Source organism: Mesorhizobium sp. M0898 (genome assembly GCF_040319695.1).
Taxonomy (GTDB): domain Bacteria; phylum Pseudomonadota; class Alphaproteobacteria; order Rhizobiales; family Rhizobiaceae; genus Mesorhizobium.
Genome location: NZ_JAMYOE010000043.1, coordinates 1 through 40513, shown reverse-complemented (window position 1 = coordinate 40513; position 40513 = coordinate 1). Strand labels below are relative to the sequence as shown.

Below are 40513 nucleotides of genomic sequence, written 5' to 3'. Positions count from 1 at the left end.
CCTTGTTTTAAACCCCCCCCCCAACCCCGGGGTTCGGGTTTTTGGGCCGCCCGCAACCCAGCCCGGCAAAAAATCGGTGCCCCCCCCCCCCCCCGCCCCCCCCCCGGGGGGCGGGCGCTCGACTTCATCACAGGGTTGATTCGTCCACTTCATGTTGGACGACCCGGACGCGCAGAAAAAAGCGCCTGCGGCGGGTCCTTTGTAACCACCATGATGCGGGACCACAGCGACAGGGCGTGCCGGAGACGGTCAATCCGGCCGGCGATGTCGTCGCCGGCGGCGACGGTCTCATTCAGGATCAGCATCGACCAAAGAGCGAGGCCACAGCCGTTATGCTCGAGATCTGGGGACGGCGGCTTGGCGAACGCCGTCTACTCGGCGTTTCTCGAACTCACTGCATGCAAGACCGTGACGAAGCCCTTCACATTGCGGGTCGGGACATAGCTGGCTTCTTGGCGCGCTACCACCGCTAGAGATGCAGACTTCGCCCGACAGCTCCTGCTGGAGCGCGGCTTGGATCTGATGGCAGAATTCTTGCGGAGACGCGGACAAGTGGGGAGCACTCCAACCCTACACACGCGTCACTGGGCTATCAGTGTTGACCGTATAATCTTCGGAATGGCAATGGCATATTTTACAAAGCACGACGGCAATCAAATTATATACCGCAGCTGGGAAGAGCCGGAACAGTCAAGCGCAAGGATGAGAATTTTGGTCCTCAAGCTTGATCATGTCGGCGACTTTTGGATGTCTCTAGGGCCCCTAAAGGACCTTCGTCAGCGTTTTGCGCATGCCCACATTACGCTGGTGGTGGGAAGCTGGAACATCGCTACTGCAAAACAGTTCGACCTCGCCGACGATCACATTGCTTTTGACTTTTTTCCTCGCAACCCAAAAGTCAAAACGCGCAAAGAAGCCGCCGACATAAGGCCGCTGCTGACCGGCGAGTTTGATCTTGCCATTGATATGCGTGTTCCGGAAGAAACAAGGCCCATCTTGCTTGAAGTCCCCGCCAGGCACCGTGCGGCGATAGTTGATCCGTACAGCATGCATCAGATCGATATTGCGATAGCGCCATTCAATCTGAAACTGCGCAGAACCATTTTCTACAAGCTGGTCCAAAAAATAGGGCTTGCTAACAAAATCCCCCGTAGATGGCTTGATTGGTTCATTGACCGTAAGCAGGTGCGTCTCCAGCATGTGTCAGAAATCCTCCTCTTTCTGGTCGCAAAGGCAGCTGCCTATTTCGAAAGCGGAGCGGGTCACCCACAGAATTCGACTACAGGCAATGCCCCGATTGTCGTGGCTCCGTTCTCCAATTCCAGCCTGCGAGATTGGCCGATTGAAAGTTTTGGCAAAGTTGTCGCTGCTCTTTCGACCCGTGGTGAGGTGGTCCTCGTTGGCCGTGGCGAATGCCTGGAAGCGCTTGAGGAGGTTGCGAAGATAGCTAGGGAACGTGGAGCCGCGAACATTCGGACGGCTGTCGACTTGTCAGAATTGGAATTCAATTGTCTCGTGAATTCGGCCGGGCTCGTCGTTTCGAACAATTCAGGCACCGGCCATGTCGCTGCCCAGCTTGGCCGCCCTACTATCGGCATTTTCACGGCGTCACATCTACCGGAGATTTGGGGGTTTCGAGGTCCCTTGGTCAGCATGCTTATGAGTGTTATTGAATGTCGCGGATGTGGTCTGGACCAAGTGCGGCATTGTCCGGTCAAAGTCCGATGCAAGTTCGACATCACGCCGGATCTCGTGATTGCCGAGGTAAACGCCTTGATGAATCATTGTAAGGGTACGGCACAAGCTTAGTGGCTCGCGGTCACCACAACCGCGATTGCCCGGACCGCAGTGGCGATGTCACATTGGCCGACAGGTGGCATAGAGCGGCGCCTGAGAATGAAAGTGCCGCCGCCCAGCCTTCATAGCCGTTCCTCCTTTGTGGCGTGACGGCCCGAAAGTCGCCATCGCGTCAGATGTTTATCAGGTTCGGGATAGCCGGGGCTGGTCCGGCGACAGTCATGGCAGCGACTTCGCTTCTGGACCCGCTCATCCGGCCGCCAAAAACAAATGCGCTTCCTAAGCCGTAATTGATCCGCCGGAGCTGACCAAAGCCACCTTGCTCTGGGTTGCGGCAATGGCGACTGGGGCGAGAAGCCGAGAAGAACCGATGCGGCGAGAAATCCTGAGACCATCCGCCACGAGACGTCGCCAGGGAACGTAGTATTGCGTTCCGCGTTACACTAACGTATATACGTCCGCAGCACAGGAGCGCGCCATGGCCACCACACCCACCAGGAAGGAAGCACCCGTCTCGATGCGGTTTCGCGACGATGATCTCACCATCATCGACCGCGGCGCGGAGCTGCTCGGCCTGTCGCGCACGGAGTTCATGCGGCGCGCCGCGCTGCACGAGGCGCAGGCGGCCATCCTCAACGAAACCGTCATCCGCGTGTCCCCGGAAGCCTATGACGCCTTCATGCAGGCGATCTCAGCCCCGGCCGCTGCGCCCCCGGCGAAGGCGGCCGAGCGGCTGCGTCGGTCCTCGCCCTGGGACCGCTAGGTGGCGCTTTCAGGCATCGAACTCCTCGACCACGCACACCGCCTCGACAGCTTCGATTGCGGCAAGCCGGCGCTCAATGCTTGGCTGGCCGGCTTCGCGCGAACGAACCAGGCCCGCGGGTTTACCCGCGTCCTGGTCGTTCACGACGAGGGAACAGTCGTCGGGTATTACGGCCTCGCGCCGGGCGTGATCCAGCCAAATAGCGCACCGCGCGCCATCCGCACCGGACGCCCGCCCGATCCGATCCCCTGCCTGCTGATCGGACAACTCGCCGTCGACCACCGCTATGCCGGACAAGGCGTCGGTAGCGGCTTGGTCAAGGACGCGCTGTATCGCTGCGTCGCCGGCGCCGACATCGTCGGCGGCCGCGCGGTGGTGGTGCGGGCGATCGACGCCGAGGCAGAGCGCTACTGGCAGAGCTGGGGCTTCATTCCCGCGCGGGACAATCCGTCGGTGCTCATGCGCTCGATCCAGGACGTGAGCCTCTGGCTGGCCGACAAAGGCCACTAGCTCCGCGCGCGTAGCGCCTCCGGAGCGGCAGGTCTGCGCGCCGGCCTGCCGCCGACCGGGCTCTAGTTGCGGCGTCCCGCCGCTCCCCGAGCCGGCTTCGCCGTCTCGGCGTTCGGGTGACCCCTCACGCAGGGCCAGAGGGAGACGGCGGTCAGAGCGAGGGAGCCCTGGAGAGAAGGGAAAGTCATGATGTCGATGATATTCATAGGGGGTTCACGCGAGATATTTGAGCTGCCGGAACCTGCCATCGCTCGGATCCGCCCAATCGTTGTTGCCGTGCACGGCGTGCTGATTGGCGACGCCTCTGGAGCCGATGCCGAGGCGCAGGGCCTGCTCGCGGGCTACGGCTACAAACATGTCGGGGTCTTCCATGCGGCCAAGGAACCCCGCAATGATCTGGGCGACTGGGCTGTACGCCGCCAAAGACCGGGAGATGGCGCGCGCCGATTTTGGGATGATAGTCTGGGACGGCGCATCACCCGGCACGGCCGTCAACGTGCTTCGGCTCGCCATGGCGAACAAGCCGAGGTCATCTACGATCTGGCCAGGGGCAGCATGGCGACTACGCACCATGTCGTCCCGGCGAGAAAGTCGTCATTGTCCGTGAGGGTGACCGCCGCCTCTACGGTGAGAATATTGATCGCCGGCAACTTATGGCGCCTGCCGACCTCAAATTCGTTGAAGTCGTGCGCCGGCGTGATCTTGACCGCGCCGCTGCCTTTCTCCGGATCAGAATACTCGTCCGCCACCACCGCGATCCTGCGGCCGACGATCGGCAGAGGATGAGGTTCTTGCCGACAAGATGCCGGAAACGCTCGTCGTCGGGATGCACCGCCGACCGCCATATCGCCCAGCATCGTCTCCGGGCGGGTCGTCGCCACGGTGATGAAGGTTTTAGGATTTTCCGGATCCAAAACCTCGCCCTCGACGGGGTAGCGGAAATGCCAGAGGTTGCCGTTGACCTCCTGCTGTTCGACCTCAAGGTCGGACTCGCGATCAAGAGCTTCGGGTCCCAGTTGACAAGCGCTTGTCCTTGTAGATCAGGCCTTTCCTTGTAGAGCGTGACGAACACTTCGAGCACCGCCTTGGATAGGCCCTCGTCCATGGTGAAACGTTCTCGGCTCCAGTCGGCCGAGGCCCCCAGCCGCTTCAACTGGTTGAAGATCGCGCCGCCGGATTCGGCTTTCCACTCCCAGACTTTCTCAATGAACTCGTCGCGCGTCAGGTCACGGCGGTGGATCTGCTTCTCCATAAGCTGGCGCTCGACCACCATCTGCGTGGCGATGCCGGCGTGATCCATGCCGGGCTGCCACAGCACGTTCTTGCCGCGCATGCGCTCGAAGCGCACCAGAATGTCCTGCAGCGTGTTGTTGAGCGCATGGCCATGTGCAGCGAGCCGGTGACGTTCGGTGGCGGGATGACGATGCTCAAGGCTTCCGCGCCCTCCTCGGCGCCTGCGCCGACACGAAACGTCTTTTACAAGCGTATTATGTTTTTTTGCGCATAGACCAACGAGTTGAACGGCGGCCCCATGAATCGCCGATGTGTAGGTCGGGCAAAGGCGCCCACCAGCTCGTACTTGTCAAGACGATGCCACCCTTGATCTTGCACCCGCCTCCGATACCAGCGATGCACTGCGTCGTATGCTCATGCCTGTCAGGATGGGATGGGCGCTGCTAGCACCGTGGCAGTTTGACAACCCGGCCATCGGGGCGGTAGCACCGTCCAAGGCCAAGAGTCGCAGGGCAGACCGCACCCCATCGGGCTGCGCGACCCAGACCAGCTGACGCCCAACTGGCACACTCATCGCGCATCGGCACCGTGGGTGCGACATCTACTTTGTTGCGAGCGCGATATCGGAACTTGGTTGTGACGCAGCTGTGCGTAAGCGCACCGCTGTCAGCGAGTGAGTGAGTGAAAGAACTACGTGGTGGAGGTGAGAAGTCATGCGGCGTCAAGATTCCCCGCCCTTTGCGGCAAACACACTGATCCCTCTTCAGAATCCGGTCTTTCGTTCGATCTGGACAGCCACGCAGATATCCAGCCTTGGCTGGCTGGTGCAGAGCGTGGCTATAAGCTGGCTTATGGCAACGATTTCAGCCTCCGATCTGATGGTTGCGCTCGTGCAGGCTGCATCGACACTGCCCGCCTTCTTCTTGTCGATCCTTGCTGGAGCGATTGCAGACAGCTTCAGCCGCCGCGGCGTGATGCTTGCCGGACATTGCCTGATCGCACTGGCATCCACGGCGCTGGCTCTCTCTGTTGGACTCGGCTTTGTCAGTCCATGGCTGATCTTGGGACTGAGTTTCTTGGCGGGATGCGGCTTTGCCTTGAATGATCCAGCCTGGCACGCCTCGGTCGGCGACATCCTGGAAAAGCGCGACATACCCGCTGCAGTGACGCTGATGTCGGTGGGGTACAACGTGGTTCGGAGCATAGGACCGGCGCTGGGCGGTGTAATTTTGGCTTTGCTGGGCCCCCTTACGGCTTTCGCCTTCGCTGCGCTGACCGACCTGGTCCCGTTGAGCGCTGTGCTGCGCTCCAAGTGGCAAGTTCGCTCTTCGCCTCTTCCGCGCGAGCGGATGACGACGGCCATTCATGATGGCATGCGCTTCACGGCAATCTCCTCGGAGATCAGAGTGGCGATCGTGCGCGCAACCCTGTTCGGGCTGTCAAGCATCTCGATCCTTGCTCTGCTCCCCCTCGTGGTTCGCGACCAACTGGCGGGGGGGCCAATTGTTTACGGCGTCCTGTTAGCCGGCTTCGGCACAGGCGCCTTCATCGCGGGCATTGGCAATAGCTACTTGCGACGCATCACGTCCCAAAATCGATTGATCACGCTCGCATCCGTTGCTTGCGCAACGTGTTGCCTTTTACTGGCTCTCACATCATCGGTGGCTGTAGCAGCGATCGCGCTTGCAATCGCTGGCGCAGGCTGGGTTGTCACCTGGACCGGAACCGACGTGTGTGTGCAGTTGGCAAGCCCAAGGTGGGTCGTTGGTCGCACCCTGTCGATCTATTACGCCCTGACCTACGGCGGCATGGCAGCGGGCAGCTGGATCTGGGGTGCTGTCGCGCAGTACTATTCCCTGACGTGGGCTTTGGAAGGTGCTGCAGCGGCGCTGTTGCTGGTTGCAGCCGTGGGAAAGCTATTGCCGGTACGGCTATGGGAGGAATCGGATCAAGGGGCCTTCGACTTCAGGCCACCAGAACTGGCCCTCGATTTGAAGCCCAGGAGCGGCCCGATCGTGATCAAGGTGGAGTACTCGATACCCGAGGAGAATATCGAGGAATTTCTGAGCTGCATGCGCGAAAGGCGGCGCGTTCAGAGCCGTGCCGGTGCGCGGGACTGGACCCTCCAGCGCGATCTTCAGAACTCGACTCTTTGGACCGAGACATTCCGCACGCCGACATGGACGGACTATCTTCGTCTAAACCATCGGCTAACGGTGACTGACAGGGAGGTAGGCGAGCGCCTTGCCGCTCTGCAGGTCGGTGATTCTCCTCCTCGTCTCTCACTTTCGATCGAGCGGTCGACAAGCCCCGCCCCCGGCAGCCAAGTCCAGCCCGTGCCCTTTGTATCGCGCCCGTAAGGAAACCAGTAACTTTTCTGGGTTCGGACACGGGAATGGCCGAGACCTACTCCATCTTTAGTCGGGACTGCCCGGATTGCCATACGTTGCGGTCGGTTAGGCGAGCATGAGGATTTGTGTGGCACGTACGTCCACCACGGGCCCATGTCCAGCCCCACCGCCTCTGCCATCAGATCGGCTTGGGCACGGGTTCAGGTCGCCTGTCCCCCTGCATCGTGGCGAGCAGCGCGAGCAAGGGGCCGAGGGGTCTCCCCGGTCTGCACGGAGCGAAGCGGGCAGACGGAGGAATCCGCCAGCGGCGACTTGCAGGGAGAGGGCCGCGCGCCTCTTTCCCTCCCTCACAAAACGTGCCGCCAAGCACGTTCACGTCGGCGCAGCCGTGCCGCAGAGCCGGCCGCAACAAAGAAGGCCCGCAAGGCGGAAGCATCGAAATGTCCGCCAGCGGGACCAATTCAGTTCGGTGCTGGAGAAAGCGGTTCAACAGGGCTGTCGGGCGAATTGAGAAACTGACCCCCCCTATTGCCTCACCGAGGAATGTTACCGAACGCGATAGGGCCGACGTGGGCCCTTTCTCCATCCGTCGCGGCGGAGGGAGATAGCGGCCAGCTCTTCATCCAACCGCCATCGAGGATGATCAGCCCAGCCATTTCCATGCGCCAGACCTTCACAAGCCGTTGCACCATTCTCAGGTTAGTTTCCTTGAAGCGCGAGGGGTCGATCTTTGTCAGGCGTTGCAACACACTTGCTGCCGAGAGCGCCGGCTCTTCCTCGAGCCATCCCTTGATCTGCGCCTCGAACGGCTCGTACATGCTGGGTCTCTTCGGATAGGGTTTGGTCCGCCGATACGGCCGCCGATGCGTTGGTCGGGTCTCGCCACTCTTCCAGGCCGTCTTCAGATTCGCGGCGAAGCGCTGGAGATCGATAACGGCCGGCTCCTCAATCTTCGTATTCAGGCCACGACGATCGACCCGCCGCCCAAGCTCCTCCTGCGCGGCGCGGATGCCAGCAAACAGCAGCACGGGATCGGCGGTTTCCATCATCGCCTGGAGCCGCTGCTTGTCGGCCTCGGCCACACCCGGATGTGCAAGGACACGGGCCGCAGGCGGAACTGGCGGATGATAGCGCTTGATCACACGAGCGCCGATCCGCGTCTTCTCCTGAAGCTTGAATGACGGTTGGAACAGATTGCCGTAAAGCCGCACGACAGCATAAAGTTTACCAAGCGCGGCCGTCGCCTCCGCGCCGATAAACCGACCATACCCCACCAGGCGACGCACGATGGCGCCATTCTTCTGCTCCACATGCGCCTGGTCATTCTTTCGATAGGCGCGCGAGCGCGTCACTTCCAGTTCCTCACTGCGGCACCAGGAGACGACGAACTCGTTCATGAAGGCGCTGTCGTTGTCGAAATCTACGCCGAGCAGGGGGAAGGGAAAGAACGAGCGGGCCTGCTTGATCGCCACAATCACATTGCCGCTGTCGCGCGTGCGGACCGGAACGCATTCAGTCCACCCCGTGGCAATATCGGTCAACACCATCGTCTGCACAAAGCTGCCGGACGAAGATGTGCCGGAATGCGCCACGAAATCGACCTCGACGTAACCGGGCGGCGGATCATTCCAGTCCCCGAAGGTGCGCACCGGCACCGATCGGCGAACCGCCGAACTCATTCCTGCTCGCCGGCGCTGGCCGCCGCGAGCCACAACACGTACCTCCGCCAAAAGCCGATCTATCGTCGCCGGGCTCATTGTCAGCAGCTTGCCGCGGAGCGCGGCATCGAGCTCCAGCCGGCCATGCCGTTCAAGCGCTGGCAGCAAGACAGGTATCAACGGCCGCAGCCGTTTGGAACACAGCCGCTCCGATGCCTCCCACAACACCACGAGCGCTTCGCGAACATCGCCGCCATAGCGAAGGCTGTGCCTCTTGTTGCCAGGTATCTTCGACGCGCGTTGACGGAGCACTCGGATCGCATGCTTGCGATGATAACCGGTCACCGCGACGAACTCATCGAGGATGAGGCGCTTATCGCTTCGGCTCCCCGATCGATACCGCTCGACAATTGCTTCCACCAATTCCGACCGTGTCGCCATGCTGATCCGCCTTGCCATCCATCCTCCGAATCGGGATGACAACACCTGACCATCCCATTCGGAACAGCGACACTATTGGTAACATTTTGCTTGAGGCAATGCGGGGGTCAAATCCCCACTTCGCTTGACAAGGGCGGCCGTAGGAGCACCAGCATAGCGCCGTCGCCAGGCGCGATGCGGACCGACAGCCCCGACGAAGGGCGCTGATTGATCGACTGAAATTGGATCGGGTCATTTTATCAGCTGAGATAATCCACGAATTTTTTACGATGCTTCAGCGCGCGCCTGGATTTTCTTCATTTAGCTGCAGCGAAGGTCCCGGTGATGCGGTGGAAGCGCACCCGGGGCATCTTGGACCTATTTGATGCAGCCATCCAGGACTGCTGCATTGCCACAGCAGTGGTCACAACATACTAGGCGGGCTTCTGGAGATGAACGCGACGATCGGTCAGACGCTCTTTCATTGGCTGCGGTCGGCGCCAGACGGTCGCGGAGCTTCAAATCTGATCGGGCTCCCGAGCGAATTGCCGTCCTACGAGCATTCGGGACCGATCCCGGCCTACAGGCACGCCTTACTTCGGGCGGCGGATCAAGTGATCCGTGAGGGGAATGCCACGCCGGCATGGCTCGCCAATGACTTCAATGCCAACTGTCGGCAGTCACATCATAAATTAAGCATAGCTCCGCGACACATATCCAAGGTGGCGCACAATCCTGCGAAGAAAGATATCCACTTATCGCCATAAACAGAGGCATGTGAAACATGTAGATCGACTTAAAATATGGCGACAGCCAAAAGTCGTCAGTGCCTCGATAGATAACATATTGTCCCAATTATCACCAATATAATGAGGACGCCTTTGGCGAAATCGAAGCTTAGGTCTCTGGCCTTTGTCCCTTCTGGGCACGGGTCGCGCCCCTTCGAACCGACTGTTTTGTGATTAAGCATCAGACCTCCAGCCGATATCCTGCCGTTACTGCTTCCACTTTGGTTCTAGAGTGGTTCACGCACGGCATCTTCGGATCCCATTCTGGATTGTCGCATCCCAATCCAGCCGGTAATGGAGAGGATGAGGGCCGCAGCACGACACAAGCGGAACAGGCCTGTTCTGGGTTAGAAGGCCCCAATATTTCCATTGAACTTCGTCCTCATCGCCTCAATAGCGGCAGTGCCGCCGCCTGGAATGTAGATCAACCGGAACTCAGGGCTCGCGCCGGCCAACTTCGATTGGTTTCGAATGGTCAAGCGGCGCCGGTCGTTCCATAAGCCTTCCTCAAGAAACGGGCGGTATCCGCTATTCTCTTTGGTCGGTAAAATCGATTGTGTTTATGGAACGCATGCGCACGATGGATACGTGCGCATCAGGCGCACGTGAGTGCCCACGGATAGGATTTTGCTTCGGGGGTCACCGTCCTTTCGTGACTCTTGCAGTGCATGGATGAGGCGGCAATTCCCGCGGTGCAGCACCTTTCGAGCGCGTGCCACAAAATCGCTGGGTTCGACCTGCGCGGCGCTGGGTGGAGATCCGCCTGATCTAAAGCGTCACCATCCGACGGGCAACATCTCACGACGCGCCGGGCAGCTTGGCCAGCATCCGCACTGGCCGATCTTGCGCTGCGTGCGATCGCCTCCTGATAGCATAGAGCAAGACCTTCTTGAAATCGGCCTGTGCCGGCAATTTTGTCGTAAAGCTCATGGTGGCGACTCCCGCACGCGCGCAGGACAGCCGGCAGATCGCGCATCTTGGCGATCCACCCTGCCATTCGGCCCGTCGTTCTTCTTTATTCCAATGGAGATCGTAATCAGGTCCGGACGGTCACGCAGTGAAGTGTTCTCCCTTCGAGCAGCCACGTCGGCGCCGCTCAGAATCTTCGACGAGCGCGCCAGGACAGCATCGATCTGCGCAAATTCTTGCCAGCAGATCGTCCTCACATCATCATGCCCTTGGCTTCAACCGGGCTGGTGCCCTCCCCTTCCCGGCTTTTTGTCCCGACGCTCGGGTCGCGCCGCCCGGCCCGGTCAAGGCCAAAAAATCGTCGCGGGTGAGCGCCCACTCCGGCTTCTGCCAAATATTCGTCGGCGGGTTCGCAGCACCGCGGGCGCACGGGTGAGCTCGTGGGTAGGAGTGCGGATGGAAGTAGGCGATGCACATCGTCATCAGCACCTCAGATTGTGTGAGGTCCACGGCCCGCTCGTTTCCGCCGACGGCGGCGCGGCGGGCGTCGGTATACGCAGGGCGGGTCCGTCGCCTTGGCCTCAGTTTCGGGGCAATGGCAGGCCCCGGTCAGCGCGGCGCCGAGTTGGGCGGAAAGATCGACGGCGCGCAACGCGGGGCTCCTACGCGACGAGCAGTTTTTCCCCCGGTCTGACCCGGCCTCGACTCCAGATGCCGCAATGACCGTCGCGGCCCGGCGCGGTTGATCGGGTCTCATGCCCAAAGCTGCCTCGGTGCCCAGTAGCGGCACCGCATTGCCCCTCCCAGGCGCTGCGCCAGTAAAGCGTCGGCGAGCCAGCATCCGACGGTGCGTTCGAAGCGATCTCATTCGGCGGCCATGATCGCGCCGGTCACCATGCCGCAGCGGAAAGCTGCCGAGCTCGTCTGGCCAGGTCGCTGACCGCCTCGTCGTCGCGGGCGACGACCGAAATCTTCCCCACCGCAGCGAGGTTTCTCCCGTTAGAAGATCCTGAGCGGGATGGGCAGCCAGTTCACGCCCGGCCAACAGCATCCGGCCCGCGGGGCCGACCTCGTCTCCCGGTCGTGTGAGCAGAAGAACATCGCGAAGTGCGGCTTCATCCTCGACGCCGCGAGCCTGCTCGCCGTACCGCGGCCGCCGAAAGCCCTAGGCGCTGTCACCAGGCGCCAGCCCACCTCTCTAGCTGGCGGACCATCGCATCGAGCGCGCCGATGGCCGCACCTGCAGTGATTGCAATGTCCTCATGCGCCGCAACTGTTCGGGTCGGGGGCAGCCCTGCGCAACCAGGCCGGCACCGCCGTCGTCGGCGGGGCTTCCGTGGCACCGGGAAGAGTGCCGTGGTGGCGCAGGAGGGTTTTGGCTCAGAACCATGGAATACGATGAATGACTGGGGCGCTTTTTGTAGACCGAACGATAAGTCTTGCACGACCAGCCATTTATCCCTCGCGAGATCAATGCCGCGGGCAATTAGCAGGCGAACTCCGTCCGGACTGAGTACCCGTTTCAACGCGGGCAAAGAAGTTGTGTAGCCATGTCACGAAATGCTTGGTCCGCTTCTCTGCCGGCCGATGGTCCATGAAATCCCCTCTGCACGCACGACGCCGGAAACCTCCTTGCCGATATGATGCTCAAGCACCGGCCGCCATGGCACCAGCGTGAACTCGCGCGATTTCTCGATGACAGCGTATTTTCCGCCGGCGAGCTCGACGGAGCGGCGGAGCGTGCCTTCTATTCGATCTCCACTCTGGGCTTCAGAATAGGGCAGACCGAGTTCGTTCGACAACTGGCCGGCCACGCGGTTCAACTCGCGTTGGCGCAGCATCGAAAGCATGTTCGCGCGATAGATGACCCGATCCTGGGCTTCATGCGCGAGACCTTGCGCGATCAGCCACTGCTGTCGACGGGCCTGGACCTGACGTACTTCGCGACCGAAGCCAGAGTCGCGCAAGGGCTCAGGATGAGCTGATACGAGCTCCTGGTCGATCCAGGTGGCGCCGTCGAAGCTGACTTGGCTCTCCAGCAGCATTGATGAGAGCTTGTCGACGACAACAGGCTCGGCCCTCGCTCGCTGACGCTCGTAGCCCGCGACGCGGTCGAGATGGTCCGGCGCGATAGTCCATGTGCCGTCCGGCTCGCGCTCGACACCACCGGTCGCCCGGCGGATCGCCTCCAGTCGCCGCACGTGCGTTTCGGCAAAGCGTTCGGTGGCCGACGGGTCATGCTTGAGATGGATATCGATGCTGTAGCGCCCGTCATGGGCCGTGGCGATCTCGGCAATTGTGCGGTCGACTTGCCTTGGCCCGGTGTCCCTCGGCGTGACCCGCACTATGCAGCCCTCTGGCGTCGGTTGGGTGGCCTCGCCTTTGCCGATATCAACATAGTGGCTTTTGCCGTCCACGCCGTCGACGACGAGGTAATGGCGGTCAGTGATTTCGTCGGCCAGGCCGCGCGCAATGATGCGGCCGACGACAGGCTGCATCTGCTCTGCAGATCGATCATGGACAACATAGTCGGCGGCACTGCGGGCGAGCCCCTTGCCGGTCAGTTCGCGGTGCATGGTCTTGATGATGTCGCCCCGCTCGCCGATGCGGCGCAGCGTCGCTTCAAGCTCGCCATCAAGGCGCCAGCGGCCCGAGCCGACTTCCTCAGCCAGACCCATCCGCTCGAGCTTGCGCAGGCGGCCCTGGTGCAGCGTCTGGCGAAACGTGTCTCGGCTGGCCGGTGAGACATGCCCCTCATGGTCGCGCATGCGGAGCAGCTGCCGATCGATGCTGGTGAAGCGTTCCCGCTCCATTTCCTGGCGCAGGCGTTGCTCGATCTCGCGGTCCGTTCTCGGGCCAAGGTCGAGGCTGACCAGCTCGGCCGCCCGTTCACGGATTCCAGACGAGATGTAGTCCCGCGCGATGACGAGGTTTTCGTCGCGGTCGTCCTTGCCGCGGACGATAATATGGGTATGCGGATGACCAGTGTTGAAATGATCGACGGCCACCCAGTCGAGCCTGGTGCCGAGGTCTTCTTCCATCTGCGCCATGAGGCGCCGCGTGAGCGGCTTCAGGTCATCATACTCGATGCCGTCTTCAGGGGCGACGATGAAGCGGAAGTGATGCCGGTCGCCATCGGCACGATCGATGAAGGCCTTGCCATCGACGCGGTCGCTGTCGGCGCTATAGAGCTCGCCAGGCTCGCCTTCGCGGGTGACGCCGTCGCGCTGGAGGTAGCGAAGGTGTGCACGTGCCCCGTCAACACCCTTGCCGGCCAGCTTGACGATACGGGCCTTGACGACGGCGCGCCGCTGCCGAAACGCCGCGTGGGGGTCGCGCGCTCTGAGAACGGCGGCAGCAGCCCCGCCGCGCCCCGCCCGGCTTCCGATGAAGCGGCCACGGCGACCGCTGCCGCCGCCGGCTCGGTTGATCGCGGCGCGGATCTGGCCGACGAAACGCTTGCCTGCCTTCGAGCCGCGCGATCCGATTTTGCCCAGGCTCGGCTTGAACTCTTCATCCTGCATTGAGCCTCCTAGTAATCTTGAGAAAAATCAAAGCTTTGTCGGCAGAAGCTCTCCTGACGCTGAAGGCAGCCTCCATGAAAAACGATGTGCAGACAAAGACTTCGCCGCCTCCAGGAGGCGATGCCCTTTATCTTGCCTTCCGCGGACCTGCCTCCCTGCCCCGCCCGACCCACGGTACCCCTGCCCTCACCTGCGATCCGGCCGGCCTGACCTTGCTCGCTCCGATCCGAGCGGCACCACAATTTGGCCATTCGGATCGGTCGCGGAAACACCGTTTCGCAGGAAAAACAGCGACTGCCCGGACGGGATTTCCGGCGCTTTTCCGGAACGGGATTTGCCGGTGAACGCGTCCATGTCGGCGGCCGAGATCCCCGCAGCCTTGACCTCTTCCAGATATGAAACCGTCTCGCTGGGCAGCGGTCGCCCACGCTGCAAATGCTGTTCGTAGCGGTCCGGCCCAGCGTTATAGGCGGCAAACAGGCCGGGAAAGCCGAAGCGGTCATACATGGCGCGCAGATAGGCAGTGCCTGCCAGAATGTTGTCGCGAGGGTCGTGCGGATCGGCCCCCAGGCCAAGCTCTGCGCGCATCTGCTCATAGGTGCCGGGCATCACCTGCATGAGGCCAATGGCGCCGGCGTGTGACGCGATCGGCCGTCCGTCCACCATTGTCTGCCCCCGGCTTTCGGCATCCATGACGGCATAAATCCAGGGCTGTGGAATGGTGAAACGCCGGCTTGCCTCAGCTACGTAGTGCTGCCATCTTGCCAGCTGCGGACCACGGGAGATGGCGGCCGGCTGAGCGTCGGTCGCGGCGGAACAGGCGCATGGCGCTATCGCGACCATGCCCAGCATCAGGAGGGTTACTCGGTCCATAGCGGCACGAGCCTCCCGGCAATATTTTCGGCCGGCACCGGCCCGAAATAGCGGCTGTCGAAGGAGTGATTTCTATCGTTGCCGAGCAGGAAAAACTCGTCGGCGGCGAGCTTGCGGCAGGCATTCCACCAAGATAGCGGACGGTGCTGCGTGTCGGTTGCCAGCCGGCGCGCGACGATCTCGCCGCCGATGATGATGGCGTCGCCGAAGGCGCAGACATGCTCGCCAGGCAGCGCGGCAAGGCGCTTGACCAGCGGCACATTGCTGGGCAGATAGAAGCGTTCGGCGGCGAGATCGGCGACCGGTTTTGGCGGGCGGACGAGCACCAGATCGCCACGAGCCGGCGATCCGGACGCGAGGCGATAGAGGCCGACCGGCGCACTGGCCGAGGCGTTCCAGACCAGCCAGGGCGATGGGTTGTCGAAAGCGGCGAAGCCGATCAGGCCGAGGCCTATTGTGGCCACGGCGATCGTCTTGCGCGCCCGAACGCGCCGCAGAGGGCTGCCGATCAGACGGATAGTGGGACGCCGGCTCATGAGCGGCCTCCCTCACCGGCCGAGCCGGAATCGTGCCCGGCATCCTCGGGCCTGGTCTCCTGCGCGCGTCCCTTCGACCAGTCGTCGAGCTCGTCGATGTGATAGCGGACATAGCGGCCGTGCTTGCGAAATTGCGGGCCACCGCCCTTGAGCCGCATCTTCTCCAGCGTACGCTGGGATAGCCCGATATAGAAGGCGGCCTGCGCGGTGTTGAGAAACGGACTGCCCTTCTTCGCGCGGGCCGCGCGTTCGTTTTCGTCGTCCATGATGATCCTCGTTTCGTTACGGACAAGCGAAGGCGAGGATCGGCGAGCGAGATCGTTTTGGGGACGGGCGAAGAGTGGGGGGCGAGTTTTCGCCGCCCCTTCTTGAGAAGAGCCCCGCGCCGGGTGCGGCGCGGGGCTCGAGGCTGGCGGTTCAGTCGACGGGGTTCCAGATGATGGCGTATGTGTCGTCGTCATCCTGGCCGGCGGCGCGGCCGAGATTGGCGTAGAGCTTGCGCGGACCGAACTCCGGGGCGGCAATCGACAGGCTCACATAGTCCTTGCCGGAGGTCTCGCCGGTGCGGATCCAGCCGGCCCCTACTTCGACCCCTTGCGTCAGCACCCGGAAGTCGGGATGGGTGTCGGCGCTCTTTGCCTGATTGGGCACGATGTCGATGTCGGCGCGCACGCTGAGCGTCTTGAGCTGGCCCTTGTAGCCGCCGTTTTCCTGTTTGGTGACGTATCCGATCGCGGTCATTTTTAGTCTCCTTTTGGTGCTCGCCGGGGACCATTCCCCTGCGATGGCGGACCGTGATGGGCGCGTCCGGACCGCCGGAACCGGGACGGCCGCAGCGATAGCGGAGGACCCGAGCGGACAGCTTTTTTGAAGCGAAGCGGCGCGAGGAAGCCGCCGCAGGCGGCGGGGAAAAAAGCTGCTGGCGAGGGTTTCGGGCGGGCCGGATCCGCCCATAGGTCGTCAAGCCAGCCGCAGGGGAATGGTCCTGAGACACCATGGAGACAGGTGGCGCGATCGGCGGCACAACGAGCAGGCGGCATTACAGGGCGCCGGCTGCGCGGGCTCTGTCGGCAACCCGATCGGACAATTGGCCCCATGCGCCTGGGCGCCTCGGCAAGCAACCCGGCGCGGTGCAGGGCTGCCCAAATGGGGGCGAGTTGGCGTCGGGATTTCTCGCGCGCGGCACTGGCTCGACAAGACGACCAATCGGCAGCCGGCGCGGCCCGGAGCGGCGCGCGCGACCTGAGCGGCGGTACTCGAGAGAACCGCCGCTCGGGCCCTGATCGACTATTCGCGCGCGAACAGCGGCTGCACTTGTGCCCACTGATCGGCGGTGCGGAAACCGCCGCGACTGGTGTAGCTTTCGGCGGGGAATTTCATCCAGCGCGGCAGCCAGGTCTCGACCTTCTGGCGGCCATTCTCGCCCGCCAGGAAGTCGCGGATGATCTTCTTTTGCGTCTTGACCTTCTCGGCGACATTGCCATCCGCGACCAGCTTGCCGCCGACGTCGGCCAGCATCGAATTGGCGATTTCCTTGTCGCGCAAGAGGTCGAAGAAGGCATCGTCCGGTTGCCACCATGTGCCCATATCGACGTTCAGATGGTTGCCGAGCGCCTCGATGACGGCGCTGCCGGCTGCAAGCGTCTCGGCCATGACAAGGGTGAGAACGCGCATGACATGGTCGTCGCAGAGCGCCAAGAGGCGCGCGAACACGCCGGCGATAGCAAAGGCGTCGCCATCGCCGCCGGCGACCACGCCATCCTCATCCGGTGATCCGAGCAGGGCCAACACTTCGCGCCGTTTTTTGCCGAATGCAGCTTCGGCCTTGCAGCCGGCAAGGCTGGCAGTCACCGTCTCGTTGGCCGCGCGCTGTGGCTCACGGCGCACCAGCCACAAGCCGGAACCGGTGATGGCGTGCGCCACCACGAGTCGCAGCGCCACGGCGGGATGGTCGAGCATGGCCGCGCGCACGGCCGCATGGCGATGCAGATCGACATAGTTCTGCATCGGGCCGGTGAGTTCGGGGCGCGGCGGCTTGGCGGCTGTTTCTTCTTGCTCGCCGCCCTCGCGGGCGCGGCGCGCTTCCTTGCGTGACAGCCAGCCCTCGTGACACTCGACCTCGCCGCGATGCGAGACAGTGATGACGACCTTGCCGCCCTTCTTCTTCGGGGTCTTCTCGTGGTCCCATGCGTGGAAATACTGGCCCGGCTCCAGCAGCACCACCTCGCTCCAGCCGTCGTTGAGATAGGTGTCGCGTCTGGCGGCAATCGCTTCGTTCTGCTTTTGCCAGAACAGGTCGGCATCGGCGAAATAGCTGTCCTCGCCGAACAGGTCCGAGGTGATCAGGCCGGGATATTCGTCGATGGCAAACAGCGCCACCTTGGTGGAAATCGACTGGCCGCCGAACAGCCATTGCTTCAATTGAAAGCCACGCGGCGCGTATTGATCGGGATCGGCACAGAGTGCCAGCCAGTCCTTCTGCTGCGCCTTGGACGCCATGGTGAGATGGCGCACCGTCTCGGCGTCGATCTCCTCGCGGCGATAGGCTTCGCGGATTTTGGGCAAGAGGGCGCCAAGCGCCAGAATGCGTTTGACCTTCAGGTCAGTGATGCCGAAGGTCGCAGCGATGTCCGGAACGGTGCGGCCTTGCCTGACGAGCCGCGAAAACGTCTCCCATTGCGATACTTCGTCAGGATCGAGGCGGGCGAGGTTTTCGATCAGCGAGGCTTCCAGCGCATCGGCGTCGTCACCGTCCTCCATGATGGCGCAGGGCAAGGGATCGCCTTCGCCGCGCTCGTCGGCAAGCGATTTCGCGGCGAAATAGCGCCGCCTGCCGGCGACGATCTCCAAGGTTTCCGGCTGGCCGTTCGGCCGCACAAGGAGTGGCACCAGCACGCCGCGCGCACGCACGGAGGGCAGGATGTCGGATATGTCGGGCGCGCGTTTTCCATGGCGCATGTTGAGCGCGGAAATATTGAGCTGATCCAAGGGGATGTGGGCAAGCTGCATGGTTACTCTCTTTCGCTTTGGTTGAGGCTGTCCCGCCGCAGAGGCCGAAGGCCGGCGCGGCGGGACGGTTTTTGCCCCTATCGGCGCTGCTGTTCCGCCGTGTCGGGCGGAAGCTCGGAATGGGGCTTTGAAAGGGCGTCTGCTGCCTGCCGCAGAAGTCGCTCGGCCTCGGTGATGTGGCCGCAAATGCGGGCGGCTTCGGCATAGACGGAGAGCGTAAAGCGCGCGTGGAAATGCAGGTCGCGCTCTATGCCGAGGCCAAGCGGACCTTTTACGGATGCAAGCTCGGCCAGACTGACGCTGCCGAGTTCGGGGAAGCCGAAGCCGAGATCGCAAAGGCCGAACAGCGTGTCGCCATCGGCGTCGAGTTCGCTCAGAAGCCACGTGGCGGCACCTGTGGGATTAAACAGTTTCACAACGGGAAAATGGTCGATGTCGGCGTCGGCGGCGCTATTGGCGAGCAGTCGTGCGCGCAGTGGATCGGTGATCAGGATCATGGAAAGACTCCTTGTCAGAACAGGTCGAGTTGATTTCTGCTGGCTTCATCGAAGAGGCCGATATCGAGCGGCTTTTGCGCCGCGCGCGGACACATCGGCGCGTCCATCAGGAGGGTGAGCCGATCGCGCGTGGTGATCGGCCGAACGCCGGGAATGAGCAGCTGCTCGCCTTGCGGCGTCGGCTCGGTCGCGGTCAGTTGAGGATCGCGCATCGTCATGCCGCAATCCCTTCCTGCGCCTCGCCTTCGGCATCGGCCTGAAGGCCAAGCAGGAAATCGGCGGCCTTGGAAGCAAGACTGGCGGCACGGAAGATGGCGCGATTGTCCTCGCGCAGCACCTTCAGCCATGAGCCGATGTAATCGGCATGACGCACGGTCGGCTCGATACCGAGATTGCTGCAGACGAAGGCGGCAGTGATTTCGGCGACCAATTCTTCACGCGCGTAAGCCTTGGAGCCGAACGAGCCGGAGAGGTCGCGAGCAAGCCGCGTCGGGTGGCCGGTCCAGTGGCCAAGCTCGTGAAAGCAGGTCCGGTAATAGTCGATCTGGTGATGGAACGCCGGCTGCGGCGGCACCTGAATGTGGTCGCTGCCCGGCATGTAGAAAGCGCGATCGCCGCCGACCCTGAAATCCGCACCGCTGGCGCGAATGAGCGTCTCGGCGTGCGGCACGATCTCGCACTGAGGCAGCGGCTCGGCGGCGGCATAGAGGTCTTCCGGAAGATTATCGCACTGCGCGACATTGAAGACGGTGAAGCGCTTTAAAAAAGGCACGGCCTGTGGTTCATCGCCCTCGTGGCGTGCGCGCTCCTTCTCGTCCTTGGGGACAAAGCGGTCGGCATGCACGATGGTCGTGCCGCGCTCGCCCTTCCTGACATTGCCGCCAAGGACGAGCGCCTGCCGGAAGGTGAGCCAGTTCTGGCTGGGATAGCTGCGCTCGATGACCGCGCCCCACAGGATGAGGATATTGATTCCGGAATAGGTGCGCCCAGAGGATGCATTCCTCGGCAGGCCAAGGCCTGCCTTTGCGCTGCCCCATGGCTTGACCCATGGCACGGTGCCGCGCTCCAGCTCGGCAATGATGCGCTCGGTGATCTCCTGATAAAGGCTGGCGCCGGAGCGCCCGCCCTTGCCTGCGCCAGCCTCTCCGCTGGCGGTACGCTTGCTGTTTGCATGCATCGTCTCCTCCTCCGCTCGCCAATCGCCGCGCCTTTCCCCGGAAGCGGGGTGGGCGGCGAGTCGCGACCGGAAAGGCCCGCCGTGGGAGGCGGACCGCATCCGAAGGACCGGAACGAAGAGGAGGACCCTGAGCGGCACGCGAAGGGTTGCGGGCTGCCGCGGCGGGCCTAGAAGGGAGTGCCGCCCACCCCGCGCCACCGGGAAAGGCCAACAGACAAACCGCGCCGCCCGCAAGGGCGGCGGCCGTCTCAGCCCGAAGGGCTGCCCACGCCAAGGGGCGAAGCCGAATGGCCGAGACCGCCTGAGCTTGCCGAAGAAAAGCGGGCTCGGTTCACGAGCACCTGGTGCGCGTCGTCAGGCGCGCGGGCGCCCGCCAGGACGGCAGGCTGGACAGATTTTTCGAACGGATCGCGATAAATACTTCAAATGAATGCTGCACCGAAAACATGTGCGATGCAGCATTTTCGCAAGCATTTACCACAGACGCTCAGACCCGAGACTTCCGCCACCCAGCCTTGCGCGCGGCTTCCTACGAACAAAGCCAGCGCTCGCCTTTCAACAGGTTGAGGCGCGTGTCCCAGTAATATTCCTGACCGGGATCATGATAGACGCGCTCGCCCGTTTGTGGCTTATATTGGCTTTGATGATGCAGCCGACAGCGGCAGGGTCGATTCGAAGGCAAGAATGCCAGCCAGGAGTTGTCCTGATAGCGATGGTTGCCCACGCCCCTTCCCTCCGAAGAGAGAATGCGACGTTTGCAGCCTGGAGTCTACAAGTCGGGTCTAATTCACCGGTCCTGTTCCGAACCATTGAATGAACGGCGCATCCTTCCCCGTTTCAGCCTGTGAAAGCTGCTTGGAAAGTTTGGTCCTAGCCATTGCGATCTCCGTTGAGGAATCGCCCCACCTAGGATTATCATCCTATATCGGCATGGGTTGGTAAAGACCCACCCGCAGCGGAATGGCAGCTTGCCGAAGAAAAGCACGCTCGGTTCACGGTACCGGCGCGAGCCGTTAGACGCGCAGGCGCCCGTTAGCCCGCAGGCTGGACAGAATCTCGCACGGATCAGCGTCAAGCGCCGCAGTTAAGTCGAGAAACTCGATGACATCGAGACGCCGCTCTCCACCCTCGTACTTGGCCACGAAGGATTGGGGACGATCAAGCTTCTCGGCCACCTGCGCCTGAGTCAGGCCTTTGGCCTTGCGCAGGGAAACCAGCTGGGCCAGAAACCGCTGGTGGCGGGGCGAGCGAAGAGATTTGGGCATGTAGGCGAACCGGTCGGGTAAAGACCGGATCAGCGACTAATCCCGGTTTCGGATTATCCCATTTTGGGATATGCTGCGTTGCATCCAGCGCTCAACAGCCGAGGCTCGCAACAGGCATGAATCGATCAATGGGAACAGATGAGACTCGAAACTCAACTCTGTGCGACGAAGTCCCCTGGTCGGAGAACCTGACGGCCTACGATAGGCAGCATTTCACGATCTACCTGCGGATCCTGGATGCCTGCGCCGACAATGCCAGCGAAGAGGAGATGGCCGATCTCATTCTAGGCATCGACCCGGCCCTTGAACCGGTCCGCGCCCGCAAGGCTCTTCGCAGCCATATCGACCGGGCGAACTGGATGGTCACGACCGGCTACAAGGAACTGTTCGCCGGCTGACGCACAGCACGGATTGTCATGCTCTTCAAACAAGGAAGTTCAGATACCCGTCACTCATGAGCGCACGGCCGCGAGAGACGGCGCGGCGGGAGCGGTCACAACTGGTTCGCGTGCTGTTTGACTGCCATTTCCAGTGCTTGGCTCAGAGGCACAGCCTTGGAGAACAGGAAGCCTTGAGCGGTTCGGCAGCCAAGCTTGTGCAGGGTTTGCCGATCCGCCTCTGTTTCGACGCCCTCGGCCATGACCTCGATCCCGAGCATGTTACCGAGATCGATGACCGATTTGACAAGCAGTCGGTCCTCTCGGGACTTGGCCAAGCCGCGAATGAAGCCCTGGTCTATTTTGACCTTGCGTATCCGACTGTCCTTGAGCGATGCCAACGTAGAAAAGCCGGTGCCGAAGTCATCGAGCGCGATGGAAATGCCCGCATGTGAAAGCCGTCCGAGCTTTTCATCCACTCTGTCCGGGTCAACCGGGGATTCTTCGGTAATCTCGATCTCGAACATCGTTGCAGGGAGACCTCTTGCCGCCAGACCATCCAGAACCATGTCGTCGATATCGCCGGCTTCTAGTTCGCGCGGTGAAACATTCATCGCCACACGGAGATCACGACAGTCAGCTTTCACCAAGCCGTCGATAAAAGCACAACAGTCGGCGAATACGGTTTGCGTCAGCAGCTGAAGCATTCCGGTTTCGCGTGCAGCTGTGATGATTTCGGGTGGAGAGATGGCACCATGAGTCGGATGGGACCACCTCAGCAAGGCTTCAAAGCCGACCACGGCCTCGGTGTCGAGTTTCACGATCGGCTGGAACCAAGGTTGCAAGCTTCTCGTCTTTATCGCCGAATGAAGGTCCCGTTCGACGGACTGGCGGCGTTGCAGTTCCCTGTCGAGTTCGGCATCGAACAGGCAAAATTCGTTCCTGCCACGACGCTTGGCCGTATAAAGGGCGATATCCGCCCGCAACAACATTTCGGTCAGGCCCGGCGTCTGCGCCAAGTATATTCCTATCGATGCCCCGACACGGACGGACGCGACCTCGATATAGGGGCGGGCAATTTTGGCTATGATATTGGAGGCGAGATCACTGGCAGAAAGCAAAACCCTCGTTGAAGGAAAAAACAGCACGAATTCATCGCCGCCGATACGAGCGAGCGTTGAGCCTTCCGGTGCTTCCTCCTCTATGCGGCGCGCGATCCTGACAAGCAGTTCATCACCGGTCCTGTGACCGTAGGTATCGTTGACGGATTTGAACCCGTCCAGATCAATCAGCATTGCCACGAAGGGGCTATCCGCGGTCTCGAAACGTCCGATTGCGTGTTCGAGGCCACGCCTGTTGAGAAGGGCCGTCAGGTGGTCCTGCCTGGAACTGGCCTTCATCTCCGCCGCAAGCCGCTCGGCCTCATGCCTCAGGCGGCTCGCTTCGCGGAACCGTGCTTGCCCAACAAACGAGGCTCGAACCAAGCCGCCCATGAAGAGCAGAACGGTAAAAGCCAGAATGTAGTCTTCAAAATTGCCTTTCGCCAAAAGGCAAGCCACCGTGATGAGGAGCGGAGGTGTGATGAAGTTGGTCGCCGCCGCGGCATACGAACTGCCGTATGTAACCGCACCAGCTGAAATGCCCGCCAGAATGACCAGATGCAGCGGTGCTTGAGGTGTCGTGTATCCAACAGTCAGGACGGCCAGGAAGGACCAGGCAAACCCTGCCAGAAGAGCAAGGATGCCAAACCAGCGAAGCCGCGGCAAAACCCCCACTAATCCGTCATGGCGCCCCGTTTCCTTTAGCTGATAACGCGCGAGTGCAACGCGGGCGGCATTTATCGCATTGACGACCAGGAACCAGATTGCAGCGGCAAAGCCGCTGCCAGAAAGGGCGTGCACCGCCCAAATCAGGCCTGACAGGATAGCGCTTATCGGCATCGACACGAAGAGACCGGTCCTCAGGTCAGCAAGCTGATCCTGACGGATTTTGGCCTCCAGCGTGTCTACTTTCTTCGGGGCCATGGACGGACCAGCTTGCTCCCATCGTTGTTCGCGAGGACAAGCTTACGCAGGCCCACTGAAGGACGGGTTAACTATCCAGCGGGGGTAACCAGTGCGCTCACCATGTGTTCGGGGCGCACGTCTGCTCTTGGCCTTGCCGTCTGACCATCGAGCTCTTGCCCGCAGGCGTGCCTTGATCCGAATCATCCCAGGATCGGCAACGTCACCATGGAAGCAGCCCTACCAACGGCATCAACGCGCCCGGCGAGACAAAAGAAAGCCGGGCCGAGATAGCGTTCCAGAGCGGCAGCGCTGCCTGCGATTCACCGCCTGAGCATGGCCGAAATGCCATGGCGGATAAAGGGAAGATATTGGGCAAAGCGAAGCCCTGCATGTCTTGCAAGCCGTGCCGCCGGGTGCTCGCCTGAGTAGAGAGCGACAAGTGCATTCGTAGCATGATAGAGCGGTGCCGCCGACAGACGCAGCCGGCTTTCGTATCTGCCGAGTATGTCGGGATCAGCAATGTCGCGGCGCTCGCGACATGCCGCCAGGATTCTATCGGCGAGTTGCTTCTGGCCACTGAGGCCGATGTTGAAGCCATGCGCGGTCACCGGGTGCATGCCGAGGGCAGCATCGCCGATCAGTGCCGCACTCGGAGCCCAGAACTTGTGCGCCCAGGTCGTGACCAGCGGATAGGCATGGCGGGTGCTTGCCAAGGTCATCTCTCCGAGGCGTCCTCGACACCGGCTCGTCGATTCCATGAGGAACAAATCGTCGTCGAGAGCAAGCAGTCTGTCGGCCTCGCTTGAGCGCAAAGTGAGAAGCAGCGACGACACGCCTTCCATAAGCGGCAACATCGCTATCGTCTGATGGTGATCGAACCATTCGACCGCGATCTGGTGATGGGCGCGCTCGTGCCTCACCCGGCAAATCAGCATGGAGTTGCCAAGCCGATTGATGTCGGCGCCAATGCCGAGCAGGTCGCGCGTCGCGGACAAACGCGAATCCGCTGCAACGAGCAGCCGAGCGGCCAATTGCCTGCCATCACAGAGCCTTATGACTGCTTCTTTGTGGCTGGTTGTTGCATTGACGACCGAGCGGCCGCACAGCAGCTGGGCATGATCCTGGAAGTGGACAAGCTTGAACAGGGCGTCGCGGATCCGAAAATTTGGGACCAGAATTCCGAGTGGTTCCCCAGATCCGCTGGGAGAGTCGAAGCTCAGGGCGAAAGGGCTCGATCCGTTGAGCACGCGCGCGCCTTGTAGCGGTGATTTGTCCGAAGCGGGGATGGCATCCCAGGCGCCGAGCTCGCGAAGGATTCCAACCGATGCGTGGGTCAGCGCGATCTCGCGACCGTCGAAAGCCGGATTCGCCAGGCTTTCGAGCGACTGCCGTTCAACCACTGCCACCTTGAGTCGGCTCTGGGCAAGCGATGCGGCGAAGGAAAGTCCGACCGGCCCGGCTCCGACCACAATAACGTCGAATCTATCGACAGAGCCGGCCATCAGCGTGCCGCCATTGCGTCGGCTACCTGCGACGAAGGGCACTGGAACGCATCGCAATCGATCCACGGTTTGCGGCTCATCTCCCCAAGCGTCTCCACGCGACCTAACCGTCCGTTAGACATCCGTTCTCCGTTCAAAAATGCTCAATGAAACCATGCCGATGAAGAGATAACCCTGATGTGGATCAACCAGGCTCGATAAACGCGGCAACGGCGGGTTCACGGTCGACTGGTCGATCGCCACGCCATGGTCTGGTCAGGTCATCATGAAATGGCCGGCTTCCCGTTCGGTGCGGCCCTTTCCTGGCCGAAAGTTCGGCAACGTATTCTGGCTGATCCGTTCGCACCCGTCGCGCGCCGAAATCGGCATGACGCGAAGCAACCGCGGAAAATATTGGAGCGAGTCCTCGCAGGGCAGGCTGGGTCAACTGCGTGGCTCGTCGCGGTCGATCAGGATCCGCTCGGCGGCGCCATCGAGATCTTCATATTGGCCGCTCCTCAAGGCCCACAGGAACCCCGCCAGCCCAAGCGCTCCGAGGAACAGGGCCACAGGTATGAGGTAGGCGAGCGTCGTCATGAGGATTGTGCCAGTGCGCCAATGTCGGAGCGCCTGTCATGTCGGGCATCTTGCACCGATGCATTTGACACGAAACCTTGCAGGCGTAGCGCATTGCCGATGACCAGGAGGGACGAGGCGGACATCGCGACCGCCGCGATCAGTGGCGTAACGTGCCCCAGAATGGCGACTGGCACGGCGATGCCATTGTAAACGATCGCGATGGCGATGTTCTGCCGGATCAGCCGTCCGGCCTTCCGCGAAATGTCTAAAGCAAGTGGGACCGCCAGAAGACTTTTACGCAGGAACACGAAATCCGCGGCGTTGCGACCGATATCCGCCGCCGTGGCCGGAGCTATCGAAACGTGTGCGGCGCCCAATGCAGGCGTGTCGTTGAGCCCATCGCCGACCATCAGCACCTTGTGGCCAGTTCGCGTCAATGCTTCGACGTGTTCGACCTTCCCGGAGGGAAGCAACGCGGGAACGAAGCGCTCGACGCCCAGTGCTTCCGCAACTTCGCCGCAGGCAGCTTCTGTGTCGCCCGACAGCATCTCCACCGACACGCCGGCGCCGTTCAGTTGCTCGATGGCCGCCTTGGCATCGGCACGCAGCTCATCCTCGAAATCGAAAGTCGCGACAATGACCCCGTCCTTCGTCAGAACGGTTCCGCCATAGCCTTGTTTGCCTTCGCCGCCGGTCCGGGCTTTCCACTCACCCCATCCGCGGCGACCCAGCCGCCAGGTACTGCCCTCGGCGATGGCTTCGATGCCGAAGCCCGGATGCTCGCTGACGGACGCGAGTTTCGGCTGGCCGGCAAAGGCTGCATTGCCAGCGATTGCCTTCGAAAAGGGATGGCGGGAATGCGCTGCCATCTCGGCCGCCATGGCGAGCATCGTCGGATCGATGGACGGCGCATTGATCAGCCTGGGCAGTCCGAGCGTAAGCGTGCCGGTTTTGTCGAACAATGCCGTGTCGATCCCCGCCAGGCGCTCCATGGCGGAGCCGTCCCTGACCATGACGCCGCTTTCAAACAGCCGCCGCGCAGCGACCACCTGCACGATCGGCACGGCGAGACCGAGCGCACACGGGCATGTAATGATCAAAACGGCGATCGCGATTGTTATTGCCCGGTGCCAGTCGCCGGTCGCCGCCATCCAGCCGAGGAACGTCACAAAGGCGGTGAGGTGGACCACGGGGGCATAGAGCGCGGAGACGCGATCGGCGATCCTGCGATGGCGGGCGCGGCCGCCCTCTGCCGCTTCCATCAGCCGAACCATTTCGGCCAGGAATGAATCCTTCGCGGCGTCCGTCGCCTCGATGGTCAGCGGACCGGTGAGATTGAGTGTACCGGCCTGGACCTGCGCCCCCGGGCCCACCGTTCTGGGCGTGCTTTCCCCGGAAACCAGGGAACAGTCGAGATCCGACGCCCCGCCAATGATCCTGCCGTCGATGGGCATCCTCTCGCCGGCCGCGATCAAGAGCTCCATTCCTGGTTCGATCTCGCCAACCGGCAAGTAGTCGCGCGAACCATCCTCGCGCAGCACCATGGCGCCGCGCGCCGCCAGCCGAGCCAGTCCGTTTACGGCCGTCCGTGCTCGTTCCCGCATCACGTGATCCAGCGTGCGGCCGATCAGCAGAAAGAACAGCAGCGACACCGACGCGTCGAAATAAGCATGGTCGCCATGGTTGATCGTCTCGTAGAGGCTCATGGCGTAAGCGAGCGATACCCCGACCGCGATCGGCACGTCCATGTTCATGCGGCTGTGGCGTAGCGCATTCCAGGCCGAGCGAAAATAGATGCCGCCGGCGAAAGCGAGCACAGGAATGGCAATCAAGGCCGAGACCCAATGGAACAGGTCGCGGGTCGCGCCTTGCGCGCCGGACCAGACGGAGACTGATAGCAGCATGATGTTGCCCGCCGCAAAGCCGGCGACCGCGACGGCGCGGATCAGTTCCGAGAGCGTCTTGTCCTTCCCGTCAGCCTCGGGATCGAACAGGTGCGCGCCATAGCCCAGCCGTCCAAGTGTGGCGACGAATGGCGGAACCTCCTCGCCGCGCCACCGGACCGAAACACGTTTCGTCGAAAGATTGACACGAGCGCCTTCGACGCGATCTAGCTTGCCGATCGCCGTCTCGATCGTCTGGATGCAGGCGGCACAATGCACAGCCGGCACCGAGAGGTCGGTCTGGCGAAGATTTTCGCCAATCGAGCGGCTCGCCAGTCTGATTTCCTGGCCAGAAGGCAGGACCAGTGTGACCTTTTCCAGGTCCAATGCCATTTGGGCGCCTGGCGCGCAGCAGCTCATTGCAGCGCCCCGTGGGAAATCATGATCCGGCGAACGTCGCGATAGGGTTCCGCAAGGCTCGCATCGGCGTCGATTTCGACGATCCAGAGGCCATCCTTGGGCGTGTGGTGCGCGGCGAATATCTGACCGGAGGCAGCCTCAAGAGTGACGGATTTGTCCTCGGCCTCGTAGGCGGGATGACGGAACAGCACCTTGACGCCATGCAAGGCAACCGGCTTGCCGACAGCATCGGTGAGGCTGTAGCGGACCTCACCGCCTGCGATGGTCAGTTTGCCAGTCCAGCCGAGGGCCGCCTGAGCTCGCCCTTGCTCGGCCTTTTTGTTGAATTGCTGGCTCGCCACATAGGTGTTTTCGACGACAAGGCCGGTCCAGCTCGTGTTGGCGAGCGTCGCCATCGTCAGATTGACCGCTATGACCACGCCGAAGAAGCCAAGGATGGTGAACAGCATATGCCTGCCGGTGAATTCGCGGGATTGTCGCGAGGTGTCGCTCATCTGGCGCTCTCCGGTGCGTTGAAAGTGGCCGTATATTCGTCCGACTCGAACGTTGCCTTGTTTTCGACCCGGAACTTGAAGCTTTGCGCTGCACCCCGAACCTGATCTGCCGGCTGACGCACGAAAACCTTGAGCATCTTCAGCCGGTCAGGTTCGACCGGGACGGCGAAGGAGCGATCCGCCGGCAGGTCGATGCCGACAACGCTTATTTCGGCTCCATGCAGGCCCTGCATCGTGACAATGATCGTTCTTGGTTCGGGGATCATGTTGAGCAGCTTGACGGTGTAGCCGTTGCGGATCGAACCGTCGGACAGCGTCACGAACTGCGGGTTGCGATCGTGCAGGACATTCAATTCGAGCCGTTCGCGGGTCAGCAGCGAATAGAGCAGCGCGAGACCGACCGCCGACCAGACGCCCATGTAGATGAAGGTGCGCGGGCGAAAGATCTTGCGAATATGGAAACGGGCCACCTTGTCGGAGAACAGGCCGTCAGCGCTCCTGACCAGTGACGGGTTGACTGAACCGGAGCCGCCCGGGGTCGCCAGCATCACATTGGCGTTGTAGTCGGCCAGCGTCGCATAGGAAATCAGTCCGCGCTCCCTGCCGAGCTTGTCCATGATACCGTCACAGGTATCGATGCAGAGCGCGCAGGTGATGCATTCAAGCTGCTGGCCATCACGAATGTCGATCCCCATCGGGCACACCGCGACACAGGCATTGCAGTCGACGCAGTCGCCGACGGGCTGCCCGGCGGCAAGGACCCTCTTGGCGTGACGCGAGCGCGGTTCGCCGCGCCAGTCATTATAGGTGACGGTGAGGGAATTCTCGTCGAGCATGGCCGCCTGGATGCGCGGCCATGGGCACATGTAGGTGCAGACCTGCTCGCGCATCAGCCCGCCGAACGTATAGGTCGTCGCCGTCAGCACGGCGACGGTGATGTAGGCGACGGGGGCGGCGGTGCCGGTGAAGAGTTCCCCAAGCAGCATCGGCGCATCGGCGAAATAGAAAATCCAGGCGCCGCCGGTCAGCACCCCTATGACCAGCCAAATGGCGTGTTTCGATGTTCGCAGCACGAGTTTGCGCGCAGTCCAGGGACCGGCATCGAGCTTGATGCGCGCGTTGCGGTCGCCCTCGATGGCTCGCTCGACGACCAGAAACAGATCGACCCACACGGTCTGCGGGCACGTATAGCCGCACCAGGCCCGGCCGACGGTGGATGTGATCAGGAAAAGGCCGACACCGGCCATGACCAGCAGGCCGGCGACGTAGTAGAATTCCTGCGGCCATATCTCGATGAAGAAGAAGTAGAAGCGGCGGTTGGCAAGATCGACCAGCACCGCCTGGTCAGGGGCAAATGGCCCGCGATCCCACCGCAGCCAGGGGGTCAGGTAGTAGATCCCCAGCGTGATTGCCATCACCGACCACTTGAAGCGGCGGAAACTGCCAGAAGCCCGGTTCGGGAAGATCTTCTTGCGTCCGGCATAGAGCGGCTGACGGGTCTTGGCGGAGTTGACTGCATCGGCTTCGAGCCGTTCTATTTGCGTGTTATCGAGCACGAGAAGCTCCAGTCACCAGCGACGATTTCGCCGGAAGCCCGACCCATCGGTTTCTGGATGATGCCGAGGCCCGGCTCGCGCCGGGCCTCGTCGCTTGGCGGTTGGGGGGAGGACGAGAATAGGCTTGCGTTCCTATTCTCCGCCGCCAAGCGAATGGACATAGACCGCGAGTTCCTTGACCTTGATCTCGCCGAGACGCCCGATCCAGGCCGGCATGACGCCATGCCTCGGGGCGCGGACCTGCGCGGCGATGGCTGTTTCGCCAGACCCGTAAAGCCAGATCGCGTCGGTCAGGTCGGGTGCGCCGAGCTCCCTGTTGCCCTTTGCATTCTCACCATGACAGGCCGCACAATTCTCGGCGAAAACATTGGCGCCGAGTTCGATCAGGCTTGTGTCCTGAACAGGATCGGAGAGGCTTGCGACATAGGCGCCGACCTGCTTGATCTGATCCGTCGTGATGATGTCGCCAAAAGCAGGCATTTCGGACAGGCGCGTATCCGGGTCTGATGCGAAGCGGATGCCGTGCGCAATCGTCTGCTGGATCTGTTCGGCGTTGCCACCCCACAGCCAATCGTCGTCGTTTAGGTTGGGAAAACCCTTGGACCCTTGAGCGCCCGAGCCATGGCACTGCACGCAATTGACCTTGAACGCGGCGCCACCTGCGGCGATGGCGAATTCGCGTAGCGTATTGTCGGCTGTAATCTCGGAGACGGTCTTCGCCTGAATGGCAGCGACAAATTTACCCTTGGCCACTTCGGCCGCCGCCAGTTCATTCTTGACGTCTCTGCGGCTCGAATACCCCAGCACACCCCTGGTCGCGGAAGTCAGCATCGGCCATGCCGGATAGACGACGGTGTAGCCGATCGCCCAGGCAATGGTGATGTAGAAGGTTATGACCCACCAGCGCGGAAGCGGGTTGTTGAGTTCCTTGATCCCGTCCCACTCATGGCCGGTCGTCGAGATGCCCGAAACCTCGTCGATATGCTCGCTGCCCATGATCAGTCGTCCTTGAGAGGAATGTGAGCGGCTCTCTCGGCTTGCCTGCGGCTGCCGGGACGAAATGCAAAGGCAACGCATCCGAGGAAGAAAAGTGCCATGGCAAGCAGGCCCCAGCTATCGGCAAACTCCCGCATGAAATTGTAGGTCATCGCCATTCTCCTCAGCGGTAACCGGCGGCTTCGTCATAGGTCCTGAAATCGACCAGCGTGCCGAGCATCTGGAGATAGGCGACCAGCGCATCCATTTCGGTGACCTGCTGCGGATCGCCGTCGAAGTCCCCAAGCTTGGCCTTCGGATAGCGTCTCTCCAGGCCCGATGTATCGGCATTCGCATCGGCCTGCGCCATGAGATCGGCATTGGCATGAGCGATCATGTCGTCTGAATAGGGCACACCGACACGGCTGTTGGCGATCAGATGCGTCGAGAAATCCTTCACCTCGATTGGCATGTCCTTCAGGAACGCGTAGCTCGGCATGATCGATTCCGGCACCACCGAACGCGGCTCGGTGAGATGCTGGACGTGCCATCCGTTCGAGTAGCGGTCGCCGACCCGGGCGAGATCCGGCCCGGTGCGCTTCGAGCCCCACTGGAACGGGTGGTCGTACATCGACTCGGCCGCCAGGCTATAGTGGCCGTAGCGCTCGACCTCGTCGCGGAACGGCCTTATCATCTGGCTGTGGCAGAGGTAACAGCCCTCACGCACATAGATGTTGCGCCCGGCGAGCTCGAGCGGCGAATAGGGCCGCATGCCTTCGACCTTCTCGATGGTGTTGTCGAGATAGAAGAGCGGCGCGATCTCGACGATACCGCCGATGGTTACGACCAGCAGGGACCCGAGGAGAAGAAGTGTGGCGTTCTTCTCGATGACCGCGTGTCTGTCCATCAGGCCCATTTTCTGGCTCCTGATCGCACAGGCTGGAGGGCGGGGATGGAGCGCGGCATCGGATCCTCCTCGCGCTGGTAGCCGAGGATGGTCATGGCGATGTTCCAGGCCATGATGAGGGCGCCCGACAGATACATCGCGCCGCCGATGGCACGCATGATGTAGTAGGGATGCATGGCGGCGACGGTTTCGGCGAAGGAGTAGACCAGGAAGCCCTGCTCGTTGTATTCGCGCCACATCAGGCCCTGCATGATGCCGGACACCCACATCACCGCGGCGTAAACGACGATCCCAAGCGTCGCCAGCCAGAAGTGCCAGTTGACGAGCCGCAGCGAATAAAGCCGGTCGCGGTTCCATAACTTCGGGACCATGAAATAGATCGCGCCGAACGAGATCATGCCAACCCATCCGAGCGCGCCCGAATGGACGTGACCGATGGTCCAGTCGGTGTAGTGCGAGAGCGAGTTGACGGCCTTGATTGACATCATCGGGCCTTCGAAGGTCGACATTCCGTAGAAGGCGATGGCCATCACCATCATACGGATGATCGGGTCGGTGCGCAGCTTGTCCCAGGCGCCCGAGAGCGTCATCAGGCCGTTTATCATGCCGCCCCACGAGGGCATCCAGAGCATGATCGAGAACACCATGCCGAGCGTCTGGGCCCAGTCCGGCAGGGCGGTGTAGTGGAGGTGGTGCGGACCGGCCCAGATGTAGAGAAAGATCAAAGCCCAGAAGTGGACGATCGACAGCCGGTATGAATAGACCGGTCGGTTGGCCTGCTTGGGCACGAAATAATACATCATGCCGAGGAAGCCAGCGGTGAGGAAGAAGCCGACGGCGTTGTGGCCGTACCACCACTGCGTCAAGGCATCCTGGACACCGGAAAACGCTGAATAGCTCTTTGAACCCACGAACGACACGGGCATCGATAGGTTATTGATCACATGCAACATCGCGATCGTCACGATGAAGGACAGATAGAACCAGTTGGCGACGTAGATGTGCGGTTCCCTGCGCTTCAGGATCGTGCCGAGGAACAGGGCGAGGTAGGCGACCCATACAATGGTCAGCCACAGGTCCACATACCATTCGGGCTCGGCGTATTCGCGGCTCTCGGTGATACCGAGCAGGTAGCCGGTTGCCGCCATGACGATGAACAGCTGATAGCCCCAGAACACGAACCAGGCGAGATCGCCGCCGAACAGACGCGCGCGGCACGTGCGCTGCACCACATAGAGAGACGTGCAAATTAGCGCGTTGCCGCCGAAAGCGAACACAACACCGGATGTGTGCAGCGGCCGCAGTCGGCCGAAATTGAACCAGGGCTGGATGTTGAGATCCGGGTAGGCGAGCTGCAGGGCGATGACCACGCCGACCAGCATGCCGACGACGCCCCAGAATACGGTGGCGATGGCACCGTAGCGGATCGGCCCATCCATGTAAGCGGCGGGGTCGATCGGAACTGCCGGCTTGAACTCCGTGTTGCGCAACAGAATCGCAGTGAAGCCAGCCACGGCGAAGAACAAAACCCACATATGCCGCCGAAAAGGTTCATCTACGCCGAAGCCGGCAGCCACCAGGGCCGCAAACGCAAACAGGCTTAGAAGGACGATCTCTGTGCCGAATTTCATCGCAAGCCCCGATTTCCGATTCCGGCGGGCGCCAAACCGCAGTGCCTTATTGCGCAGCCGTGGCCTGCTCGCCCTGATCCATGTCAGAGCCGCACGATTTTGCTTCGAGCAGCATCGAGTTCGGTGCGATCAGACTGTGGCGATCGAATGTGGAAGCGCAGCACCGGCCGCCACGCTTATGGACAGGCCCGGCGTCCCCGGTCTGGCCGGGTATGGAGGCGATCGCGGGCGTGTGGGAAGCGCGCCTTCTGTGACGCTGGAAAGTAGGCCGATGCCTTGCCGAACGTCCATCGTTCAATGCCTTGGGACAGCCAGCGCCAGCGTTGCGCTGCCTTCGTGACATTCATGATTCGGGGGAACGGCGATTTTCCCCTGCGTATGAGGCGTATTGACTTCGGCCGAGTGCGATCCTGCCTGGAACAGCCGGTTGCACGTCGAGCACCTCGAGGATGGATGCTTCGCCGACGAGTTGGCCGAAACGCACCTGGCTCATCCGATCGGATGGAGAGCGGGCTATCGCTATGCGACTTCTTCTAAGCCCAACGCGAGCATGCCCTGCCCCGAATGAAGTAAGTGACGTAGGCCATGCAGCTTCGGTGTCATTCAAAGGGCGGTTGCGCCTCGGCCGCCGCAGCGCCGTTCCAGCCGGCTCATGCTGTCCACGGTGACACGGCGGTTGTTCTCGATCCGAATCACGCCGTCCATTCTCAGGCTGGTCAGCTGACGGCTCACGGTCTCGTTTGTAATTCCAAGGAAATCAGAGATGTCGGCACGCGTCATCGGCAGCTCGAAGCACGCCGACCTAGCCGCCGGGTCAACACTGGAACCGATGTTCCGGGCGATCATGAGGAGAAAGCTCGCCACCTTCTCCGGTGCGGTCTTGCGCCCCAGAGTCACCATCCATTCGCGTGCCTCGTCGAGTTCGTTCAGCGCCTGCTTGAGCAGGCGATGCACAAATTCCGGTGATTCCTTCATCATCCGTTCGATGGCCGCTCTCGGAAACGAGCATAGCGAGACAGCTGTTGCCGCTTCCGCATTGATCGCGCTTTTCATCTTGAAGGGCCGTCCCAGAAAATCCGGCGCGAACTGGAGACCGACGATCTGCTGGCGGCCGTCCGAAAGGCTCTTCGTGAGCTTCACCACGCCTGAAAGCACGTTTGAATAACAGTCGACCGCCTCGGCGTCGCCGATCAGTTCGACCCCCGGCTCGATATTGTGCCGCGACGACGTCTTGGCGAGCTGAGCCAAATGGTCTGGTTCGAGCGCACCACAGACACCGCGGTGCCGTGCCTCGCAAGACAGGCAAAGAACGGGAATGCCGGAACTGTGAATGTCCTGCCGTAATGTCATTCGATCGCTCTACCGGTCCAGTGCGGGCAGGATAGCAATCGACGGTAGAAAAATCCTTGCGGCAGTTTGTCCGTGCTGAACGTTGATCGAAATCAGGGCTTAGGCTCATCCAAGCATCCACAGTTCCGGCGACGCAAACACGGTGGACCACGACATGCGACTGGAGCTAGCTGCCAGACTTGGCGAGAACGTCCCGCGCTATACCAGTTATCCGACAGCGCCGCATTTTCATACAGGCATTGATGCTGCAATTTGTCGTGGCTGGCTGCAGGCGCTCAACGATGGCGATGAGATCTCGCTCTATCTGCACATCCCGTATTGCGACAAGCTTTGCTGGTTCTGCGCTTGCCACACCAAGCAGACACGCCACTACGAACCAGTGACCACATATCTGCGCTCACTGCATGCCGAGATCGCAACCGTCTCCAGTCTTGTCGCAGGCAAGGGCCGCGTGCGTGCCGTCCATTTCGGCGGCGGTTCGCCAACGATGCTCAAACCGGAGGATCTGGTGGCGCTGGGAACCGTCCTGCGCAACAGCTTCACCTTTCTCCCCGGTGCAAAGATCAGCGTTGAGATCGAACCCAACGATATGGACGATGCCCGCCTCGATGCACTTGCCGAAATCGGCATGACAAGGGCGAGCCTCGGCGTCCAGGATTTCGACCCGAAGGTGCAGAAAGCGATCAACCGCGAGCAGAGCTTTCTGCAGACCAAGACGGTTGTTGATGGCGTTCGTTCGCGCGGCGTCGAATCCGTCAATCTCGATCTGCTCTACGGCCTGCCGCATCAGACCAGGGAGAGCGTCGCCTCCACGGTTGCACAGGCACTGACCCTGGAACCGGATCGGATCGCGCTTTTTGGCTACGCCCATGTGCCGTGGTTCAAGAAACATCAGACGATGATCGACGAGGCATGGCTGCCGGGTCCGGCGGAGCGGTTTGCCCAATCGCAACTGGCGGCGCGGGCGATCATGGACCAGGGATACGAAGCAATCGGGCTCGACCATTTCGCCAAGCCGGGCGATGCCCTCGCGCTTGCCGCCCGCGCCGGAACACTGCACCGGAACTTCCAAGGCTACACCGAGGACCGCTACGAGACCTTGATCGGCCTCGGCCCATCGTCCATCAGCCAGTTTCGCCAGGGCTATGCACAGAACATGCCTTCGACCGCCGAGTATGGGCGCATGGTCGAAGACGGCGGGCTGGCTGCGGTCCGCGGCATTGCGCTTTCCGAAGACGACCGCGCTCGCGGCTGGATCATCGAGCGATTGATGTGTGACTTCGCCTTCTCGGCGATTGAGCTGGTGGAGCGCTTTGGCGAAGCCGGCCAAAGACTTCTCCTCAAGGCGAGTTCCACGGCCCTCCAAGATCCTGCGCGGTTGCTTGAACTTGATGGTGACCGCTTCGTCGTGCCTGCGGAAAGCCGGCCCTTTGTCAGGAGCATCGCGGCAAAGTTCGACAAATATTTCGAAATTGGAACGGCCAGGCACTCAGCGGCAGTCTGAGCACCGCAGAGGAACGGTCATGGTTCTCAGTCGATCGTGAACCGATTGCGCTACGTTTTTCACTGTTGACCGGCGACCGTCGTGTCAAGACAGGATTCGGAGCGGACCAGACGCGTCTTGGCATAGCGACGATATCGTCCGGTCGTGCCTTCCGGCGCCGTATTCCATTTCGCAGTCCCTGAAGCGCCACGTCGAGTCCGGCCTCTTTTCTGTATCGGAAGCAGTCGACAATCGTCCTGGCCAGATCATGGTTGTCGGCCGACAGCTCCCTTCGGCCTTGCAACGAGAATCCGCAAGGACCGTGCCAGCTGCAGCAGGCGCCGCCGGATCGCAACACCATACTATTCCATCCGTGGCTCGCGCTAACCTTTGATTGGTTCCCGCCAGGCCGACGCCCGTCGAAACCGAGCCTCGGCAACAATCCTAATCGTAAGCGGCTGGCCACGCTCTTGGTGCCGGTGGCAGAAAGTCCGCAAGCACCCCGGCAGCGCCGTCAAGCGTGGGACAACCCGTCCACCCGAATATCCGCCGGCGCAGTTTCAGTGAAAAGCGGGCCCAGGCTAGACGGCTCTCTTGTTACCCCAGAGCATAACGTGCAGCTGCGGCAGCACACGGGCTTCGAACCACCTGTCGCGGGTCACGCTATCAACCAGCCACTCCATGCGCTTCAATATTCCGTCAAGGTCGACAGGCGCGTCTTCATTTGCGGGGCGTGGCGGCGTGTGATTGCCGGGTTGCAGATAGATCGGAAGCCGCGGAAATCTCGCAGCGGCGTCTTTCGCGTAGGCGTAGTCACTTTCGTCGAAAACAATGAGCTTGAGCACGACTTGCGGCCTGCCTTGTGCCGCCTGGAGGCACGCCTCGAAAGCGGCCCAATCGGTCGTCATTTGGCTTGACGGCGGCTTTGGGCTGAGGACTAGCACGTCAAGGTCGGCAAACCAGTCCCTGGCCACCGAACCTTGGGTTTCCAGCGCAAAACGGTAACCTTCACCATGGCCTCGCTCGATGAGCGCGCCGAGCGGCTGGATGGCCGGATTGCCGCCTGACAGCGATACCATCAGCGGGCGGCCACCGGAAAGCGCAAGCACGTTTTGCCACACCGCGCCAATGGACATCATCTCCCATTCATGGCGGAATTGATTGTCCACCGCATGCAGGCTGTCGCACCAGGAACAGCGATAGTCACACCCGCCGGTTCTGACGAAGACCGTCGGCAAACCGATGAGCACGCCCTCGCCCTGGATCGTCGGCCCGAAAATCTCACTCACGCGGATTGCGGGATGCGTATCGGTCATGGCCGGTATTCCGCCCAGGTTTTCGGCGTTTCGCTCACACGCACGGCCGAGGTTTCGCGCAGGCGTGCCTTGCACCATTCATAAAAATGTCTGGCCAGATATTCCGCCGTGACTTGCTCATGTCCCAGCACGTCGTTGAGATGTCGATGGTCGAAGCTCTCGTCGATGTAGCGTTTGAATGGCGTCAAATCGTGATAGTCGCGCACGAAGCCGTTCTCGTTCAGTCCATTCGCTGAAAGCTCCACTTCAACGATGTAGTTATGCCCGTGCAGGCGCGCGCATTGGTGATCGGGTGGCAACGAGGTGAGCTGATGCGAGGCTGAGAAGTGGAATTCCTTGGTGATGCGGAACATTACGCGGTCCTCCTTCGCAGCGCATCGAGCCAGAAGTCGGAGTCCTCGTAGTCGGTGGGGTCCGGCTGCCCAGAGAGATGAAACGCCTCGCGCCGCTCGACACAGGTCCCGCACCTCCCGCAGTGACGCTCGGCGCCCTTGTAGCAGGACCAGGTCTGCGCAAATGGCGTGCCGTATGCTGCTCCATTCCTAACAATGTCCGCCTTCGTGAGATTCACATAGGGTGCATAAATGCGAATCTTCGCGTAGCCGTCGAGCGCTTGGTCCTGCATCATCTGGAAAGCGTCGATGAAGGCCGGACGGCAGTCGGGATAAATGAAATGATCCCCACCATGCACGGCCGTCGCCACCGCGTCAGCGTCGTGCGCTGCGGCGAAGCCGAAGGCAATGGCCAACATGATGGCGTTCCGGTTCGGCACCACCGTGACCTTCATCGTGTCTTCGGCGTAGTGCCCGTCGGGCACGTCCACATTATCGGTCAGCGCGGAGCCGAAAAGGCCGCCGCCGATTTCGTGGATGTCGACGATGCGGTGCGGGACGGTCAGTCGCTCCGCGCAAAGGGCGGCGAAGCCCAATTCCTTCCTATGCCGTTGGCCGTAATCGAAAGATAGGAGGCCGGCGAGTTCGTGCTCCGCTGCCACCTTGTGAGCAAGGGTAACGGAGTCCAATCCGCCGGAGCAGACGACGAGAGTCTTCATTGTTGGGTCCTTGTTTTAACCGGGTAGGCTGCGACCGGAGATTTCTCTGCGCTCCCAGTACTTCAGGAAATCCATTTTGTGAAGTGAACGGGGGACGAGTTTCATGCGCTGACGTGCCGCTGTGTGCAAGGCGCCCTCGCGGTGAGCCTGCAAGGAACACGGACTAGCGAAACGTCACGCTTCAGCGGAATGCTCAAAGGCGAGCGCACCGGAATATGCTCTGCAGGAGGTCCGGACCTTCGTAAACAAAGTTCTCGACGATCAAGCGCCCGGCGGTCCCGAGCTTCGAGGGACGCCACCGCGAGGGTTTCAGGTACAAGACGGCCCGAGGATGGGCTTGCCGCAAGAGAACGGACTTACCAGTGGGATGTTCAGCGACGCCGATGCAGATGTCTGGAATGATCACGACATCAATTGTCGCGGCAACTTTGGCTGGCCTGCTCCTCGGGTTCCGTAGATCCAGCGCATTCCGCTTCAGGATCGGTTCGAACCGGAGCACTCCCTCGGTCAATGGACGTCCGGCAACAACCTGAATGATCGGTCGTGAGCCGACATCTGTGAACAAGCGGTGTGGTCGATTGCTATCACCCATGTGTTGCGCGCAGGTACCTTATGGCAGTGGATGAACTGGATTTGATGGTTTTACAGCTGGCGGTCGAAAGCGTCCGCTCGCTCTCCTTAAGCTTCGCTGAAAAGGCCGCCGAGGTAGCCACCAGGAGCCGCGGCATCCTGCTTTTCGACGTGCGGGTCGACGGTGATGCGGGGGTCCAGCGGGTCGCAGCCATCCGATATCAGGGCGACCAGATCGGCGTGCTGGCGTTGGACAGACAGGGCCTTGTTACCCACCATTGCATCGTCAACGGTACGTTCTCACATTTCATTGCGCCCTTGGAGAACTGGCACAGCATGCCCCTGTCGATGCAGGCCAAGATCGATGCCAACGGCCATGCCAGTCTCTTCCTAGGGGCCTTGCGAAATGCCGGACATTTGCTGGGCAGCTAGCATTTGGCCAGAATGCATCTGTGAATTTTTGCATGCGCATCGCTGCCGACAGCGCCGGCATGATTGTCGTGCTCGAAAACGGCTGCGGCGATCGCGGCAAAGCGATCGCCGCGATGATGGCGATCTACGCGTGGGCGTTGCATCGATGCGCGATCGTTTAGACAGAGGTCTCCGCCTGCATCGAGCAACATGCACGGAGGTACGCAAAGCGCAAATGCATCAAGTATTTGAAGGGACGAGCCCCTCGCGCAAATGGAGCTTGCGCTGCCGTTGTCGTCCCATCGTGCCGCCGAACTCGGGGGCGTGACGATCGACCACGATGGCCTATTTTTTTGCAAAGCCGAATGTCCCGATTCCGAAGCCAAGGAAAAAACTCCGACCACAGCGAAGAATAGTAACAACACGGGCGACGCAAGCCGCCTTGCCCTCTAGCAGGGGAGGTGCTTGCGGTGCTCTCACCGACACAAGATCGCAAATGGCACGTGGGTGAGCACCAGAACTGGCGACACGCATGGTGATCGGCTTGACTCGCTGGAGGAAGCACAAGGCCTCAGTGGGCCGAGGCGCCAGCGACGGTCGAATACTGGCTGGCTGCTCGGGATCTGATCGTTGAAATGACGTAGGATTTGGTTGCTTAAGCCGATCCGAACCATTTCCCGGAGACCACACCCACCATGAACGATCTTGCGCTG

37 protein-coding genes and 4 pseudogenes are annotated in these 40513 nt (G+C 61.5%); 10 read left to right on the top strand and 31 right to left on the bottom strand.

Annotated features, from left to right (window positions below):
* Nucleotides 1–149 precede the first annotated feature (149 nt).
* Entirely contained in the window at nt 150–305 is a 156-nt protein-coding gene (locus tag NKH90_RS28815) for a hypothetical protein (RefSeq protein ID WP_352493109.1), read from the bottom strand.
* Nucleotides 306–624: 319 nt separating this feature from the next.
* Between NKH90_RS28815 and NKH90_RS28810 the strand changes: the two genes are divergently transcribed.
* The 3 genes from NKH90_RS28810 (at nt 625) to NKH90_RS28800 (ending at nt 3070) form a co-directional block, all read left to right on the top strand.
* The gene (locus NKH90_RS28810) at nt 625–1809 is read left to right on the top strand and encodes a glycosyltransferase family 9 protein (RefSeq protein WP_352822435.1); all 1185 of its coding nucleotides are present in this window, start codon (nt 625–627) and stop codon (nt 1807–1809) included.
* 466 nt (nt 1810–2275) lie between these two features.
* Nucleotides 2276–2560, top strand: a complete 285-nt coding sequence (locus NKH90_RS28805) for a type II toxin-antitoxin system TacA family antitoxin (protein ID WP_352493107.1) — start codon at nt 2276–2278, stop codon at nt 2558–2560.
* Entirely contained in the window at nt 2561–3070 is a 510-nt protein-coding gene (locus tag NKH90_RS28800; protein ID WP_352453588.1) for a GNAT family N-acetyltransferase, read from the top strand.
* Between the two features lie 213 nt (nt 3071–3283).
* On the opposite strand, the gene NKH90_RS28795 is transcribed toward NKH90_RS28800, so the two are convergent.
* Both NKH90_RS28795 and NKH90_RS28790 read right to left on the bottom strand, forming a co-directional pair.
* Nucleotides 3284–3592 carry a hypothetical protein gene (locus NKH90_RS28795; protein WP_352690169.1) on the bottom strand — a complete coding sequence of 103 codons (309 nt, stop codon included), beginning with the start codon at nt 3590–3592 and terminating at the stop codon, nt 3284–3286.
* Nucleotides 3593–3648: 56 nt separating this feature from the next.
* A pseudogene (locus tag NKH90_RS28790) lies at nt 3649–4504 on the bottom strand (class I tRNA ligase family protein); the annotation flags it as partial.
* A gap of 512 nt (nt 4505–5016) precedes the next feature.
* Between NKH90_RS28790 and NKH90_RS28785 the strand changes: the two are divergent.
* A complete protein-coding gene (locus tag NKH90_RS28785; protein WP_352508099.1) occupies nt 5017–6663 on the top strand; it encodes an MFS transporter in 1647 nt (548 codons plus the stop codon).
* Nucleotides 6664–7187: 524 nt separating this feature from the next.
* Here the strand turns inward: NKH90_RS28785 and NKH90_RS28780 are convergent.
* Entirely contained in the window at nt 7188–8771 is a 1584-nt protein-coding gene (locus NKH90_RS28780) for an integrase catalytic domain-containing protein (RefSeq protein ID WP_352822432.1), read from the bottom strand.
* A 395-nt stretch (nt 8772–9166) separates the two neighbouring features.
* On the opposite strand from NKH90_RS28780, the pseudogene NKH90_RS28775 reads away from it, so the two are divergent.
* A pseudogene (locus tag NKH90_RS28775) lies at nt 9167–9415 on the top strand (hypothetical protein); the annotation flags it as partial.
* A gap of 55 nt (nt 9416–9470) precedes the next feature.
* On the opposite strand, the pseudogene NKH90_RS28770 reads toward NKH90_RS28775, so the two are convergent.
* The 13 genes and pseudogenes from NKH90_RS28770 to NKH90_RS28710 form a co-directional block, all read right to left on the bottom strand.
* A pseudogene (locus tag NKH90_RS28770) lies at nt 9471–9702 on the bottom strand (acyltransferase family protein); the annotation flags it as partial.
* Between the two features lie 1180 nt (nt 9703–10882).
* Nucleotides 10883–10996: pseudogene (locus tag NKH90_RS28765) on the bottom strand (SMC-Scp complex subunit ScpB); the annotation flags it as partial.
* A gap of 986 nt (nt 10997–11982) precedes the next feature.
* Nucleotides 11983–13953 carry a relaxase/mobilization nuclease RlxS gene (gene rlxS, locus NKH90_RS28760; RefSeq protein ID WP_352822430.1) on the bottom strand — a complete coding sequence of 657 codons (1971 nt, stop codon included), beginning with the start codon at nt 13951–13953 and terminating at the stop codon, nt 11983–11985.
* 186 nt (nt 13954–14139) lie between these two features.
* Nucleotides 14140–14826 (bottom strand): lytic transglycosylase domain-containing protein, encoded by a 687-nt coding sequence (locus NKH90_RS28755; protein WP_352706966.1) that lies wholly within the window; start codon nt 14824–14826, stop codon nt 14140–14142.
* Nucleotides 14814–15362 (bottom strand): signal peptidase I, encoded by a 549-nt coding sequence (gene lepB, locus NKH90_RS28750; RefSeq protein WP_352822428.1) that lies wholly within the window; start codon nt 15360–15362, stop codon nt 14814–14816. Before lepB ends, NKH90_RS28755 begins: the two co-directional genes overlap by 13 nt.
* The gene (locus NKH90_RS28745; protein ID WP_023679653.1) at nt 15359–15628 is read right to left on the bottom strand and encodes a helix-turn-helix transcriptional regulator; all 270 of its coding nucleotides are present in this window, start codon (nt 15626–15628) and stop codon (nt 15359–15361) included. Before NKH90_RS28745 ends, lepB begins: the two co-directional genes overlap by 4 nt.
* Nucleotides 15629–15779: 151 nt before the next feature.
* Nucleotides 15780–16103, bottom strand: a complete 324-nt coding sequence (locus tag NKH90_RS28740) for a DUF736 domain-containing protein (RefSeq protein WP_023672372.1) — start codon at nt 16101–16103, stop codon at nt 15780–15782.
* Between the two features lie 546 nt (nt 16104–16649).
* Nucleotides 16650–18371, bottom strand: coding sequence for a ParB/RepB/Spo0J family partition protein (locus NKH90_RS28735; RefSeq protein WP_352822426.1), 1722 nt, complete (start codon nt 18369–18371; stop codon nt 16650–16652).
* 77 nt (nt 18372–18448) lie between these two features.
* A complete protein-coding gene (locus NKH90_RS28730) occupies nt 18449–18868 on the bottom strand; it encodes a DUF2958 domain-containing protein (RefSeq protein WP_023679652.1) in 420 nt (139 codons plus the stop codon).
* Nucleotides 18869–18882: 14 nt separating this feature from the next.
* Nucleotides 18883–19086, bottom strand: a complete 204-nt coding sequence (locus NKH90_RS28725; protein ID WP_352502724.1) for a hypothetical protein — start codon at nt 19084–19086, stop codon at nt 18883–18885.
* Nucleotides 19083–20045: an ArdC family protein gene (locus tag NKH90_RS28720; RefSeq protein WP_352822423.1), complete on the bottom strand. Its 963-nt coding sequence runs from the start codon at nt 20043–20045 to the stop codon at nt 19083–19085. Before NKH90_RS28720 ends, NKH90_RS28725 begins: the two co-directional genes overlap by 4 nt.
* Before the next feature lie 529 nt (nt 20046–20574).
* Entirely contained in the window at nt 20575–20769 is a 195-nt protein-coding gene (locus tag NKH90_RS28715) for a hypothetical protein (RefSeq protein ID WP_352822420.1), read from the bottom strand.
* 289 nt (nt 20770–21058) lie between these two features.
* On the bottom strand, nt 21059–21310 hold the full coding sequence (locus NKH90_RS28710) for a helix-turn-helix domain-containing protein (protein WP_023722035.1): 252 nt from the start codon (nt 21308–21310) through the stop codon (nt 21059–21061).
* Nucleotides 21311–21438: 128 nt separating this feature from the next.
* On the opposite strand from NKH90_RS28710, the gene NKH90_RS28705 reads away from it, so the two are divergent.
* Nucleotides 21439–21708, top strand: coding sequence for a DNA -binding domain-containing protein (locus NKH90_RS28705; RefSeq protein ID WP_352453619.1), 270 nt, complete (start codon nt 21439–21441; stop codon nt 21706–21708).
* A 95-nt stretch (nt 21709–21803) separates the two neighbouring features.
* On the opposite strand, the gene NKH90_RS28700 is transcribed toward NKH90_RS28705, so the two are convergent.
* The 11 genes from NKH90_RS28700 to NKH90_RS28650 all read right to left on the bottom strand — a co-directional run bounded on the left by NKH90_RS28700 (nt 21804) and on the right by NKH90_RS28650 (nt 34969).
* Nucleotides 21804–23711: a putative bifunctional diguanylate cyclase/phosphodiesterase gene (locus NKH90_RS28700; protein WP_352822417.1), complete on the bottom strand. Its 1908-nt coding sequence runs from the start codon at nt 23709–23711 to the stop codon at nt 21804–21806.
* A gap of 302 nt (nt 23712–24013) precedes the next feature.
* A complete protein-coding gene (ubiM, locus tag NKH90_RS28695) occupies nt 24014–25195 on the bottom strand; it encodes a 5-demethoxyubiquinol-8 5-hydroxylase UbiM (RefSeq protein ID WP_352822438.1) in 1182 nt (393 codons plus the stop codon).
* Between the two features lie 423 nt (nt 25196–25618).
* Entirely contained in the window at nt 25619–25771 is a 153-nt protein-coding gene (gene ccoS, locus NKH90_RS28690) for a cbb3-type cytochrome oxidase assembly protein CcoS (protein WP_023679633.1), read from the bottom strand.
* Entirely contained in the window at nt 25768–28056 is a 2289-nt protein-coding gene (locus NKH90_RS28685; RefSeq protein WP_352474119.1) for a cation-translocating P-type ATPase, read from the bottom strand. Before NKH90_RS28685 ends, ccoS begins: the two co-directional genes overlap by 4 nt.
* A complete protein-coding gene (locus NKH90_RS28680; RefSeq protein ID WP_352474118.1) occupies nt 28053–28550 on the bottom strand; it encodes a FixH family protein in 498 nt (165 codons plus the stop codon). Before NKH90_RS28680 ends, NKH90_RS28685 begins: the two co-directional genes overlap by 4 nt.
* Nucleotides 28547–30106, bottom strand: coding sequence for a cytochrome c oxidase accessory protein CcoG (ccoG, locus tag NKH90_RS28675; protein ID WP_352822413.1), 1560 nt, complete (start codon nt 30104–30106; stop codon nt 28547–28549). Before ccoG ends, NKH90_RS28680 begins: the two co-directional genes overlap by 4 nt.
* Before the next feature lie 132 nt (nt 30107–30238).
* The gene (ccoP, locus tag NKH90_RS28670) at nt 30239–31102 is read right to left on the bottom strand and encodes a cytochrome-c oxidase, cbb3-type subunit III (RefSeq protein WP_352468492.1); all 864 of its coding nucleotides are present in this window, start codon (nt 31100–31102) and stop codon (nt 30239–30241) included.
* Nucleotides 31103–31104: 2 nt separating this feature from the next.
* On the bottom strand, nt 31105–31254 hold the full coding sequence (locus NKH90_RS28665) for a cbb3-type cytochrome c oxidase subunit 3 (protein WP_352457387.1): 150 nt from the start codon (nt 31252–31254) through the stop codon (nt 31105–31107).
* An 11-nt stretch (nt 31255–31265) separates the two neighbouring features.
* Nucleotides 31266–31997: a cytochrome-c oxidase, cbb3-type subunit II gene (gene ccoO / locus NKH90_RS28660; protein WP_352474114.1), complete on the bottom strand. Its 732-nt coding sequence runs from the start codon at nt 31995–31997 to the stop codon at nt 31266–31268.
* Entirely contained in the window at nt 31988–33619 is a 1632-nt protein-coding gene (gene ccoN / locus NKH90_RS28655; protein WP_352517895.1) for a cytochrome-c oxidase, cbb3-type subunit I, read from the bottom strand. Before ccoN ends, ccoO begins: the two co-directional genes overlap by 10 nt.
* A 603-nt stretch (nt 33620–34222) precedes the next feature.
* Nucleotides 34223–34969 (bottom strand): Crp/Fnr family transcriptional regulator, encoded by a 747-nt coding sequence (locus NKH90_RS28650; protein ID WP_352493084.1) that lies wholly within the window; start codon nt 34967–34969, stop codon nt 34223–34225.
* 154 nt (nt 34970–35123) lie between these two features.
* On the opposite strand from NKH90_RS28650, the gene hemN reads away from it, so the two are divergent.
* Entirely contained in the window at nt 35124–36473 is a 1350-nt protein-coding gene (hemN, locus tag NKH90_RS28645; protein ID WP_352778478.1) for an oxygen-independent coproporphyrinogen III oxidase, read from the top strand.
* A 560-nt stretch (nt 36474–37033) separates the two neighbouring features.
* On the opposite strand, the gene queE is transcribed toward hemN, so the two are convergent.
* From queE to queC, 3 genes are read right to left on the bottom strand one after another with little or no spacing between them, the layout of a single operon-like run.
* Complete coding sequence (gene queE / locus NKH90_RS28640; RefSeq protein ID WP_352684181.1) at nt 37034–37768, bottom strand: 7-carboxy-7-deazaguanine synthase QueE; 735 nt, start codon at nt 37766–37768, stop codon at nt 37034–37036.
* The gene (gene queD, locus NKH90_RS28635) at nt 37765–38121 is read right to left on the bottom strand and encodes a 6-carboxytetrahydropterin synthase QueD (protein WP_352822407.1); all 357 of its coding nucleotides are present in this window, start codon (nt 38119–38121) and stop codon (nt 37765–37767) included. Before queD ends, queE begins: the two co-directional genes overlap by 4 nt.
* Nucleotides 38121–38819, bottom strand: coding sequence for a 7-cyano-7-deazaguanine synthase QueC (queC, locus tag NKH90_RS28630; protein WP_352822405.1), 699 nt, complete (start codon nt 38817–38819; stop codon nt 38121–38123). The genes queD and queC overlap by 1 nt, the downstream gene beginning before the upstream one ends.
* Nucleotides 38820–39431: 612 nt before the next feature.
* Here queC and NKH90_RS28625 point away from each other — a divergent pair.
* The 3 genes from NKH90_RS28625 (at nt 39432) to NKH90_RS28615 (ending at nt 40253) form a co-directional block, all read left to right on the top strand.
* Nucleotides 39432–39821, top strand: coding sequence for a hypothetical protein (locus NKH90_RS28625; RefSeq protein ID WP_023722055.1), 390 nt, complete (start codon nt 39432–39434; stop codon nt 39819–39821).
* Nucleotides 39822–39853: 32 nt separating this feature from the next.
* Nucleotides 39854–39982, top strand: coding sequence for a hypothetical protein (locus NKH90_RS28620; protein WP_023722056.1), 129 nt, complete (start codon nt 39854–39856; stop codon nt 39980–39982).
* Nucleotides 39983–40073: 91 nt separating this feature from the next.
* The gene (locus tag NKH90_RS28615) at nt 40074–40253 is read left to right on the top strand and encodes a hypothetical protein (RefSeq protein ID WP_352496237.1); all 180 of its coding nucleotides are present in this window, start codon (nt 40074–40076) and stop codon (nt 40251–40253) included.
* Nucleotides 40254–40513 lie beyond the last annotated feature (260 nt).

Coding starts and splice junctions, on each gene's coding strand:
- NKH90_RS28815 (WP_352493109.1), bottom strand. CDS start 305: ATGCTGATCCTGAATGAGACCGTCGCCGCCGGCGACGACATCGCCGGC.
- NKH90_RS28810 (WP_352822435.1), top strand. CDS start 625: ATGGCATATTTTACAAAGCACGACGGCAATCAAATTATATACCGCAGC.
- NKH90_RS28805 (WP_352493107.1), top strand. CDS start 2,276: ATGGCCACCACACCCACCAGGAAGGAAGCACCCGTCTCGATGCGGTTT.
- NKH90_RS28785 (WP_352508099.1), top strand. CDS start 5,017: ATGCGGCGTCAAGATTCCCCGCCCTTTGCGGCAAACACACTGATCCCT.
- NKH90_RS28780 (WP_352822432.1), bottom strand. CDS start 8,771: ATGGCAAGGCGGATCAGCATGGCGACACGGTCGGAATTGGTGGAAGCA.
- rlxS (WP_352822430.1), bottom strand. CDS start 13,953: ATGCAGGATGAAGAGTTCAAGCCGAGCCTGGGCAAAATCGGATCGCGC.
- NKH90_RS28755 (WP_352706966.1), bottom strand. CDS start 14,826: ATGGACCGAGTAACCCTCCTGATGCTGGGCATGGTCGCGATAGCGCCA.
- lepB (WP_352822428.1), bottom strand. CDS start 15,362: ATGAGCCGGCGTCCCACTATCCGTCTGATCGGCAGCCCTCTGCGGCGC.
- NKH90_RS28745 (WP_023679653.1), bottom strand. CDS start 15,628: ATGGACGACGAAAACGAACGCGCGGCCCGCGCGAAGAAGGGCAGTCCG.
- NKH90_RS28740 (WP_023672372.1), bottom strand. CDS start 16,103: ATGACCGCGATCGGATACGTCACCAAACAGGAAAACGGCGGCTACAAG.
- NKH90_RS28735 (WP_352822426.1), bottom strand. CDS start 18,371: ATGCAGCTTGCCCACATCCCCTTGGATCAGCTCAATATTTCCGCGCTC.
- NKH90_RS28730 (WP_023679652.1), bottom strand. CDS start 18,868: ATGATCCTGATCACCGATCCACTGCGCGCACGACTGCTCGCCAATAGC.
- NKH90_RS28725 (WP_352502724.1), bottom strand. CDS start 19,086: ATGACGATGCGCGATCCTCAACTGACCGCGACCGAGCCGACGCCGCAA.
- NKH90_RS28720 (WP_352822423.1), bottom strand. CDS start 20,045: ATGCATGCAAACAGCAAGCGTACCGCCAGCGGAGAGGCTGGCGCAGGC.
- NKH90_RS28710 (WP_023722035.1), bottom strand. CDS start 21,310: ATGCCCAAATCTCTTCGCTCGCCCCGCCACCAGCGGTTTCTGGCCCAG.
- NKH90_RS28705 (WP_352453619.1), top strand. CDS start 21,439: ATGGGAACAGATGAGACTCGAAACTCAACTCTGTGCGACGAAGTCCCC.
- NKH90_RS28700 (WP_352822417.1), bottom strand. CDS start 23,711: ATGGCCCCGAAGAAAGTAGACACGCTGGAGGCCAAAATCCGTCAGGAT.
- ubiM (WP_352822438.1), bottom strand. CDS start 25,195: ATGGCCGGCTCTGTCGATAGATTCGACGTTATTGTGGTCGGAGCCGGG.
- ccoS (WP_023679633.1), bottom strand. CDS start 25,771: ATGACGACGCTCGCCTACCTCATACCTGTGGCCCTGTTCCTCGGAGCG.
- NKH90_RS28685 (WP_352474119.1), bottom strand. CDS start 28,056: ATGAGCTGCTGCGCGCCAGGCGCCCAAATGGCATTGGACCTGGAAAAG.
- NKH90_RS28680 (WP_352474118.1), bottom strand. CDS start 28,550: ATGAGCGACACCTCGCGACAATCCCGCGAATTCACCGGCAGGCATATG.
- ccoP (WP_352468492.1), bottom strand. CDS start 31,102: ATGGGCAGCGAGCATATCGACGAGGTTTCGGGCATCTCGACGACCGGC.
- NKH90_RS28665 (WP_352457387.1), bottom strand. CDS start 31,254: ATGACCTACAATTTCATGCGGGAGTTTGCCGATAGCTGGGGCCTGCTT.
- ccoO (WP_352474114.1), bottom strand. CDS start 31,997: ATGGGCCTGATGGACAGACACGCGGTCATCGAGAAGAACGCCACACTT.
- ccoN (WP_352517895.1), bottom strand. CDS start 33,619: ATGAAATTCGGCACAGAGATCGTCCTTCTAAGCCTGTTTGCGTTTGCG.
- NKH90_RS28650 (WP_352493084.1), bottom strand. CDS start 34,969: ATGACATTACGGCAGGACATTCACAGTTCCGGCATTCCCGTTCTTTGC.
- hemN (WP_352778478.1), top strand. CDS start 35,124: ATGCGACTGGAGCTAGCTGCCAGACTTGGCGAGAACGTCCCGCGCTAT.
- queE (WP_352684181.1), bottom strand. CDS start 37,768: ATGACCGATACGCATCCCGCAATCCGCGTGAGTGAGATTTTCGGGCCG.
- queD (WP_352822407.1), bottom strand. CDS start 38,121: ATGTTCCGCATCACCAAGGAATTCCACTTCTCAGCCTCGCATCAGCTC.
- queC (WP_352822405.1), bottom strand. CDS start 38,819: ATGAAGACTCTCGTCGTCTGCTCCGGCGGATTGGACTCCGTTACCCTT.
- NKH90_RS28625 (WP_023722055.1), top strand. CDS start 39,432: ATGGCAGTGGATGAACTGGATTTGATGGTTTTACAGCTGGCGGTCGAA.
- NKH90_RS28620 (WP_023722056.1), top strand. CDS start 39,854: ATGCGCATCGCTGCCGACAGCGCCGGCATGATTGTCGTGCTCGAAAAC.
- NKH90_RS28615 (WP_352496237.1), top strand. CDS start 40,074: ATGGAGCTTGCGCTGCCGTTGTCGTCCCATCGTGCCGCCGAACTCGGG.